The organism is Candidatus Aquiluna sp. IMCC13023, from assembly GCF_000257665.1.
GTDB lineage: Bacteria > Actinomycetota > Actinomycetes > Actinomycetales > Microbacteriaceae > Aquiluna.
The window spans coordinates 1-54,485 of record NZ_AJKR01000004.1; the positions used below are offsets into that span (position 1 = coordinate 1).

At 51.7% G+C, this 54,485-nt stretch carries 67 protein-coding genes and 3 tRNA genes; 22 read left to right on the forward strand and 48 right to left on the reverse strand.

Annotated elements, in window-relative coordinates:
• From IMCC13023_RS06320 to IMCC13023_RS06330, 3 genes are all read left to right on the forward strand, one after another.
• On the forward strand, nt 1-241 hold a 241-nt coding region (locus IMCC13023_RS06320), incomplete at its 5' end, for a hypothetical protein (RefSeq protein ID WP_040325522.1).
• A gap of 95 nt (nt 242-336) precedes the next feature.
• The gene (locus tag IMCC13023_RS06325; protein ID WP_007542481.1) at nt 337-873 is read left to right on the forward strand and encodes a class F sortase; all 537 of its coding nucleotides are present in this window, start codon (nt 337-339) and stop codon (nt 871-873) included.
• 239 nt (nt 874-1,112) lie between these two features.
• Complete coding sequence (locus tag IMCC13023_RS06330; protein WP_007542485.1) at nt 1,113-1,601, forward strand: YajQ family cyclic di-GMP-binding protein; 489 nt, start codon at nt 1,113-1,115, stop codon at nt 1,599-1,601.
• Nucleotides 1,602-1,612: 11 nt separating this feature from the next.
• On the opposite strand, the gene manA is transcribed toward IMCC13023_RS06330, so the two are convergent.
• The 6 genes from manA to IMCC13023_RS06360 are packed head-to-tail and all read right to left on the reverse strand — an operon-like array spanning nt 1,613 to nt 7,394.
• Nucleotides 1,613-2,692 (reverse strand): mannose-6-phosphate isomerase, class I, encoded by a 1,080-nt coding sequence (gene manA, locus IMCC13023_RS06335; RefSeq protein WP_007542488.1) that lies wholly within the window; start codon nt 2,690-2,692, stop codon nt 1,613-1,615.
• A gap of 9 nt (nt 2,693-2,701) precedes the next feature.
• Nucleotides 2,702-3,973: an MFS transporter gene (locus IMCC13023_RS06340; RefSeq protein WP_007542490.1), complete on the reverse strand. Its 1,272-nt coding sequence runs from the start codon at nt 3,971-3,973 to the stop codon at nt 2,702-2,704.
• 4 nt (nt 3,974-3,977) lie between these two features.
• Nucleotides 3,978-5,327: an FAD-dependent oxidoreductase gene (locus IMCC13023_RS06345; protein WP_007542492.1), complete on the reverse strand. Its 1,350-nt coding sequence runs from the start codon at nt 5,325-5,327 to the stop codon at nt 3,978-3,980.
• 52 nt (nt 5,328-5,379) lie between these two features.
• Nucleotides 5,380-6,378, reverse strand: a complete 999-nt coding sequence (locus IMCC13023_RS06350) for a polyprenyl synthetase family protein (RefSeq protein ID WP_007542494.1) — start codon at nt 6,376-6,378, stop codon at nt 5,380-5,382.
• The gene (ubiE, locus tag IMCC13023_RS06355) at nt 6,375-7,067 is read right to left on the reverse strand and encodes a bifunctional demethylmenaquinone methyltransferase/2-methoxy-6-polyprenyl-1,4-benzoquinol methylase UbiE (RefSeq protein WP_007542496.1); all 693 of its coding nucleotides are present in this window, start codon (nt 7,065-7,067) and stop codon (nt 6,375-6,377) included. Before ubiE ends, IMCC13023_RS06350 begins: the two co-directional genes overlap by 4 nt.
• 9 nt (nt 7,068-7,076) lie before the next feature.
• Nucleotides 7,077-7,394 carry a hypothetical protein gene (locus tag IMCC13023_RS06360; RefSeq protein ID WP_007542499.1) on the reverse strand — a complete coding sequence of 106 codons (318 nt, stop codon included), beginning with the start codon at nt 7,392-7,394 and terminating at the stop codon, nt 7,077-7,079.
• A 100-nt stretch (nt 7,395-7,494) separates the two neighbouring features.
• On the opposite strand from IMCC13023_RS06360, the gene IMCC13023_RS06365 reads away from it, so the two are divergent.
• Nucleotides 7,495-8,691: an isochorismate synthase gene (locus tag IMCC13023_RS06365; protein ID WP_007542501.1), complete on the forward strand. Its 1,197-nt coding sequence runs from the start codon at nt 7,495-7,497 to the stop codon at nt 8,689-8,691.
• Here the strand turns inward: IMCC13023_RS06365 and menD are convergent.
• Together menD and IMCC13023_RS06375 are read right to left on the reverse strand one after the other, a co-directional pair.
• A complete protein-coding gene (menD, locus tag IMCC13023_RS06370; protein WP_007542503.1) occupies nt 8,664-10,199 on the reverse strand; it encodes a 2-succinyl-5-enolpyruvyl-6-hydroxy-3-cyclohexene-1-carboxylic-acid synthase in 1,536 nt (511 codons plus the stop codon). The genes IMCC13023_RS06365 and menD overlap by 28 nt on opposite strands.
• Complete coding sequence (locus tag IMCC13023_RS06375) at nt 10,196-10,507, reverse strand: PLD nuclease N-terminal domain-containing protein (protein ID WP_040325525.1); 312 nt, start codon at nt 10,505-10,507, stop codon at nt 10,196-10,198. The genes menD and IMCC13023_RS06375 overlap by 4 nt, the downstream gene beginning before the upstream one ends.
• A 41-nt stretch (nt 10,508-10,548) precedes the next feature.
• Between IMCC13023_RS06375 and IMCC13023_RS07100 the strand changes: the two genes are divergently transcribed.
• Nucleotides 10,549-10,854 (forward strand): DUF4229 domain-containing protein, encoded by a 306-nt coding sequence (locus IMCC13023_RS07100; protein WP_050816776.1) that lies wholly within the window; start codon nt 10,549-10,551, stop codon nt 10,852-10,854.
• Here the strand turns inward: IMCC13023_RS07100 and IMCC13023_RS06385 are convergent.
• Genes IMCC13023_RS06385 through IMCC13023_RS06395 form a run of 3 tightly spaced genes read right to left on the reverse strand, consistent with a single transcriptional unit; the run spans nt 10,804 to nt 13,668 of the window.
• The gene (locus IMCC13023_RS06385; protein WP_007542507.1) at nt 10,804-11,682 is read right to left on the reverse strand and encodes a 1,4-dihydroxy-2-naphthoate polyprenyltransferase; all 879 of its coding nucleotides are present in this window, start codon (nt 11,680-11,682) and stop codon (nt 10,804-10,806) included. The genes IMCC13023_RS07100 and IMCC13023_RS06385 overlap by 51 nt on opposite strands.
• 10 nt (nt 11,683-11,692) lie before the next feature.
• On the reverse strand, nt 11,693-12,784 hold the full coding sequence (locus IMCC13023_RS06390) for an AMP-binding protein (RefSeq protein WP_050816777.1): 1,092 nt from the start codon (nt 12,782-12,784) through the stop codon (nt 11,693-11,695).
• The gene (locus tag IMCC13023_RS06395; RefSeq protein WP_007542511.1) at nt 12,784-13,668 is read right to left on the reverse strand and encodes a 1,4-dihydroxy-2-naphthoyl-CoA synthase; all 885 of its coding nucleotides are present in this window, start codon (nt 13,666-13,668) and stop codon (nt 12,784-12,786) included. The genes IMCC13023_RS06390 and IMCC13023_RS06395 overlap by 1 nt, the downstream gene beginning before the upstream one ends.
• Nucleotides 13,669-13,686: 18 nt before the next feature.
• Here IMCC13023_RS06395 and IMCC13023_RS06400 point away from each other — a divergent pair, with 18 nt between their 5' ends.
• Complete coding sequence (locus IMCC13023_RS06400; RefSeq protein ID WP_007542514.1) at nt 13,687-14,655, forward strand: o-succinylbenzoate synthase; 969 nt, start codon at nt 13,687-13,689, stop codon at nt 14,653-14,655.
• Here IMCC13023_RS06400 and ccsB read toward each other — a convergent pair.
• Genes ccsB through IMCC13023_RS06425 form a run of 5 tightly spaced genes read right to left on the reverse strand, consistent with a single transcriptional unit; the run spans nt 14,650 to nt 19,009 of the window.
• The gene (gene ccsB, locus IMCC13023_RS06405) at nt 14,650-15,582 is read right to left on the reverse strand and encodes a c-type cytochrome biogenesis protein CcsB (RefSeq protein WP_007542515.1); all 933 of its coding nucleotides are present in this window, start codon (nt 15,580-15,582) and stop codon (nt 14,650-14,652) included. The genes IMCC13023_RS06400 and ccsB overlap by 6 nt on opposite strands.
• Complete coding sequence (resB, locus tag IMCC13023_RS06410) at nt 15,579-17,021, reverse strand: cytochrome c biogenesis protein ResB (protein WP_007542518.1); 1,443 nt, start codon at nt 17,019-17,021, stop codon at nt 15,579-15,581. The genes ccsB and resB overlap by 4 nt, the downstream gene beginning before the upstream one ends.
• A 43-nt stretch (nt 17,022-17,064) precedes the next feature.
• On the reverse strand, nt 17,065-17,787 hold the full coding sequence (locus IMCC13023_RS06415) for a cytochrome c biogenesis CcdA family protein (RefSeq protein WP_007542521.1): 723 nt from the start codon (nt 17,785-17,787) through the stop codon (nt 17,065-17,067).
• Nucleotides 17,784-18,371 carry a TlpA family protein disulfide reductase gene (locus IMCC13023_RS06420; protein WP_007542523.1) on the reverse strand — a complete coding sequence of 196 codons (588 nt, stop codon included), beginning with the start codon at nt 18,369-18,371 and terminating at the stop codon, nt 17,784-17,786. The genes IMCC13023_RS06415 and IMCC13023_RS06420 overlap by 4 nt, the downstream gene beginning before the upstream one ends.
• Nucleotides 18,368-19,009 carry a histidine phosphatase family protein gene (locus tag IMCC13023_RS06425; RefSeq protein WP_040325528.1) on the reverse strand — a complete coding sequence of 214 codons (642 nt, stop codon included), beginning with the start codon at nt 19,007-19,009 and terminating at the stop codon, nt 18,368-18,370. Before IMCC13023_RS06425 ends, IMCC13023_RS06420 begins: the two co-directional genes overlap by 4 nt.
• Nucleotides 19,010-19,080: 71 nt before the next feature.
• Here IMCC13023_RS06425 and aspS point away from each other — a divergent pair, with 71 nt between their 5' ends.
• A complete protein-coding gene (gene aspS / locus IMCC13023_RS06430) occupies nt 19,081-20,391 on the forward strand; it encodes an aspartate--tRNA(Asn) ligase (protein ID WP_007542528.1) in 1,311 nt (436 codons plus the stop codon).
• A 22-nt stretch (nt 20,392-20,413) separates the two neighbouring features.
• Here aspS and IMCC13023_RS06435 read toward each other — a convergent pair whose 3' ends face one another.
• Genes IMCC13023_RS06435 through IMCC13023_RS06445 form a run of 3 tightly spaced genes read right to left on the reverse strand, consistent with a single transcriptional unit; the run spans nt 20,414 to nt 22,306 of the window.
• Nucleotides 20,414-20,884 (reverse strand): small multi-drug export protein, encoded by a 471-nt coding sequence (locus IMCC13023_RS06435; RefSeq protein ID WP_007542529.1) that lies wholly within the window; start codon nt 20,882-20,884, stop codon nt 20,414-20,416.
• Entirely contained in the window at nt 20,881-22,047 is a 1,167-nt protein-coding gene (locus IMCC13023_RS06440; RefSeq protein ID WP_157775980.1) for a DUF418 domain-containing protein, read from the reverse strand. The genes IMCC13023_RS06435 and IMCC13023_RS06440 overlap by 4 nt, the downstream gene beginning before the upstream one ends.
• The gene (locus IMCC13023_RS06445; RefSeq protein ID WP_007542534.1) at nt 22,028-22,306 is read right to left on the reverse strand and encodes a glutaredoxin family protein; all 279 of its coding nucleotides are present in this window, start codon (nt 22,304-22,306) and stop codon (nt 22,028-22,030) included. The genes IMCC13023_RS06440 and IMCC13023_RS06445 overlap by 20 nt, the downstream gene beginning before the upstream one ends.
• A 43-nt stretch (nt 22,307-22,349) precedes the next feature.
• On the opposite strand from IMCC13023_RS06445, the gene IMCC13023_RS06450 reads away from it, so the two are divergent.
• On the forward strand, nt 22,350-23,060 hold the full coding sequence (locus IMCC13023_RS06450) for an HAD family hydrolase (RefSeq protein WP_157775981.1): 711 nt from the start codon (nt 22,350-22,352) through the stop codon (nt 23,058-23,060).
• Between the two features lie 37 nt (nt 23,061-23,097).
• Here IMCC13023_RS06450 and IMCC13023_RS07245 read toward each other — a convergent pair whose 3' ends face one another.
• Genes IMCC13023_RS07245 through IMCC13023_RS06470 form a run of 5 tightly spaced genes read right to left on the reverse strand, consistent with a single transcriptional unit; the run spans nt 23,098 to nt 25,714 of the window.
• Entirely contained in the window at nt 23,098-23,196 is a 99-nt protein-coding gene (locus IMCC13023_RS07245) for a 30S ribosomal protein bS22 (RefSeq protein WP_005504750.1), read from the reverse strand.
• A 48-nt stretch (nt 23,197-23,244) separates the two neighbouring features.
• Nucleotides 23,245-23,532: a 2TM domain-containing protein gene (locus tag IMCC13023_RS06455; protein WP_007542537.1), complete on the reverse strand. Its 288-nt coding sequence runs from the start codon at nt 23,530-23,532 to the stop codon at nt 23,245-23,247.
• A gap of 4 nt (nt 23,533-23,536) precedes the next feature.
• Nucleotides 23,537-24,139: an ArsR/SmtB family transcription factor gene (locus tag IMCC13023_RS07105; protein ID WP_007542538.1), complete on the reverse strand. Its 603-nt coding sequence runs from the start codon at nt 24,137-24,139 to the stop codon at nt 23,537-23,539.
• A gap of 15 nt (nt 24,140-24,154) precedes the next feature.
• Nucleotides 24,155-24,979: a pyrroline-5-carboxylate reductase gene (gene proC / locus IMCC13023_RS06465; RefSeq protein WP_007542541.1), complete on the reverse strand. Its 825-nt coding sequence runs from the start codon at nt 24,977-24,979 to the stop codon at nt 24,155-24,157.
• Nucleotides 24,980-24,997: 18 nt separating this feature from the next.
• Nucleotides 24,998-25,714: a CPBP family intramembrane glutamic endopeptidase gene (locus tag IMCC13023_RS06470; protein WP_007542543.1), complete on the reverse strand. Its 717-nt coding sequence runs from the start codon at nt 25,712-25,714 to the stop codon at nt 24,998-25,000.
• 86 nt (nt 25,715-25,800) lie between these two features.
• Here IMCC13023_RS06470 and radA point away from each other — a divergent pair, with 86 nt between their 5' ends.
• The gene (radA, locus tag IMCC13023_RS06475) at nt 25,801-27,138 is read left to right on the forward strand and encodes a DNA repair protein RadA (protein ID WP_007542545.1); all 1,338 of its coding nucleotides are present in this window, start codon (nt 25,801-25,803) and stop codon (nt 27,136-27,138) included.
• Here the strand turns inward: radA and IMCC13023_RS06480 are convergent.
• From IMCC13023_RS06480 to tilS, 16 genes are all read right to left on the reverse strand, one after another.
• Complete coding sequence (locus IMCC13023_RS06480) at nt 27,131-27,742, reverse strand: hypothetical protein (protein ID WP_007542547.1); 612 nt, start codon at nt 27,740-27,742, stop codon at nt 27,131-27,133. The genes radA and IMCC13023_RS06480 overlap by 8 nt on opposite strands.
• Nucleotides 27,743-27,755: 13 nt before the next feature.
• The gene (locus IMCC13023_RS06485; RefSeq protein WP_040325530.1) at nt 27,756-28,250 is read right to left on the reverse strand and encodes an amino-acid N-acetyltransferase; all 495 of its coding nucleotides are present in this window, start codon (nt 28,248-28,250) and stop codon (nt 27,756-27,758) included.
• An 18-nt stretch (nt 28,251-28,268) separates the two neighbouring features.
• Nucleotides 28,269-28,778, reverse strand: a complete 510-nt coding sequence (locus IMCC13023_RS06490; protein ID WP_007542550.1) for an SOUL family heme-binding protein — start codon at nt 28,776-28,778, stop codon at nt 28,269-28,271.
• Nucleotides 28,775-31,237 (reverse strand): ATP-dependent Clp protease ATP-binding subunit, encoded by a 2,463-nt coding sequence (locus tag IMCC13023_RS06495; protein WP_040325532.1) that lies wholly within the window; start codon nt 31,235-31,237, stop codon nt 28,775-28,777. The genes IMCC13023_RS06490 and IMCC13023_RS06495 overlap by 4 nt, the downstream gene beginning before the upstream one ends.
• A gap of 55 nt (nt 31,238-31,292) precedes the next feature.
• A complete protein-coding gene (locus IMCC13023_RS06500) occupies nt 31,293-31,478 on the reverse strand; it encodes a hypothetical protein (RefSeq protein WP_040325565.1) in 186 nt (61 codons plus the stop codon).
• Nucleotides 31,479-31,484: 6 nt separating this feature from the next.
• The gene (gene lysS / locus IMCC13023_RS06505; RefSeq protein WP_007542558.1) at nt 31,485-32,966 is read right to left on the reverse strand and encodes a lysine--tRNA ligase; all 1,482 of its coding nucleotides are present in this window, start codon (nt 32,964-32,966) and stop codon (nt 31,485-31,487) included.
• 1 nt (nt 32,967) lies between these two features.
• Nucleotides 32,968-33,807, reverse strand: a complete 840-nt coding sequence (gene panC / locus IMCC13023_RS06510; protein WP_007542560.1) for a pantoate--beta-alanine ligase — start codon at nt 33,805-33,807, stop codon at nt 32,968-32,970.
• Nucleotides 33,807-34,496 (reverse strand): DUF2520 domain-containing protein, encoded by a 690-nt coding sequence (locus IMCC13023_RS06515; RefSeq protein ID WP_007542562.1) that lies wholly within the window; start codon nt 34,494-34,496, stop codon nt 33,807-33,809. The genes panC and IMCC13023_RS06515 overlap by 1 nt, the downstream gene beginning before the upstream one ends.
• Nucleotides 34,497-34,514: 18 nt before the next feature.
• A complete protein-coding gene (locus tag IMCC13023_RS07110; RefSeq protein WP_050816780.1) occupies nt 34,515-34,982 on the reverse strand; it encodes a DUF3180 domain-containing protein in 468 nt (155 codons plus the stop codon).
• Nucleotides 34,979-35,470 (reverse strand): 2-amino-4-hydroxy-6-hydroxymethyldihydropteridine diphosphokinase, encoded by a 492-nt coding sequence (gene folK / locus IMCC13023_RS06525; RefSeq protein ID WP_007542566.1) that lies wholly within the window; start codon nt 35,468-35,470, stop codon nt 34,979-34,981. Before folK ends, IMCC13023_RS07110 begins: the two co-directional genes overlap by 4 nt.
• Nucleotides 35,460-35,822, reverse strand: coding sequence for a dihydroneopterin aldolase (gene folB / locus IMCC13023_RS06530; protein WP_007542568.1), 363 nt, complete (start codon nt 35,820-35,822; stop codon nt 35,460-35,462). The genes folK and folB overlap by 11 nt, the downstream gene beginning before the upstream one ends.
• Complete coding sequence (gene folP / locus IMCC13023_RS06535; protein WP_040325536.1) at nt 35,819-36,655, reverse strand: dihydropteroate synthase; 837 nt, start codon at nt 36,653-36,655, stop codon at nt 35,819-35,821. The genes folB and folP overlap by 4 nt, the downstream gene beginning before the upstream one ends.
• Nucleotides 36,652-37,209, reverse strand: a complete 558-nt coding sequence (gene folE / locus IMCC13023_RS06540; protein WP_007542573.1) for a GTP cyclohydrolase I — start codon at nt 37,207-37,209, stop codon at nt 36,652-36,654. Before folE ends, folP begins: the two co-directional genes overlap by 4 nt.
• Complete coding sequence (gene ftsH, locus IMCC13023_RS06545) at nt 37,199-39,163, reverse strand: ATP-dependent zinc metalloprotease FtsH (protein ID WP_040325573.1); 1,965 nt, start codon at nt 39,161-39,163, stop codon at nt 37,199-37,201. The genes folE and ftsH overlap by 11 nt, the downstream gene beginning before the upstream one ends.
• A 142-nt stretch (nt 39,164-39,305) precedes the next feature.
• A complete protein-coding gene (gene hpt / locus IMCC13023_RS06550) occupies nt 39,306-39,851 on the reverse strand; it encodes a hypoxanthine phosphoribosyltransferase (protein ID WP_007542576.1) in 546 nt (181 codons plus the stop codon).
• A gap of 25 nt (nt 39,852-39,876) precedes the next feature.
• Complete coding sequence (tilS, locus tag IMCC13023_RS06555; RefSeq protein ID WP_007542578.1) at nt 39,877-40,875, reverse strand: tRNA lysidine(34) synthetase TilS; 999 nt, start codon at nt 40,873-40,875, stop codon at nt 39,877-39,879.
• Between the two features lie 47 nt (nt 40,876-40,922).
• On the opposite strand from tilS, the gene IMCC13023_RS06560 reads away from it, so the two are divergent.
• Together IMCC13023_RS06560 and IMCC13023_RS06565 are read left to right on the forward strand one after the other, a co-directional pair.
• Nucleotides 40,923-41,402, forward strand: a complete 480-nt coding sequence (locus tag IMCC13023_RS06560; protein ID WP_007542579.1) for an inorganic diphosphatase — start codon at nt 40,923-40,925, stop codon at nt 41,400-41,402.
• Between the two features lie 56 nt (nt 41,403-41,458).
• A complete protein-coding gene (locus IMCC13023_RS06565; RefSeq protein ID WP_007542581.1) occupies nt 41,459-41,785 on the forward strand; it encodes a DF family (seleno)protein in 327 nt (108 codons plus the stop codon).
• Between the two features lie 24 nt (nt 41,786-41,809).
• On the opposite strand, the gene IMCC13023_RS06570 is transcribed toward IMCC13023_RS06565, so the two are convergent.
• Both IMCC13023_RS06570 and IMCC13023_RS06575 read right to left on the reverse strand, forming a co-directional pair.
• Nucleotides 41,810-42,124 carry a lycopene cyclase domain-containing protein gene (locus tag IMCC13023_RS06570; RefSeq protein ID WP_007542583.1) on the reverse strand — a complete coding sequence of 105 codons (315 nt, stop codon included), beginning with the start codon at nt 42,122-42,124 and terminating at the stop codon, nt 41,810-41,812.
• A complete protein-coding gene (locus tag IMCC13023_RS06575) occupies nt 42,121-42,495 on the reverse strand; it encodes a lycopene cyclase domain-containing protein (RefSeq protein WP_007542586.1) in 375 nt (124 codons plus the stop codon). The genes IMCC13023_RS06570 and IMCC13023_RS06575 overlap by 4 nt, the downstream gene beginning before the upstream one ends.
• A 13-nt stretch (nt 42,496-42,508) precedes the next feature.
• Here IMCC13023_RS06575 and IMCC13023_RS06580 point away from each other — a divergent pair, with 13 nt between their 5' ends.
• Nucleotides 42,509-43,486 carry a Brp/Blh family beta-carotene 15,15'-dioxygenase gene (locus IMCC13023_RS06580; protein ID WP_007542589.1) on the forward strand — a complete coding sequence of 326 codons (978 nt, stop codon included), beginning with the start codon at nt 42,509-42,511 and terminating at the stop codon, nt 43,484-43,486.
• Here IMCC13023_RS06580 and IMCC13023_RS06585 read toward each other — a convergent pair.
• Entirely contained in the window at nt 43,483-44,682 is a 1,200-nt protein-coding gene (locus IMCC13023_RS06585) for a C40 family peptidase (protein WP_040325538.1), read from the reverse strand. The two genes, IMCC13023_RS06580 and IMCC13023_RS06585, sit on opposite strands and share 4 nt — an antisense overlap.
• Nucleotides 44,683-44,806: 124 nt before the next feature.
• Here IMCC13023_RS06585 and IMCC13023_RS06590 point away from each other — a divergent pair.
• From IMCC13023_RS06590 to IMCC13023_RS06625, 8 genes are all read left to right on the forward strand, one after another.
• A tRNA-Glu gene (locus IMCC13023_RS06590) sits at nt 44,807-44,882 on the forward strand.
• A gap of 22 nt (nt 44,883-44,904) precedes the next feature.
• Nucleotides 44,905-44,978: transfer RNA gene (locus IMCC13023_RS06595), tRNA-Asp, on the forward strand.
• Between the two features lie 35 nt (nt 44,979-45,013).
• Nucleotides 45,014-45,086 (forward strand) — tRNA-Phe (locus IMCC13023_RS06600).
• Between the two features lie 19 nt (nt 45,087-45,105).
• On the forward strand, nt 45,106-45,963 hold the full coding sequence (locus IMCC13023_RS06605) for an EamA family transporter (protein ID WP_007542592.1): 858 nt from the start codon (nt 45,106-45,108) through the stop codon (nt 45,961-45,963).
• 19 nt (nt 45,964-45,982) lie between these two features.
• A complete protein-coding gene (locus tag IMCC13023_RS06610) occupies nt 45,983-47,602 on the forward strand; it encodes an MFS transporter (RefSeq protein ID WP_040325539.1) in 1,620 nt (539 codons plus the stop codon).
• 32 nt (nt 47,603-47,634) lie between these two features.
• Nucleotides 47,635-48,018 (forward strand): CrcB family protein, encoded by a 384-nt coding sequence (locus IMCC13023_RS06615; protein WP_007542596.1) that lies wholly within the window; start codon nt 47,635-47,637, stop codon nt 48,016-48,018.
• Entirely contained in the window at nt 48,015-48,362 is a 348-nt protein-coding gene (locus IMCC13023_RS06620) for a FluC/FEX family fluoride channel (protein ID WP_007542598.1), read from the forward strand. Before IMCC13023_RS06615 ends, IMCC13023_RS06620 begins: the two co-directional genes overlap by 4 nt.
• Nucleotides 48,363-48,447: 85 nt before the next feature.
• Complete coding sequence (locus IMCC13023_RS06625) at nt 48,448-48,633, forward strand: DUF3073 domain-containing protein (RefSeq protein WP_007542600.1); 186 nt, start codon at nt 48,448-48,450, stop codon at nt 48,631-48,633.
• On the opposite strand, the gene IMCC13023_RS06630 is transcribed toward IMCC13023_RS06625, so the two are convergent.
• Genes IMCC13023_RS06630 through IMCC13023_RS07335 form a run of 5 tightly spaced genes read right to left on the reverse strand, consistent with a single transcriptional unit; the run spans nt 48,634 to nt 52,269 of the window.
• Nucleotides 48,634-49,005, reverse strand: a complete 372-nt coding sequence (locus IMCC13023_RS06630; RefSeq protein ID WP_007542602.1) for a hypothetical protein — start codon at nt 49,003-49,005, stop codon at nt 48,634-48,636.
• Nucleotides 48,995-50,101, reverse strand: a complete 1,107-nt coding sequence (gene purM / locus IMCC13023_RS06635) for a phosphoribosylformylglycinamidine cyclo-ligase (protein WP_007542604.1) — start codon at nt 50,099-50,101, stop codon at nt 48,995-48,997. Before purM ends, IMCC13023_RS06630 begins: the two co-directional genes overlap by 11 nt.
• Nucleotides 50,098-51,594, reverse strand: a complete 1,497-nt coding sequence (gene purF / locus IMCC13023_RS06640) for an amidophosphoribosyltransferase (protein ID WP_007542606.1) — start codon at nt 51,592-51,594, stop codon at nt 50,098-50,100. Before purF ends, purM begins: the two co-directional genes overlap by 4 nt.
• Complete coding sequence (locus tag IMCC13023_RS06645) at nt 51,594-51,875, reverse strand: hypothetical protein (protein WP_007542608.1); 282 nt, start codon at nt 51,873-51,875, stop codon at nt 51,594-51,596. The genes purF and IMCC13023_RS06645 overlap by 1 nt, the downstream gene beginning before the upstream one ends.
• 52 nt (nt 51,876-51,927) lie before the next feature.
• Entirely contained in the window at nt 51,928-52,269 is a 342-nt protein-coding gene (locus IMCC13023_RS07335) for a sterol carrier family protein (RefSeq protein WP_007542610.1), read from the reverse strand.
• A gap of 54 nt (nt 52,270-52,323) precedes the next feature.
• Between IMCC13023_RS07335 and purD the strand changes: the two genes are divergently transcribed.
• Together purD and IMCC13023_RS06660 are read left to right on the forward strand one after the other, a co-directional pair.
• A complete protein-coding gene (purD, locus tag IMCC13023_RS06655; protein ID WP_040325581.1) occupies nt 52,324-53,559 on the forward strand; it encodes a phosphoribosylamine--glycine ligase in 1,236 nt (411 codons plus the stop codon).
• Entirely contained in the window at nt 53,560-54,408 is an 849-nt protein-coding gene (locus tag IMCC13023_RS06660; RefSeq protein ID WP_007542613.1) for a phosphoribosylaminoimidazolesuccinocarboxamide synthase, read from the forward strand.
• The last annotated feature ends 77 nt before the right edge of the window (nt 54,409-54,485 follow it).

Sequence of the window (54,485 nt, forward strand, 5' to 3'; positions counted from 1 at the left end):
TGCTTCGGAGGCTGCGGATGCCGTAGCTGCTGAGGCTGCGCAAGTTCAGCAGGAGGCGGTGGCCGCTGAGGCGGAAGAGGTGAGAGTTTACGGCCCTAAGTCCGTAATGACCTTCGCACCGACCCCTAATTTACTTGACATTGAAATAACTCCAGTTCTCAAGAATGTTGTGCTACAAATCGCTGTAGTGCCCAAAGGACCGATAGCGGGTGGGGATGCGTCGCGTGCGGCGCAGTACTAATAGTGACGAATTTCACTCAGTATCGCCGGTCGGGACTCCTAAATAATTTCATTACAGGCGCGAGATTGTGCTTTGGGTATGTAGGGCACGGTTTCATGGCAGCTGTGCTCGCACTGGTCATGATTTCAAGCACTGCACCTGCGAATGCAGATCAAGATCACGTAGCCGAACTTGAAATGCTCACTGTTTCAGTAAGCAGGGTTCAACTCTCGGGGGCACTTGTAAGCATCGGATTGGATGAATCCGGAACACTGGCACCGCCAGTGGATCCGCATGTTGCCGGGTGGTATGTCGGCGGCTCAAAACCCAGCGGCGTGGGCAGAACAGTAATCGTCGGTGCCGTTGACTTCAAGGGCGAGACCGGTGTGTTTTGGGAGCTCAGGCAGGTAGTTGTCGGCGACCTGATTGTGATACGAAGTAAATCAGACTCAGTTCACTCGATTGCGAACTTTTTAGTCACAGAGGTGACGCTCTATCGAAAATCTGACTTTCCAACAGCACGCCTATATGCAAATCTTGCCTACGAGGGTGTTGCCCTGGTCACTGATGGTGGCCCCAATGCAAGTAAAACTGCCTACCTTGGAAACCTGGTGGTTTATGCCCAGCTGCAATCGCGAGTCCTGGTTTACTAACGCTTCACCGCATTAATTTTGCTGATCAATCGCACCTTCGACATTTTTTGTCTCTAAGCCGGCTCCAGCATCCGCAATTGCATTTCGGGCAGCGGGGCAACCGCTTTCCGCCAACGGGAGTGCTGCGCCAACGGAAGACTCCAAGAGACCAGGAGGATTTAGAGGAATTACCCTCTGGCCGAATCAGCTAGTTACCAGAAGAACCACGGCAAGGCACGCACCCTAGTTAGAGTAGTGAAATGACAGATTCCTCATTCGACGTAGTAAGCAAGGTTGATCAGCAGGAAGCTGACAACGCCCTAAATCAAGCAGCGAAGGAAGTCGAGCAGCGCTACGACTTTAAGAACACCGATGCCAGCGTTGCTTGGAGCGGAGAAATGATTTTGATCAAGGCTAACTCCGAAGAACGGGCCAAGGCGGTTCTAGATGTTCTCCACACCAAACTTATAAAGCGCGGCATTTCGATGAAGGCACTTGACTCCGGTGAACCTTTCCCCTCCGGCAAGGAATACCGAATCGAGTCCACGCTCAAGGCCGGGATTGATCAAGAAAATGCCAAGAAGATGACGAAGCTAATTCGTGACGAAGGGCCTAAGAATGCCAAGGCTCAAATCCAAGGCGACGAGCTAAGGGTTAGCTCTAAATCTAGGGATGACCTGCAAGAAATAATTGCATTGCTACGAGGTGCGGACTTCCCACTTGATCTTCAGTTTGTAAATTACCGCTAGAAAAACTTTAGCTAACCCATGGCAAGGTAGCCGGTTCCGCTTCCGGTAATCGAAAAGAAGTTAGCCGCACGCATAAACGCTGCTTCTCCAGGAGCCAGCTGGATCAACTCATCCAGCGAATTAGACAGCGTTATCTCACCGGCTACACAAACCAGAATTGCGGTGCCCTTGAGCGCCAAATCAACCAGCATGCAGTCACTACTTGGCGTGACTCGATAAAAACTAAAGTCCTCAACTGGGACCGGATACTCCTGTAGACCCTGTGACAGCATCTTGGTTTGAACCAGCGGATCCAGGAGCGGCTCGAAGGTCACCAGCTGCATGAGCTCATCAAGATCAACTGGCTTCTTGGTTAGCCCTCCACGCAGCACATTGTCACTGGCTGCCATGACTTCTACCCCGAGGCCGGATAAGTAACTGTGGATGTTGCCAGCTGGTAAAAATAGCGCCTGACCCGGCTGCAAGGTGACCTGATTCATCAAAACCGAAACCAAGAGCCCATTGTCATTTGGGAACACCAAATCAAGTTCAGCAATCAGCTGAGCCCGGTCTTGGCCCAATACATCTTTCGAGGAAGCAAGTTGGTTGACTGCAGTCTGGCTTGCATCAAAAGCCCACTGAGTAGCGCCCTTGAGTCCCCCGTTATTAAATGCCTGAAGCCAACCCGAAAAAATCTCGTTGTCGTCTGCTAGGGAGGAAATGTCCTTTGCAACTTCCAAGAGGGGCCTAAAGCCACAAAGTGCCTTGAACTCTGAAACCGCGACGATTAGTTCAGGCTTATGGTTACCGTCCTGGTAACCGGGAGTGCCAGCCGCGAATTGTTCCATGGCTCTTTGTTTTGAAGGATGAGCCTGGATCGACAGCGGCTTGGCCGCTGCCAGGAGCTTGACCAAGTATGGAAGCTCTCCGATTCTCTCAAGCAAGTTGCCCCCAATGTGATCATCAACTTCCGAAGGGTCTAAGCGATGAGAGCCGAACCAAATCTCTGCTTGCGGCTGACCGTTTGAGTCGATTCGCTTGAGGGCTGGAATCAGTTCGAGTGAGCCCCAGGCATAGGCTTTAGGTTCATTGGTCAACCGAAAGATAGTCACGTTCCCAGCCTACCTAGCGCCATCTTCGGTAACGATAATTGAGATCGGACCAGTGGCAGGGTAGGCAGCATCAAGCTCGCTACGGCGAGCCCGTTTCACAACGCTCGCCGCAATAAAGCCGGAACCGACCGCCATAACAATCGGGAAGAAGAGTGCCAAGGACAACCCAATGCCCTCCGACAGCGCTCCCATAACTGTTTTGGCTACGATTGAGATCACTGCATTGAAAAGGCTTAGGCTGCTAACTGCCCAAGCGGTCGACACTCCGGGGATGTGGCCGGCAGCTGAATAAAAGGCGGGCGAAACTGGAGCAATCCCCAGGCCGGCCAATCCCCAAAAAATCCCAGTGACTATCAAACCAATTCCGGGATTGAACGCCGCCAACTGACCTGCTGTCAGTGCAGAAATTGAAAGAGTAATGGCTGCCAAGAAGGCACCGCGGGAGGCCATGGTGTGAGGATGCCAAACTCTTGCCAAGCGAGTCATCGACAAACGCCCGATGATCATGCCGGTCATGAAGGCTGCGAATGGGATGGAACGAAGTGCCACGTCTGCATTCAAGACATCTTTTGCAAACACTGCCGCCCAGTCGATAATCGCTACCTCTGGATAGATGCCGAAAAACAGACCGACTGCTAGTAAGCGAAGCTCGGCCGGCATTTGATATATCCTGCGCTTGACAGTGTTGGCCTTTTCCTCAAGGTGCCCGTCCTCAGTTGGAGACAGCAGCCAACGAAGATTGAATTCAAAAATTATGAGGGTCGCCACTCCAACAATCAGCAGGTAGATTTCGAGGCTGAGATAAACAGTTCCAAGACCGCCGCTTATAGCAGCTGCGACCGCGCCCAGACTCCAGCCGGCGTGCATTCTGCCCATGACGTTGATGCTGATTTGCTTTTGCAGCATGACCGCAGCGGCATTTACGCTTACGCCCATCAGCGAAATGAAAAAGCCAAAGCTGGCGTTCAGGAAAAACCAAACTAGCGGGTCGCTGCTAAAACCGAGAGTGACCAGAAAAACCACCGCTCCGTAGTTTGAAAATCTGATAATCGCCCTAGAGCCATATCTCATAATCAATCTCGACGCGAACAAAAGTGGTGTGATTGAACCGATGAGACCGAAGCCAATTATGGTTCCCCAGGTGGCGAAGGAGACATCCAGCCGAGCAATGTATTCCGGCACCCAAGCCACAGACGAAAGAGCTGCGTGAGCCATGGCGACGAAGGTTGCCAAGGTGGCGATCTGCGCTTTTCGCAGTCTGGCACCTGGCAGACGTATCACTTAGTTATCCTTTGGAGATTTTGAGTATCTCTTCGCGGTCGAAGAGCTTCATTCTCTCGCGTCCGAGTGCTTCCCCGATAGCTTTTTCCTTGGAATTAATCTTCAGCCACTTGGCCCAGTCCATAAAGTCGATATTTCGGCTCTCTAAGGTTTTAATAATCTGGTCCTCGCCAGCAAGCTCAGGTTGCCACCATCGATCCTGATCTTGAAGGACGTTCCCAATAGTCTCGATGGCGTCAGCCTTGGTGTGGCCAATGAGGCCTACTGGTCCGCGCTTTATCCATCCGGTGCAGTAAACACCCTGCAGGTTCTTGCCATCCTCGCCAATTACTCGACCGGCTTGGTTTGGAATCACCCCGGATTTGGCATCAAATGGAATCTTGTCAACGGGAGAGCCAAAGTAGCCAACCGCTCGATAAATGGCTTGGATTGGAAAGCTTGTCGTCTCTCCGGTTGCAACCACGCCACCCGAACCGTCGAGTTTGGTTTTTTCAATGGTCAGTCCCGCAACTTTGCCATCTTGACCAATAACCTCAACGGGACTTGCAAAAAAGTGCAGGTGGAGCCTTCGATCCTGAGGCTCCTGCGGGTTTGCGCGCAACTGCTCAAGGGTTTTTACCATCACTCGAATCTGGTTGTTGCTATCAATGGCATCTTGAGAACCCTGGTCATACTGAAAATCTTCGTCATAGACGATTGACTGGACACCTTCAATGTGGAGAGCTTCGCGCAACTCCAAAGGAGAAAACTTAACCTGGGCTGGACCGCGTCGACCAAAGACGTGCACATCGGTCACTGGCGAGTCTCTAAGGCCGTGGTAGACGTGATCTGGAATGTCTGTGACCAGAAGATCATCTGGGCGCTTAGCCAGCATGCGAGCCACGTCAAGCGCAACGTTTCCATTGCCAATCACCGCTACCTCTTTGGCGTTGAGCGGCCAAGTTCTAGCGACATCCGGATGAGCGTCATACCAATTGACAAAGTCTGCTGCTCCGTAGGAGCCATCAAGGTCAATCCCGGGTATAGCTAGCGGCGCATCCTTGATGGCACCGGTTGCAAATATGACCGCGTTGTAATGCCTTTTTAGATCTTCTAGGTCTAGATCTTGGCCGTAACGGACGTTACCAAAAAACCGAATGTCTCCTCGGTCAAGAACCTCGTGGAGAGCGTTGATGATGCCCTTGATTCTCGGGTGATCTGGAGCAACTCCGTAGCGAACAAGGCCGTAGGGAGCCGGAAGGTGATCGAATAAGTCAATCGATACTTCAAAGTCACGCTCTGCCTTCAAGATCAGGTCCGCCGCATAAATACCGGCGGGACCTGCGCCAATGATTGCGAGCCTTAGCTTTGACATTAGTTACTTTTCCTTTTCTGAGCTGTATTTTCTAAGCTGTATTTTCTGTAACTTAACCCTTGCGCTCAACAACCGCCAGGGCAAACGCCTCGAGTGCTGTTCGAACCTTGCCCTTTGGAAGCGGTGCGATAGCGGCTATCGCCGCTTCCGCCCAACGCCTAGTTTCTAGTTTGGATTCTTCCATGACCGGGTGCGCTCGTAATCTCTCAAGAACCTCTGGAAGCGAAGCTACATCTAGTCCCGATGAAATATCCGCAAGCAACTTGACTGATTTGCTGTCATCGTGCTTGGCAAGTAGCAACACCGGAAGCGTTGGGACTCCGGCTAGCAGGTCAGTCCCAGAAACTTTGCCGCTTTGTGACTTGGTGGATTCAATGTCGATGATGTCATCGATTAGCTGGAAGGCAACACCGATGCTCTGCCCAAATTCCTCAAGTGGCTTTTGAAAAGACGAGTCGGCCCCAGAAAGCATGGCTCCGAGCTGAGCTGCCAGAGCGATCAGCGATCCAGTCTTATCTCTCAACACCTGAATGTAGTGATCGACCGGGTCTTCTTGATCAATTGGCCCGATAGTTTCGTGCAGCTGACCCAAAACCAGTTGCTCAAAAATCTTTGCCTGCAATTGCAGCGCCTCTTGGCCCAGGCCAGAAACCAGGTTCGATGCCCGGGCAAATAACAAATCGCCGGTCAAAATAGCAATGTTATTGCCCCAAACAATGTGGGCGGTGTCGACGCCTCTTCTTGTGGAGGCCTGATCCATTACGTCGTCGTGATACAGGGTTGCTAAATGAGTAATCTCCATGACCACTGCAGCATCTAGGACATCTTCACCGCCAGGGGTTCCAAGGTGCGAGGTTAGAAGCGTCAATACTGGACGCATCCTTTTGCCACCCGCTCTTGCCAAGTGACTAGTCATCGAATCGACCATTACTTCTGCGTGAGCAGTGGCCTCGATGATTCGTTCCTCCACCTTTGATAGGTCTGATTCGAGGCTAGAAAGCAGCGCTTTGTCAGTTACCAACCTAAGTTGGCTGGGCAGTGCGATTTTCATTTCTCCCTTATGGCCGAATGAATAGCAACCACACCGAAACTCAAGTTCTTCCATTGAGTTTTAGAGAAGCCAGCTTTAGCAATGTCCTTGGCTAGTTCAGCCTGCTTTGGCCACGCAACAATTGACTCGGAAAGATAGCTGTAGGCATCTGGGGTTTTGCTAGCCAGTCGGCTAACAAGCGGCAATATGAGGGTTAGGTAAGCGCGGTAGAACAAGCCCAACAACCCCGGCACGTGCGAGAACTCGCAAATCACCAATCGACCGCCCGGCTTCAGAACCCTCAAGAACTCGCCAAGAGCTTTGTCTCGGTCTTGCACGTTTCGCAACCCGAAGGACATTGTGACAACGTCAAATTCGTTGTTCTTGAAGGGCAATTTCATTGCGTCTGCGAAGACGAACTCAAGCTCCGGATAGCGCTTTTTTCCCTCGGCAAGCATGCCCTTAGAAAAATCAGCTGCTACAACTTCAACCCCCGGCAGCTTTAGTGCCATGGAGCTGGTTCCGGTCCCGGCTGCGATATCAAGGATTTTTTCGCCCGCTTGCGGGTCAACTTTTTCGGTTAATTTCTTGCGCCAGCGCTTGGCCTGGCCGAAGGACAAAAGATCATTGGTTTTGTCGTAGGCATGGGCAACATCGTCGAACATCTTTGAAACTTGCTCGGGTGATTTAGAAAGGTCGGCTTTAGACACGTCCTTAGTCTAATCGCGAGTGTTGGGGTTACTTTGACTCACGAGGGTATAGACCACGAGTGATACGGTCCCAAGCATCAACGAAACCATCAGCGGCGTTGTCGCAGAAACATACTTGTCCGCAGGGGTCAGAGTTGTGATTTCAACCTGGCTGAAATCCACCGGTTGGCTATCAAAGGTCCCGACCTGGGTATCAACCATGGCAGGCGGTATTACCTGTTCAACATGGGAATCGGTTTCCAGCTCCAAGTCGTCGCCTTCGGCTGAGAAGCCGACTGCAGCAAAGGGCATCGCCAGCAGCGAAACCGCGACCACTCTTATCAACACTTCATCACCTGACCTAAACTGAACATTAAGACTAAAGAGGAAATCTATTTCTCGCATTACCGGTTCGCATAATCTCAGTGAACTGTGAGCAAAGGGAACCATGGCTTTGAAGGTAATAATCCGTGAAGTAATTGTGTCGGATCAATTAGAGCTAGCCGGTTCATCGGTGTTTTTGCGAAATGATCAGCAAATTATTGGCACGGGCCGCGCAATTCAGATTGCCGCCAGGGGTAAAAACCGAGTTGCAGAGCTAGCAGCCGGCTGGAAAGAGATCCTTGCCACAGCCGAAATAGATAACCAATCGGGAATCAGCAGCGCTGGCCTGATTGCGCTCACCTCAATCACGTTTTCCGAAAACAGCTCCCAAGACAGCGTGCTGTACGTCCCAATGATTACAAAGGTTTACCGGGGCGAAGTTGGCTTTGAGGTAATCATCGAAGGTCCTAAGACCTTGGAGAATGACCTGCAGCCGGTGCTTGGGTCGTTTCAAGACGGAAGTTTCACTTCGGATGCTTTTAGGTCAGCGGTAGGTCAGTCTCTCGAGGCATTCAGTGCAACGGACCTAGAAAAAGTGGTGATCGGCAGAGATCTTTTGATGCCGATTGATTCCAGGCCCAACCTCGCGATTCCCCTGAAAAGACTTCACGACAGATACCCAGATTGCTGGACATACGCGGTTGGAGATGTCTTCGGAGCATCTCCGGAGCTACTGCTGAGGGCTCAAAAGGGAGAAGTGTCAGCCAGAGTGCTTGCCGGAACAGCCGGCCGCGGCACAGACCCGGATGTCGATCGAGCGATCTCCGAGGGCCTTGCCCACTCCCAGAAAAACAGGCACGAGCACGAATTTGCGGTCAACTCCATGGTCCAAGCACTGCAGCCTTTTTGCGATTTTGTTCAGGCGGATTCAGAACCGTTCTCACTTGCTCTACCGGACCTTTGGCACCTTGCCACAGACGTCAAGGGTGAGCTTCGAGACGGAGTAACGCTCCTGGATGCAATAGCCGAGCTGCACCCAACCGCAGCAGTTGCCGGAACCCCAACTCAGTTAGCCGAATTGCTGATCGATGAGCTGGAGCCTTTTGACAGAGCAGGTTATGCGGGACCGGTTGGTTGGTTGAGCTCAAACGGTGACGGCGAATTGGCAATAGCGCTTCGCGGCGGAATCATCGAGCCGAATCAGATTAGAGCCATCGCAGGTTGCGGAATAGTTTCCGAGTCAGACCCTGAAGCCGAACTTGCCGAGACGGAGTTGAAGTTTAAAGCCGTGCGCTACGCCTTTGCTGCTGAGAGCTTGTAGTCAACAATCACAAAACCCTCGGCTTTCATCGCCTTTTCAAGTTCCGCTATTGATTGAACTTCGAAATACTGCCAATCGAAAGCTTTGGCTAACGCCTCTATTGATAACTGCTGCGGGGTAATGAATAGCTGTTCAAATAGCTCATTTGGGATGTTCTTTGACACCTCAAGATTTCTAAAAATCTGACCGCCTGAATCATTTCCGACAATTAGTTGTACATTCAGATTTCGAAGTCCAGATTTATTTAGCGAACCAACATCGTGAATGAGAGTCAAATCACCTATCAGTGCGCGAACGCCGTTCCCTGCCTGAGCAATTCCAATCGCGGTTGCAACCGTCCCGTCGATCCCAGATAGGCCCCGGTTAGCGAAAGTTGTTACGGCGGCAGGCTTAACAGCCCTGTCAGCAACCCGTATCAGGTTGGAAGCACCAAACAGCAAAGGTATTGAACCGGTGGCGTTCCAAACTGCTTGTGCCAACAACGCTCGCTGGTCAGTTGGTGGTTCGAAGTTCTTCCAACTGGCAATCCAAGCACTATCGGCTCGGCCACCCGGCATCAGCTGCCAAGAAGTCGCAATAGCGTTCTTGCCAACGTCGAATTTGCCAAACTGTTTCGAATTGGCGACATAGACATTGCAGCGCTTGATTAGGGCAATGATTGGCCTTGAAAGAGTTGGCTTTCCAAAAATAACTACCCTGCGAACCTGATCTGCCAAATCAGAACCGAGAGCTTGCACATAATCAGTGATTGCGCTGGAGCCATACCTGGCGCCCGAGGATGGCTCGGCAAAAAGTGGAAGATTCGCCCTTTCAGCAAATCGAACCGCATCGGACCCGGCACCTGCACCCGCGATCACAACGGTGTGGTTATCGACCTCAATTTCTAGTTCTTCTTGCACGACTGATACTTCTGGCAGAGCTCTTGCAGTCAGTTTGGCAAGCACGTTCAGAGCGCTGGGCTCGCTTGAGCTCAACGGCTCAACAAACTGAAGATTCAGCTGGACTGGGCCTGATTGCTTGGATACTCCCAGGCTCTGAGAGATGGCGGTATCGACCAACGCGCTGGCCGAAGGGTGACTGCCCGGCCTTGGCGCTGGAACATCTTGGAAGCCTCGAAGGACGCCAGCGAAGATGCCGACCTGATCGGTGGTTTGATTCGCACCGACACCCCTTAGTTCAGCGGGTCGGTCAGCGGTAAGCAAGATAAGTGGAACTCCACTGTGGTGGGCCTCCAGGACTGCAGGGTGCAGATTTGCAACAGCAGTTCCAGAGGTAGTAATTATTACGCTTGGCTCTCCGGTCGCCATGGCTCTTCCTAGAGCCGTGAAAGCTAATGTCCGCTCATCGAGACGAATAGTTAGAGAAAGCTTGCCGGCCTGCGAAAGTTGACCAGCGGCAATTGCCAGCGCCTGAGATCTTGCGCCTGGAGCGAGGTAAAAGTTTCTGACACCCCTAGAAACAAATTCGCCAATTAGCGAGGCGGCAAACTCTTGGGACGGGGTGGTCACTTCTTGTCTTTGTCGTCTTGATCTTTATTGCGCATAAATTTTGAAATGTCTCTCAAGAAATTCGGGTCGTCATCCGGAGCAATTACTCGTCCTTTACCGCCTGAAGATGGGCCCTGGTTATCTCGAAGTGGTCTTCCAACCATCAGGTAAAGAAGGCCACCAAAAAATGGCAGTAGAGCGCAAAGCACCACCCAAGCCCATTTCGGCAACAACCTGACTTCAGACTTATCTGCACTCGCTGCAAAAACCGTCGTGAAAATCGTCCAGATTATTAAAAACCCCAAGGTTCCTATAGCCACTCTCGTCATAACTCCACCCTAGTTCACCAACCTGAGCCTAAACTGAAGAGGTGAAAAACCCCTGGCTCAGTTACACACTCATTCGTCTTAGCTTATTTTTCGGCGTCTTTCTCGCCCTCATTGCATTGCAGTTCAACACATTTTTTGCCGCAATTATTGCAGCGGCGGTCTCTTTTGCAATTTCTCTGGTGTTTTTGGACAGGCAACGAAAAGCTATGAGTCAATCTGTGGCTGAAAAGCTGGCTCGAAATACATCCGGAACCTACGAAGATAAAGAGAACGACCTCGAGAACGACCTAATGGATTCAGAGGCTGACAAAAAAGATCCCGGCGCCGACCAAGACCCCAAAGCCTAGACCGGCAAAGCTTGCAAGTTTCAGAGCAGTAATAAGCTCCTTGGCCCCTCTGCCATTGAGGGCAATCAGCGTTGCCGGAATAACGAGCAACAGGTTCAAAAGCCCCAAAAGTGTCGCCGGGTAGACCAAGACCAGCATTAGGTTTATCAGCACTGGAATCCAAAGCATCCAGATAAACAACCTGCGGGAATTCTTCTCCCCCAACCTCACGGCAACTGTGATTTTTCCAGATTCTTTGTCGGTTTTTATGTCTCGTATGTTGTTGACCATTAAGACCGCAGCTGCATAGAGGCCGTATGCGCCACCAACCAAAACCGAAAGCGGATCAATGAACCCGGTCTGAATAAAGTTGGTGCCAACAGTTGCTACAAGACCAAAGAAAACAAAAACGGCAATCTCACCGAGGCCCGCGTAACCGTAAGGGTTTTTGCCCCCTGTGTAGAACCAGGCCGCCACGATGGCAGCAATGCCAACCAAAATTAAAAACCACTGACCGGTCAATAACACAACTGTCAGACCAACGAGACCTGCAAAACCAAAGCTTGCAAAGGCGGCTATTTTTACCGATCCCGGTTTCGCAGAACCTGAACCGGTGAGCCTTAGTGGGCCAACTCTGTTTTCATCGGTGCCACGAATACCATCGGAGTAATCGTTCGCGTAGTTCACGCCGACCTGCAAAGACAGAGCAACAAGTAGAGCCAGAATCGAAAGAAGTGGGTCGAAAGAATCAAGCGATGCCGCGGTTGCGCTTCCAAGAATGATCGGTGCGATGGCCAGCGGGAGAGTTCTGAGCCGGGCGCCCTCAATCCAAAGTTTTACAGTTGACATTCGATAAAGACTAATCTGCCAACAGCGCCCTGGCCGCCTGATAGTCAGGTTTGCCGCTTATCAGCCTCGGCGCTTGGTCGACTCTTTGCACCGCAATCGGTTTTGCGGCGCCCAAAAGAATTCTCTGAAGGTTCGCCTCGTCAAAGCCCTCTCTTGCGGCCAAAACTAGACCGACCGATTGACCCCACTTGGAATCAAGTGCAACGGCAATAACCTCAGTGACACCCTCGTGGGCTAAAACCTTGGCCTCGACATCGTCGAGTGAAACCTTCTTGCCACCGGAAACGATCACGCGATCCGCTCTACCAATAATTCTTAGGCGCCCATTTACTATTTCGCCCAGATCGGAACTTAGAAACTTTTCGCCAACCCCGTTTGCGAGCATTGGGCCGGAGACTGCGACCTTACCGTCGATGATTTCGAGGTTCACTCCCTCAAGAGCCTGACCGTCGTAGACGCAACCGCCACTTGTCTCAGCCATCCCATAGCTTTCAACAAGCTTCACGCCGCGACTCCTTAGTGATTCAACGGTTCCATGGTTTGGCAGCTGCCCGCCAATCAAAATTGCATCAAAACTTTGAAGCGCCAAGATAACGGCATTGTCGTTGGATTCGATATCAGCATGGGCTGCCAAGCGATCAAGCTGGGCTGGAACTAATGATGTGTAGCGCTTACTTCCTCGCATCAAAGATACCGAGTTTAGAAAACCCTCGGCGGAGAACGGCACTCTGGTGTTTTGAATCACCGGCTGAGTGTCTGCGACAACGGACCTAAAAAGCACATTTGCCCCCGCAATGTAATTGGCGGGAAGCGCAAGGAGCCACTGACCGTGGCCACCTAGAAACTTTGCTGACGCATCAGCGCTAGCCATAAGCGCAGCCAACGAAATTTCAAGTCGCTTTGGTCTTCCGGTTGAGCCGGATGATTCGACAATCAGGCCGACATCATCAGACATCTGTGATGGCACCGGATCAAAAGCAACACCGATTCCCGTTATCTCCGGAGGTGAAACAAAACCTGCGACTTGACCGTCAAATACATTGGTCATCATCTTTAGGACCGCGAATGGATCACTCGCGCTAACAGTAAGAGTGGGCTTCATCAGTAGTGCCAGGGGAACGAGGACCAATCAGGTTTGCGCTTTTCCAAGAAGGCATTCTTGCCCTCATTTGCTTCGTCAGTTCCATAGGCAAGCCTGGTGGCCTCGCCGGCAAATAATTGCTGACCAACTAATCCGTCATCAACGGCATTCATCGCATACTTGAGCATTCGAATTGCCGTCGGCGACTTTCCAAGGATCTCTTTTGCCCACTCCAGGCCAGCAGCTTCCAGATCAGCGTGAGGAACCACCTTGTTGACAACGCCCATTTCATAGGCGCGATCGGCATCGTAGGTGGCACCGAGGAAGAAGATTTCCCGGGCAAATTTCTGGCCGGTTTGCTTTGCCAGGTAAGCCGATCCGTAGCCAGCATCAAAGCTGCCAACATCGGCGTCAGTCTGTTTAAACTTGGCATGCTCCTTAGATGCGATTGAAAGATCTGCAACCACGTTCAAAGAATGCCCTCCGCCGGCCGCCCAGCCGCTTACCAGGGCAATTACAACCTTCGGCATAAACCTAATCAACCGCTGAACTTCTAAAATGTGCAATCTGCCGGCAGAACCCTCGGCGTGCTCATAGCCGGCTTTGCCTCGAACCGACTGGTCGCCGCCGGAACAGAAAGCCCAGCCGCCATCTTTTTCGCTCGGGCCATTGCCGGTTAGTAGTACCACCCCAACATTTGACTGACAGCGCGCGTGATCGAGTGCTCTATAAAGCTCGTCGACGGTTTGGGGTCTAAACGCGTTTCTGACCTCGGGCCTAGAAAAAGCAACCCGGACAACGCCAAGTTGCTTGTGCGCGTGGTAACTGATGTCGGTCAGGTCCTCAAACCCTGGCACCGACATCCAGATTTCTGGATCAAACAGCTCTGAAACTGGTTTAGTCATAGACCTAGACTAATCCTCGTGGAGAGCATTCAAATAACTCAAGTGGCGGTTGTCAGACTGCCGCTGCGCTCTAGGTTTCGGGGAATCGATTTCCGAGAGGCGCTTATTTTTAAGGGCTCCCAGCGCTACAGCGAATTCTCGCCATTTTTAGAATACAAAGATGATGAGGCTGCGACCTGGTTGAGAGCGGCTCTGGAGTTTGCAAACAGTCCTCTTCCAGAGCCCAAAAGGCCGCTGATACCGATAAACGCAACCCTGCCAGCAGTCAGACCCGATCAGGTTGTCGAAACCCTTCAAGCATTCGGCCAGTTTCAAACCATAAAAATAAAAGTTGCCGAGGTCGGCCAAGACCTCGATCAGGATTTAGCCCGGATCGCCCAAGCCCACAAAAGCTTCCCGGATGCCAACCTCAGGCTTGATGCCAACGGAAATTACTCTGTTGCTCAGGCAATGAAAATTATTAGGGCAATCGCTGATTACCCGATCGAATACTTTGAGCAACCGGTGGCGAGCATCAGTGAGCTAGTTGAACTTCGCACGCAATTAGCTGCAGCCGAAATCCAAATGAAGATTGCCGCCGATGAGTCAATTCGCAAACAAAGTGACCCTTTAGAGGTGGCAGCGGCCGGCGCTGCCGACATAGCGGTTTTGAAGGTCCAGCCGCTTGGTGGAATTACCAGATCGCTGGCAATCGCCTCAGAATCTGGCTTGGCAAGTGTTGTTAGTTCGGCTCTAGAAAGCAGCATCGGTATCTCACACGGTCTTCACTTGGCAGCCAGCTTGCCAAGCCTTGACTACGACTGCGGGCTTGGAACTGCGTCTCTGATTGCCAAGGACGTAACGCGCAATCCGCTGGTTGCAGTGAATGGCTATTTGGGACTTGACGAACTAGAGATTGATTCCGCTCTGGTTAGTGAGCTGGCAGTTGATAGTGAGCGCCAGATCTGGTGGCAACAACGACTAGATCGCTGCTTGAAGCTTTTATAGACCCGAGTAGACGTGCAGTCCCTTGAAGAATAGATTCACAATCGTGAAGTTGAAAATAACGGACAAGAACGCCACTAATCCAAGCCATGCGGCTCGCTTGCCGTTCCATCCCCTGGTTGCCATTGCGTGCAGGTAGCCGGCATAAAGCACCCAAATAATGAAGGTCCAAACCTCTTTGGTGTCCCAGCCCCAGTAGCGGTGCCATGCGCGCTCGGCCCAAACCGCGCCTGCAATCAAAGTGAAGCTCCAGAGCACAAACCCCACGACATTAAACCGATAGGCGATGCGCTCGAGCTGAAGCAATTCCGGAAAGTGGCTAAACAGTTTCTTGGCCCGACCGGACGCCTTCAATAGATAAGCAATGTGCATTCCAGCTGCAACCGCTAAGAAGCCGGTTGCCATAATCGCCACCACAACGTGAATTACCAGCCAGTAACTCTGTAGCGCAGGCATGATGGTTTGGACTTCGACGTAAAAGAGCGAAACGGCAGCAAAAATAGTCACGAGAGCGAAGCCGGCGATGAATGTTGCGATGAAGCGCAGATCTTTGATTTTTAGCGCGGTTAGGTAAACCAGCAAAATCAAAAAGGCGCCGCTGATGGAAAACTCGTACATGTTTGCCCATGGCACTCGGCCAGCGGCAACTCCTCGAAGCACAACCCCAACGCCCAAGATGGCGGTTGAAACCCAAAGCAGAATAAAGCCCGCGCGCTCCGTGGCCGTCATTTTGTCAGTGGCGATTTTCTCATCGACCATGGTTGACCCGCTACTCGCGGCCTTAGCTTCCGAACTGACTGCCTCCACGGTTGAAAGTTTCACTAGCTGAAAGGAAAAAAGCACCAGTGCGAGCGCCAAGAAGGCGAGCGCCGATGAGACGAACAGCAGCGACACTTGCGATAAAGGCTCGTTTAGGACTACTTCGGTCATTTCTTGCTCCCTGATCTAATTTCTTGAACTATTTCTTCTAGCACTTGAGTCAAGTTCGGATCATCCCGCCTTGATAACGCTGCAAACTCAATTTTGCCACCGGCTGCTAACCTCACCCACACTCTTCTTCTTGGCACCATCAGCGACATTGTTAGCGACACTAAGCTCAACGCTGCAAACAGCAGCACCCAGATTCCGCCCGGGTTGTGGGCGACATCCAGTGACGCAAATCGCAACAGACCGTCAAACCTGACTGAACCCAGCCCGTCTGGTAGGTCTGCGGACTGTCCGACCTCAAGCTCAATAGCCGCCACTGGTCCGTCACGACCAGCAATCATTTCCATGTTTGCAGTATCCAACGCATATGCATTTCTTGGGATTCCCGAATCCAGCCCCAAGTTTCCGGTGTAAACATTCATGGTCATCAACGGCGCAATTGGGTCCGGGTAAATCGACGTATACGCACCGGTTGTTAGCTTCTCTGCGGTCGGGTAGAAAAAGGCAATGATTCCGAGTTGCTCAGGAAGAGCGTCCGGTGCCTTGATAACCCCTAGTGAGGTCATGTTTGAATCCTGTGGCAAGAACACAATTGGCCCCTGGTAGGAAATATTGCCATCGCCGTCAAACACTGTCACAACAGGTGCAAACCCATTGCCAGTCAAATAGACGTTCGCCCCCGGAGCCGCCAGCGGGTAGTTCACTCGAATATCGCTTGCTGTTTGCGTCTGGCCAAAATCAGCTGACACCGAAGCGATGAAATCAATGGGTTGACCGATGTTCGCTCGGTTGGCAAGGTCATAAACGACATCAAACTCATCGAGAGTCAGGCTAAACGGCTCCAGTTGACCCTCGTCGAATAACGCACCGGGTGAAAATGAATCGTAGCTTGCGAGGTTATTCACGAAGGTGTCGCCCTCAACAAGCACTCGCTGGCCAGAGAAGCTAAATCCGCCGCCGAAACCAACTGCCAAAAGCACCCCGACCAGCGAGTAGTGAAACACCAGGTTGCCTGTTTCTTTTGCATAACCCTTTTCAGCACTGATCGATTCTTGCTGCCGGTCGATTCGGAATCCACGCTTTTTCAACACCACCATGGCACTCTCAAGAACTGAGGAGTCGCCCGCTTCACTCAGGTACTCCGGCATCCGCTCTAGGTTTTTAGGCGTCTGCACCGGACGAGCCCTGAGGGCTTCAAAGTGAATCTTGGTTCTTGGAAGCACGCAGCCGGCCAGCGAAACAAACAGCAAAATATAAATAGCCGAGAACCAGACAGATGTGTAAACATCAAACAACTGCAGCTGATCAAGCACCGCCGCAAGCTCCGGCTCGTTATCGTAAAAGACTTTAACGCCGTTTGGATCCGCACTTCGCTGCGGGTAAACGCTGCCTGGCACTGCTGCGACGGCGAGCAAGAGCAGCAGTATTAGCGCGTTGCGCATCGATGTCAGCTGGCGCCAGAAAAATCTTGGCCAGAACGAGAGTCTAGAGAGGAAGCTGGATGCCACTTGTCACCACCTGAAGCCAATTATTGAAACGCAACCAAAGACCTGTCATAAGCAAAATTCCGACCACAATCAGCATTGCTCCACCAACCAGATTGAAAGTTCTGATGTGACGCTTTATGAAGCCAACCGAAGTTTTAGCCCAATCAAACCCAGCTGCGATCAAAATAAACGGAATACCAATACCCAACGAATAAACGGTGGCTAGGATTCCCCCGCGCAAAGGGTCCGCCGTGTCAGAGGCTAGAACCAACACTGCCGACAAGGTCGGGCCAATACAAGGGGTCCAACCAAGCGCGAACACGACCCCAAGAAACGGAGCACCAGCCAAGCCCATTTTGGGACTTAGTTTGAGCTTAAAGTTTCGCTGCAAGAACCCAAGCTGACCGATCATGGCAAAGCCAAAAATTACAACCATCAAACCCAAAACCACCTGTATCCAGGGGTTTCTAACCAAAACCAACAGGCCGGCCGTTCCGGCCAACACGCCGAGCGAAACAAACACCGCACTGAAGCCCAAAACAAATAAGATCGCCCCAGTCATAACCCGGGTCTTGGTGTTCGCGGAACCTGAGACGTAGCCCAAGTATCCAGGAACGAGGGGCAAAACGCAGGGCGAAAGAAAAGTGACAATCCCGGCCAACAGCGCAACTGGAACCGCAATGAGCATCGAGCCATTTAGCGCAATTTCTCCTGGGTTCACTGATCAACCACCGTTTGAATAAGAGTTCTTAGGATCGAGGCTTCGATTCGGCCCAAGATGCGCGAGGCCACCTTGCCATCACGATCGATAACGATTGTTGTCGGTACCGCCTGAGGCGATACGACTCCTGTAAAAGCAAGGGATACCTGTCCGGATTGAGCGTCAATCAAAGACGGGTATTCAATTCCAAAGTTTCGATCAAAAGCCAACGCTGTCTCCGCAGTATCGCGAACATTCACGCCGACAAACTGAACACTGTCTTCAAATTCCACACTCAACAATGCTAGGTCGCTGGCCTCCGCCCGGCACGGAGCACAGGCCGAATACCACCAGTTCATAACAATGACATTGCCCTCGAAAGCTGAGCTGTCTAAAACTTGACCACTTTCAGTGGCGCCGACAAAGGCTTCGAAACCAGGCCTGGAACCGAGCGCGAACTCAGTGACCGTTCCATCGCCCGCAATGTAATTTTTATTGTCTCCAGCTCGAAATTGATCGGCCAGTGGATCACTTGTACAGCCCGCCAGTAACGCGGCCACTAGGCCAAGCCCAATAGTTGTTCTAAGAATTGTTCTTAGCTTCAAACCGCACCACCATCAATGGCGTTGGCTGCATGAGCAAGGCCCGGCTCGGAGTACACAACTTCGGTTAGCTTCCCGTCAATGACTTCGAAGCTTGTGATGGAGGACAGCGAACACCTGCGGGATTTTGGACTGTGAGGAAGCGCTAAGCCGGCACTTGAACGATAAAGCATCCAAATCGGTAGCTGATGAGAAACGATCACGACATCTCCGCCATCGACTGAATCCCAAGCCTCTAGAGCGGCGGCCTGCATTCGGGCAGCGACGTCGTCGTAAGGCTCCCCCCAACTTGGAAGCTTCGGGTTTGCAAGATTTAGAATCAAACTTGGGCGCTTCAGGAAAGCCGCCGGTGCAAGCTTTATCCCCTTGAACTTGTTCCACGGTTCGATAACCCTCTCATCCAAATCAACAGCGACACCAAATTGCTTGGCAATCGGAGCGGCGGACTGCTGGGTTCGAACTAGAGGTGATGCGATAAGGCGCTTGATTTTTCGGCCCTGGGCCAAAAGCGATTTTGCCGCCGCTTCGGCCATTTCGTGGCCTAAGTCTGATAGCTCAAAGCCCTCAATCCGCTCATACAAAACACCGGAGGGATTAAACACCTCTCCGTGGCGAACTAGATGAAGGCGCGAAGCGGGCATAGGAACAAGTTTACCCTCGCTAAACTGGGGTTAGTTCGTCCAGACTGCAGATACTCAGAGGATTCTAAATAATGCTAGACCGCACACTCACAAGCGCACTTAGCCAAGGCCAAGACGGCCCCGTCACAATCGGCGGATGGGTTGAAACCCTCAGGGACCAGAAGAGAATTCAGTTCATCATCATTCGTGATGAGTCCGGTAGCGTCCAGGTGACCTACCCGCGACCGGCTGATGAAGATGCGCTTGCTGATCAAGTAAGCGCACTTAGCCACGGCAGCTTTGTAATTATCAAGGGCCAGCTAAAGCACGATGAGCGCGTGAAGCTTGGCGGAGTAGAGATTTTGCTAGAAGAGCTAGAGGTTGTTGGAGCAGCATCGGCCGATAGCCCAATCGCGGATGACACCTCAATCGACAAGCGATTGGACTGGCGCTTCCTGGACTACCGCAGACCAGAAATGGCATTGATGCTAAAGATTCAAACCACCATAGAGAGAAACTGGCGCGAGCACTGGCTTGAAAATGGCTTCGTTGAGATTCATTCGCCAAAGCTAATGGGGCAGCCATCTGAGTCTCATGCTGAGCTGTTCAAGCTTGAGTACTTCGAAACTCACGCCTACCTGGCTCAGAGCCCCCAGTTTTATAAGCAGATGTCCATGGCCGCAGGCCTTGGCAAAGTATTTGAAATTGGACCGGTGTTCCGTGCCGACCCATCTTTCACCTCACGCCACGCAACCGAGTTTGTTTCGATAGACATGGAAATGAGCTGGATTGACTCTCACGAAGACGTAATGAACTTCCAAGAGCAGCTAATGGTCAAGGCAATCCAAGCCGTCAAAGACGAGCACGGAGCCCAAATCGAAGCGCTATACGGCTTTGAAGTAAAGGTGCCAAGCATTCCGTTTCCGAGAATTCCATTGGCCGAGGCTCACTCAATCGTCGAGGGACGCGGCTACAAGGTTCCTCGTCAAGATGGAGATCTAGACCCAGAGGGCGAGCGTCAAATTTCCGCTCACGTGGAAGAGACTCACGATCACGAGTTTGTGTTCCTAACCGACTACCCAAAGAACATTCGCCCGTTTTATCACATGAGGCATGCTGACAACCCTGATCTGACCAAGAGCTATGACTTGATTTGGAAGGGAACCGAAATCACCACCGGAGCGCAGCGTGAGCACCGCGTTGACGTTCTGACAGAACAGATCAAGGAAAAGGGTCTAGAGCCAGAGGGCCTGCAGTCTTACCTTGACTTCTTCCGCTACGGCGTCCCGCCGCACGGTGGTTTCGGCATGGGCCTAACAAGAGTGGTCATGTTGCTGCTAAACCTGTCCAACATTCGCGAAGCAAGCTTCTTGTTCCGCGGTCCAAACCGACTAGAGCCATAGACCATTCGCAAAAACCCGCTAGTTATTCGGATTCAAAACCTGGAATTCCATCGAAGCCTGCCACCACAAAGGCAAGGGCGATTAGTGCTGCCCACAAAATTGTCGCAGCAGTTATTGCAATCGATGCTTTTAGCGGCTTGACCCCCCCAGCCACTGCAACAAGAGCCGCGAACTGAGTACCAATGAACAAGGGCCCAAGGATTGCCAGCCCATAAATACCCCAGCGGTCAAAGGAACGTTGGGCCTTAATGATTCTGGGTGACTCTTCGGTCTTGCCCTTAGCCGAGCGTCTTTGCCGCATCCAGCTGCGCAGCTTGCCGGCCCCAAAGGCAAACAAAAAGATTGTTATCGCGTTTCCGGTAACCGCAAACAAGACCGTCAGAGCAGGATCCAGTCCAATTAGTATTCCGGCCGGAACAACACCGATTGCTTCTAACCAGGGAATGGCTCCAGCAAGAAATACCCCGAATAGCCCGAGCTGTTCTAAGTTCATGCTTTTGCCCTAAATGGCTCTGTGGTCTTTTTCAAAACCCATTCAAGCGGCCCAGATACTCGATAGTGAGAGTTCCAGAGCGCAAGCAGTGCTGGAACCAACCAGGCCGCAATGGCAATCAGGGTGACCAACCACAACTCCAGCTCACCGAAGGCCCCGAGCCCCCAGCTTGAAAAGACAAAGGAAAGAATTAGCGACTGGCTGATGTAGACGCTGAGTGAGTGGCGACCAGCTGCGGAAATCAAGCCAGCGCCTTTTCTGGTCTTCTGAAGAACCAGCCATAGTCCCCCTAGGTAGCCGGCGCTCAAGAGTGGGGCTGAGAAAAACAGCAACACGAACAGTCCTAGGTCGACCCCGATACTGAAGTGGTCAGACAGTTGGTTTTGCAACAGGAACCAAGAACCTGTCAACTGGATCGGCAAACCCAGCCCCAAGCCATAAAGCGCCAGCTTTTTCATCGCCTCAGGCTTAGCTCCGGATGCGAGCAGCTTCCGGCGCGATGCCAGCACGCCGACCAGGAATGCAGCAAGTGCCATCAGGCCCTGCAGCAAAAACGACTCGCCAAGCCCAGTAGACCAGAGCTCGAAGCGCGCACTTGCGTTGTCAAAGAAGGAGCCCGAAGCAAGCGAGGAGTCCAATCGGGATTCAGTCACGGTTTCGCCAACATCTTCACCCAGGTACTTTTCTGCAAACCACAGCAGCAGCGCGAAGATCGAGAATAATCCGGCGGTGCCAAGGTAGAGAATCCGAGCCCAGATTTTTAGCGCTCGGTCACTTCGGAAGTAGAACAGTGTTAACACGAGCGCTAAAACTCCGTAACCAAACAAGATGTCACCGTGAAACAACAACGTGGCATGCAGCGTTCCAAGGACAATCAGAAACAATGCCCTGGCCACCCACCTTTTCAGATTGACCTTGCTGTCCTTCAGCACAAAGCCGGCGCTGTATCCAAACAAGAACGAAAACAGCAAGTAAAACTTTCCAAGCGCTAGGGCATTAATCAAAAAGGCTGGGACAAAGTTTTGAACTTGCGAAACATCGGCTGCACTCAAACCAAGGACTGTGTTGATTCCAATAAATGGAGCGTTGACTACGACGATTCCAAGCAGTGCAAATCCTCGAAGAAAATCCGGAAAAGCTTCTCTAGTTTTTTGCAAAGTCACCGAGCCTTGAGTAAATTCGATCTGCGTCAAATTTCAAAAAAGCAACCTGTTGACCATTGATCAGAAGCACTGGAACCTCGTCCGAGTACTTGTCCCTCAGCTCCAAATCAGAATCGACATCGACATCGTCAATTACGTATTCAATTAGTGGGTTCTCTGCTGCGAAGCGGGCGATTACTCCAGCGAGGATGTTTTGTGCCTCCTCGCATAGATGGCAGCCTTGCCTGCCTATCAAGGTAATTCCCAAGGTCGCTTTCATTTCTCCACCCTATTCTAGAAACCTGTACCAATAGACTGTGGCGGTGGCTGTAAATAAGACGAATAACGAGAAAAAGGTTGCGGCATTCTTTGATGTCGATAACACCTTGGTCCGAGGCGCAGCCACCATATTATTTGGCAAAATTGCCTTTCGCGATGGCACCATAAAGCGTCGAGACATCTGGAGATTCGCCTTTGAGCAGATGATGTTTATTCGTCGAGGAGAGAAAAATAACACCTTAGCTGGGTTCAAGGAACGCGCACTCTCAGTCACCAAAGGTTACTCCGTCAGCTCGCTTGAACCGCTTATGCAGACCGTGTACGAATCCGAAATAAAGCCAAGGCTGTGGCCGAAAACAGTTGCCGCAGTCAAAGAGCACCTTGCCCAGGGGCACGAAGTCTGGTTGATAACTGCCGCACCGGTCGAACTGGCAGAACTAATAGCCAAGGATTTGGGTGCCACCGGAGCGCTTGGAACTGTGGTTGGAAGAAACAACGGAGTTCTAACCGGTGAACTTATCGGTGAAGCCCTTCATGGTCAGGCAAAACGCAAGGCAGCCAAGAAGCTCGCTGTTGAGCGAGGTATTAGCCTCAGTAAATCTTGGGCTTACTCGGACTCGGTAAATGACCTTCCACTTCTGACGCTTGTGAAAAATGCGGTGGCTGTGAACCCCGATAAGGCACTCACGAGATATGCCGAGGCAGCGAACTGGGACATTCTTAGATTCAAAAAACGAGACCTGAAAAGACGTTAAAACAAAACCCGCCCGAAGGCGGGTTCGTTACTAATACTTACTTCTTATTGCGACGCTGGTGTCGAGTCTTGCGCAGAAGCTTACGGTGCTTCTTCTTCGACATACGCTTGCGGCGCTTCTTTATAACTGAACCCATTAAAACCTCATAAAACTTGTGATTGCCCGAATGGTCAACCTTAGTAGTCTAGCCTCTACGGCCAAGACGCTCAACCTCTGCATCAACATCTGCTTCGGTAATCGGCTTCAACCAGCTGTTCCCATAGGCATCTAGACCAGTCGCAACTGCTCCAATTCCCATGCCAAAAATAACCCAGATCGGCCAAAAATAACTTCCTGGAGAAGTCAAAGACCAAATTATGATGACCAGCCCGGTGACCCCCACATAGACGGAAAGATAAGTTTTGAACACTTGCTTTTTCTTTAGCTGTTGCCGGGCGAAGTCTCTTAGATCGTCGTTAGCACCTTTTGTCATGAGGTCACTTCTTCGAAGTTCGGTTGCGAACCTCTTCGGCCAAGTGTTGAGCCTCTGATTTCACATCGTCGATTACTTCTTCAACTTTCTGCTTGGCAATGCGCTCGAAATCCTTCACCGACTTCTCGGCTTCCGACCTGGCATCGGCGAGCTTGCGGCCAAGCCTGCGGCCCATCTCTGCTGCATTGAAATCGATATCGACCTCAGAGGCCCTGGACTTTAGCTCGCCAGTTAGCCAACTTGAACGCTCGGTTAGCCAGTGGCCAAGCTGCTCTCCGGCACCGGCAAGACTGTGGGCTAGATCATCGACCATCTCTTCTTCACTTTCAAAATCAAGCGATAGGAAGTCGATCATCCAATCTTCGATTTCTTCAAGTGGTTCAGGCGTGACCGAGTAAAAACGCTTTTGTCCCTCTTCGCGCGCGGCAACTAGGCCAACCTCTCGAAGAGTCTTCAAGTGCTTAGAAACCGTAGGTTGTCCAAGTCCAGTGATTTCAACAAGCTGTGAAACCGTCAGTTCACCGGAGCCACCAACATTGGAATTCAGCAAGCTTTCCAGGAGCTTGCGACGGGTAGGGTCTGCAACTGCTTCAAAAATATCTGCCATAACTACAGCTTAGAGCTAGCTGGCGCCAATTTCTTTAGCCCTTTGAAGTGCCGCTTGAAGGCTGGCTTCAAATATTGACTGTAAGTCGGCTTTTTCCAAAGTGTCGATGATTCGCTCAGTTGTGCCCCCGGGGCTTGTGACCTTTGAGCGCAGTGTGGCAAGCTCTTCGTCGCTTTGAGCCAGTAGGTCGATGGATCCGGCCAAGGTGCCGCGAACCATAACTGCTGCCTGTTCCTTGCTAAAGCCGTGGTTTTGAGCAATCTGCTCCCACTGCTCCATGATGTAAAAAACCCAGGCCGGGCCGGAGCCGGAAATTGCACTTAGGGCATCGATCTGCTCTTCAGTAATCTCGAGGGCCGCGCCAACCGAGTCAAATAGCTCCATGGTTGCCGACACTGCATCGGCTGATGCACTGGTCGCAGCTGCCACTCCAGTAACACCCATGCCCACAAGAGCCGGGGTGTTGGGCATGGTGCGAACGAGATTGGGGTTTGCCGGCAAGACCTCTTTCATTGAAGCAAGCTTGATTCCTGCAGCCATAGAAATGACCACCGCATTCGGGGCAATTTCATCTTTTATTTCGGCCAGAACGTCTTTGATTTGATAGGGCTTAACACCCAAAACGATTAAATCGGCATCGCCGGCGAGCAAGGCATTAGCGTCAGCTGCTTCCTCGATGGCCATCGCGCTTATTCCCCTGGCACGCAAAGCATCGGCAGAGAGTATCGATTTGGTGGTTGCGGAAATTAGCTCTAGCGGGTGACCGCTGGCAATCAAACCGGTTAGGACGGCCGAGCCCATCGATCCGGTTCCTAAAAAGCACACTCTTAGTTTTTCCATCTTCAAAGCTTACGAGGACTAGAGAAAGCCAGCTACCAGCGGGAACCCGATGAAAACTGCGGTGTTCATAATGGTGTGGGCAATCACCAGCGGAGCCACCCTGCCAGTTCTCATGAACAAGTAACCAAAGACCAAGCCCATTACAAAGTTGCCAAGGAAAGCCGAAAAGCCCTGATACAGGTGATAGCTGGCCCTAAACAAACTGGAGAGAACTACCACCGAAATGATCGTTATTTCCGGTCTGATAATTTTTAGTTTTTTCGCAAAAAATGCAACCGCAATGATTTCTTCCTGGAGACCTGATCGCAGTGCAGCGAGGACCAGCACCACCGGCGTCCACCAGTAATCCCCCAGTGAGCTCGGCACAATCCTGGAGGTTAGACCAAGATTCAGAGCGACCACGTAAAGAGCGATGCCGGGAATACCAATAATTAAAGGCAGCGAGATTCCGATGATCCAGTCCCTTTTCACAGGCATTAGACCGATTTTTATCTTGTCCATCCGCAAAAAATAAAGCGCCAGCAGCACTGGTACCAATGCCAGTGAGATCGAGGCAAGCTGGCTCACTAAATCTAGCCAAGGGGTTTTTGCCAGCGGTTGGTTGATGGTTGTTACTGAGCCAGCTAGGCCTTGGGTGCTAGTTAGCTTTCTAGCAAGACTAAGAACCGAATAGATCGCGCTTGCACCAAGGGAAACCATCAGCACCAGCCACAGTTCTTGCGAGTGTTTGCGCATCTAGTACCTAACTGTTTGAACCCCAAATTTTAAGGCTTGTTCACTTAGGTTATCTAGCTGGGGGTGACCCACGGTAGTTTGTTCTTGTGGCCAAGACAAAAATTGATTATCGATGCTCCGATTGCGGTTGGACGACTCTAAAGTGGTCGGGTCAGTGCGGTCAGTGCCAAGCCTGGGGAACGATCGCTGAGGCCGCACAAACCACCAAGGCAAAGGCCGCCAGAATCTCAGTCGGGCATGAGGCCAGGCCAATAACCGAAGTGGCCGTAGTAACCGATGGCTATCAAAAAACCATGGTTTCTGAATTTGATCGAGTTTTAGGTGGTGGCCTTGTGGCCGGCGCCGCAATACTGCTCTCCGGTGAACCAGGAGTCGGTAAAAGCACGTTGTTGCTAGAGGTTGCATCGAGGCTCGCAAAGAGCGGTAAAAGGGTTCTCTATGTTTCCGCAGAGGAATCCGCCAGCCAAGTAAGACTGCGTGCTCAACGAACCAATGCCCTAAGCGAGAATCTTTACCTGGCAGCTGAGACTGATTTAGGTTATGTCCTTGGACAGTTCGAACAGGTAAAGCCTGAATTGATGGTCGTGGACTCGGTTCAGACCATCAGCTCTGATGACATTGATGGCGCCGCCGGAATGCCAGCGCAAGTCCGAGAGGTTGCGTCCAACCTAATTCGGCTAGCCAAGCAAAAATCTACCCCGGTTATCTTGGTCGGCCACGTCACGAAAGACGGCTCCATTGCCGGACCTAGAACGCTGGAGCACCTGGTTGATGTTGTTTGTCACTTCGAGGGTGACCGACAAACAGCGCTTCGGTTCGTTAGAACCTTGAAAAATAGGTTTGGCCCCACCGATGAGGTTGGCTGTTTCGAAATGACCGGCGAGGGCATCGCGGAGGTTATTGACCCGAGTGCGCTGTTTGTTTCCAGCGGCAGCACACCGGTTTCTGGAACCTGCATAACGGTGGCGGTCGAGGGCAGGCGCCCACTGAGGGCGGAGATTCAGGCACTTGTTGTGAAGAGTAGCTCCCCGCAACCAAGACGTGTCACAAACGGCGTGGACAGCTCCCGGGTGGCAATGCTACTTGCTGTGCTGGAGCGAAGAGCGGGAATCTCGCTTAGCGACAAGGATGTTTATGTCTCAACGGTTGGCGGCATGAGGATCATTGAGCCCGCCGCCGATTTGGCAATCGCCATTGCCATTGCCTCTGCAGTGAGCGATAAACCTGTTTCAACCAAAGTCGCGGCCTTCGGTGAAATATCGCTATCAGGAGAGGTTCGCGGGGTTGCTAATCTCTCGCAGCGAACCAATGAGGCCAGTCGACTGGGTCACAAGATAATTATCGATTCGACAAGTGGGCAGCTAAAAAAAGCCCTCACTCAAGCACTGGCCCAATCGGACCAGTCGCAACAGGTATCTAGTTGAGGATAAAGCGAACATCCTCGGAGATGACTCCGTTTAGCTCAGCTTTTAGCTTGTAGGTAGCACCGCCGCCAGGAACTGACTTCATGCCCTGGGCTGCACTACAGCCTTCAGAAGACGAATAAACCCGATCCCAGGCGGATGGCTCAGCCTTCAGCGGCACGTTGGCCTGAAGCAAAACCGTCAGATCTTTACTGTCGGAGCGATCGCAGTCCCTTGACGAATAATAGGTTTGCTCGCCCGATGTGATGGTGAAGAAAGTCACTCTTGATCCAACATTAAACCGGCAGTCCACCAAGCCAGTGTTGGTTACTTCGTACCAAAGATACGGAATCGCATCAGATGAAAAATTATTTATAGTCTCGCTGACTTGGGTTGTCTGATCGAAGGTTCCGATCATTGCTGACAAGGAAACCACGCCAGGCGCACAATCTGTGATTTCAGCCGAGACAGCGACTTCGGTTTCCTCGGGCGCGGCGTCAACCTGGGCCTGGCCTTGCCCAATTACAAGCTGGGACACTGACCAAATTGCGATCACTAAAACCGCCAGAATGCCCAAGGCTGCGACTCTTCGTCGTCTAATTATCACGGGGTCTAGTTGGGCCATGGAATAAATCTAGCTAGAGGTGCTTGAGCATGCGCGAGTTTCCCAGCGTGTTTTGCTTAACTCGTGCAAGATCCAAAAATTCGGCGACGCCGTTATCGTGAGAACGAACCAGCTCTGCATAGGTCGCTGGGTCCACTGGGACATCGGATATCACCTGATAGCCATTTGCTGCGAAAAATTCTTTTTCAAACGTCAGGCAAAATACCCTTGTGACGCCAAGAGCCTTTGCCCTGGCCTCAAGTTCTAGCAGCATTGCCTTGCCGATACCGCGGCGTTTGGCTTGCTCATCGACCGCTAAAGTCCTGACCTCGGCCAAGTCTTGCCACATCACGTGCAGCGCACCGAATCCCAAAAGCTTGGAATCTTGCTCGGCAACCACAAATTCTTGAATTGCCTCGTAGGTCTCGACCATTTCCTTGCCAAGCAGCACGCGCTTATCCACTAAGGGCGAAGCTATTTTGCTTATGGCTGGGACATCGGTGGTTTTAGCTGATCGGATTTGGAACATTAGGTAATTATGAACTACTCAAGCCTTGAGAGAAAGCAAGACTTCGTTTCGCCTCAGAAAAAACGGAGTTGTTGGTGCGTTGTAGCGCGCATAGATCGGCGTTGGATCAAACTCAATTCCTTGAGCCAAGAGCAGGTCTTTCAGTTTTTTTTCGTTATTTGGAAATGAGTTATTACCCACCGTGCCAGAGAACCTTATGGCTGCCATTTTTACCGCCGGATGCTCGGCAATCTTGAGGTTTGCTCCAGAAGGTGTAGGCATGTCTCTCATCGCCATGTCATGAGGCATCACAAAAGAAACTTCAAATCCATCATCCACGGGGACTTCGGTGACCGGAGTGGTCATTGGGATTTGCCTTGACTCTTGATTGCCCCCAAAAATGAAATTTGCAAGCTCTCTAAAGGCCTGATTACCGGCGGAAAGCATGTTTCCAGATTCGTGCGTAGAGACGGTGATGAAGGGCGCGTAATCGCGCACTTCAAAGTCCTTATAGGACTTCACCACCTCGTACTTTTGGACCTGGGTCATGCCTTAGCTACGGTCTCAGTCTCTCGGGAGTTTGCAACGAAACTGAACTCACCCTCTAGGTAATCAACCAAGATATCTTGAGAGGTTCCGATGTAGCCGGTGAGGATACGCTCGGAAATTGCATCTTCAATTTCACGCTGAACAGCCCTTCGAAGTGGCCTGGCACCCATGGTCGGGTCGTAGCCAAGCTCGATTAGCCGATCCTTGGCCGATGAGGTCAAAGTCAACATCAAATCGCGGTCGTCCAAACGAAGCTGAAGCCTCGAAATAAACAGGTCAACGATCTGCAATAGCTCCTCACGAGATAGCTGTGGGAAGACGATTACGTCATCAACTCGGTTCAGGAACTCGGGCTTGAAATTCTTCTTCAGCTCCTCGTTCACCTTGCCCTTCATTTGGGTGTAGTCATTCTGACTGTCGCCCTCAAGAGAGAAACCAAGCGTGCTGCCGGTGATTTCCCTGGTACCCAAGTTTGTGGTCATGATGATGATTGTGTTTTTGAAGTCCACAACTCGTCCTTGGCCATCGGTCAAGCGACCCTCTTCGAGAATCTGCAACAGCGAGTTGAAGATATCCGGGTGGGCCTTTTCGATCTCATCGAACAACACAACTGAGAATGGCTTACGACGAATCTTCTCGGTCAGCTGACCGCCCTCTTCGTAGCCAACGAAGCCCGGAGGGGCTCCAAATAGCCTAGAAACAGTGTGCTTCTCGCTGTACTCGCTCATGTCAAGCGCGATTAGTGCGTCCTCGTCCTCAAACAAGAACTCCGCAAGAGCCTTGGCCAACTCAGTCTTTCCAACACCGGTCGGTCCCGCAAAGATAAACGAGCCAGATGGGCGCTTTGGATCTTTCAACCCTGCACGCTGGCGGCGAATAGTCTTTGAAAGCGCGGCGATTGCCTGCTCCTGGCCAATGACTCGCTTGTGGAGACCGTCCTCCATGTATATCAGCTTGGCGCCTTCGTCCTCACCCAGCTTGAATAGTGGAATGCCAGTTGCCTGGGCAATGACTTCGGCGATAAGTGCTTCGTCAACAACACCTGGGGTGTCTAAGCTGCCATCGCGGAATTCCTTCTCCATGCGAACCTTCTCGGCGGTGAGCTTTTTCTCCTCATCGCGTTTGGTAGCTGCGGCTTCGAAGTCTTGATCAGCAATCGCCTGCTCTTTGGCCTGGCGCACGACAGCCACTTTTTCTTCCATCGCCTTGAGCTCTGGAGGGGCTGAAAGGAAGCTGAGTCTCAACCTGGCACCGGCCTCATCGATCAAGTCAATAGCCTTGTCCGGCAGGAACCTGTCGGTCACGTAGCGATCGGACATTGAGACTGCGGCAACAATTGCACCGTCGGTTATCGATACCTTGTGGTGAGCCTCGTAGCGATCGCGCAGTCCCTTAAGAATGCTGATTGCAAGTGCCGGGGATGGCTCGGCGACCTGAATGGACTGGAACCTTCTGGCCAACGCAGCGTCTTTTTCAAAGTGCTTGCGATATTCATCTAAGGTTGTCGCCCCAATGGTCTGAAGCTCGCCTCTTGCAAGCATCGGCTTCAAGATCGACGCGGCATCGATAGCACCCTCGGCAGCTCCAGCACCAACGAGGGTGTGGATTTCATCGATAAAAGTGATGATGTCCCCGCGAGTGCGGATTTCCTTGGTGACCTTCTTTAGTCGCTCTTCAAAGTCACCACGGTAACGGGACCCTGCGATGAGGCTTCCCATGTCGAGCGTGTAAAGCTGCTTGCCACGAAGAGTTTCCGGCACGTTTCCGGCAACGATTGCAATAGCCAGTCCTTCGACGACAGCAGTCTTTCCGACTCCTGGCTCGCCGATCAAAATTGGGTTGTTCTTGGTTCGGCGAGAAAGAATCTGCATTACTCGTTCGGTCTCTTTTTCACGACCTACTACTGGGTCAAGCTTTCCTTCTGCGGCAGCGTGCGTGAGGTTCCTGCCGTACTGGTCAAGAATCGTAGAACCCTTGGCCTGAGGTTGAGCTTCTCCACCAACTGAAACGCTTTCCTTGCCCTGGTAACCAGATAGCAACTGAATAACCTGCTGACGAACCTTGTTTGTGTCGGCTCCAAGCTTGGTTAGCACCTGAGCAGCAACTCCCTCACCCTCGCGAATTAGGCCAAGAAGTAGGTGCTCGGTTCCGATGTAGCTGTGTCCTAGCTGAAGTGCCTCTCGAAGGCTTAGCTCAAGAACTTTCTTTGCCCTCGGGGTAAACGGAATGTGACCGGATGGCGATTGCTGGCCCTGACCGATAATGTCCTGGACCTGTTCTCTAACCTGCTCGAGGTTAATGCCGAGCGCCTCAAGCGCCTTCGCGGCAACGCCCTCGCCCTCGTGAATCAGACCGAGCAAGATGTGCTCAGTTCCGATGTAGTTGTGGTTTAGAAGCTTCGCCTCTTCTTGAGCAAGCACAACGACTCTGCGAGCCTTGTCTGTAAATTTCTCGAACAAGTTAGCACCTTTCAAAATCCGTAATCAAAATGCTACGGGGGTGCCTGCCACAAAACTAGCGCTGTTCGCCCAAGGCGTTAGCGCGTTTAGCCCGCTCTTCTGCTTCGATCTTCGCGTAGACATCTCGCTCGCCCTTATCGGCGCGCAAAATGGAGCGCATCATGATCCAAAATATCACTCCGACTGCTGCCGGTGGAATCAACGAAATCAATACATCTAGCAAGGTCTCCCAAGCAGTCATCTCCACCTACTTCACCAACGGGAACAAGATGGTTTCCCGAATACCTAGGCCGGTGAGCGACATTAAGAGTCGATCGATACCAAGCCCCAAGCCACCGGACGGTGGCATGCCAAACTCCAAAGCCTTCAAAAACTCTTCATCCAGCTTCATGGCCTCCGGGTCCCCGGTGGCCGCCAATTGCATTTGAGCCACGAAACGCTCTCGCTGGACAATGGGGTCCACCAACTCGGAATAACCAGTGGCTTGCTCGTAGCCCATGATGTAGAGATCCCATTTTTCAACAACGCCAGCTTTACTCCGATGGTCTCTGGTCAGAGGAGAAGTGTCCACCGGAAAATCAATTACAAACGCAGGACCGGTTAGCCCCGGCTTCACGAAATGCTCCCAAAGCTCTTCAACGTACTTGCCGTGAAGCGGGTGGTCGATTTCAATGCCAACGGTGTCCGCCAGCTTCTTCAAATCCGCAACCGAAGTCTCAGGTGTGACTGTCACACCGCAGGCCTCTGACAAGGATTCATACATTGAAACCCTTGGCCAGGTCCCGCTGAGGTCGTTCACTGTGCCGTCCTCGAGCTGGACCACTTGAGTTCCAAGAACATCGGATGCCGCGTTTTGGATTAGGGCTTGAGTCAGATCCATCATGGTGTGGTAATCGCCGTATGCCTCATAGGCCTCGAGCATTGCAAACTCGGGTGAGTGGGTTCTGTCCGCACCTTCGTTTCTGAAATTTCGGTTTATTTCGAAGACTCTTTCCAAACCGCCGACAACAGCGCGCTTCAAGAACAGTTCCGGTGCAATTCGAAGATACAAGTCAGTGTCAAAGGCATTCGAGTGGGTCTTGAACGGCCTGGCGGATGCGCCGCCGTGCATAACCTGCAACATCGGTGTCTCAACCTCAATAAAGGCCTGCTTGGCAAACGTGTTTCGAATCGACTGCATCACTCCAGCGCGAATCTTCACCACCTCGCGAGCCCGGTCACGGACAATCAAATCGATGTAACGGTGTCGAACTCGAAACTCTTCGCCCAGTTCGTTGTGGAGGTTAGGCAATGGCCTGAGGGTCTTTGCTGCCATCAACCACTTGGTGGCCAAGACGCTTAGCTCGCCTCGCTTTGAAGTAATGACTTCACCCTCGACAAACACATGGTCGCCCAAATCGACAAGTTCTTTCCAGCTGTCAAGCTGCTCTTGACCGGCCTTATCAAGACTGATCATTGCCTGGATTCGCTCCCCAGAGCCAGACTGCAAAGTGGCGAAGCAAAGTTTGCCGGTGTTTCGAAGAAACATGATTCTTCCGGCTAGCCCGACCTGGTCACCGGTGGCGATGTCCTGTTCAAGATTTGGATACTTGGCCTTGGTCGCCTCAATGGTGTGGGTGATTGGCAGCGTTACCGGGTAAGCGGAACCCAGTGCATTTAGCCGCTCACGCTTGTCCATCCGCACTGCAATTTGCTCGGGGAGGTCTATCTCCTCGTACTCTTCGCCCACTTTAGACACCACCTACTAATAAATTATCGATTAGACGAACTTCTCCGACCCATCCGGCAATCACCATTCTGGCGCCTGCGACGCCATCGGTGACCGCAAAAGTATCCGGGTCAACTAGTTCTAGATAGTCAAGTCTAATAATTGGATCAAGCTGCGCCGTTGCAGCTTCGATGCAATCAGCTTTTGTTTTCTTTTTTGAGCCCGCAATCAAGGCCATATGAAGTGTCCTTGCGGCCGGAATTAGGTCCTTGGGGATTCGCTGATTCCTGCTTGACAGAGCTAGGCCCTCTTCGTCACGCACTGTTTCGCAAGCAACTACTTTTATTGGTTCGCGATCCCCGTTGGCAACCTGCTGCCTAACCATTTGGGTGACCAGCATCAACTGCTGCGCATCCTTGGATCCGAAGAACGCAACATCAGGTTGAACTAGATTGAACAAGCGATTGACGACTGTCAGCATGCCGTCAAAGTGGCCCGGCCTAACCGTTCCCTCAAACAGAGCCCCGAGCTCACCAGCGAATATTTCCTTGACGCCGGTAGCCGGATAAACCTCGTGACTACTTGGGGCAAACAAAACATCAACCCCAGCATCACTTAGCACCCGAGCATCAACGCCGAGGGTTCGAGGATAATTTTCCAGATCGTCGCCCTCACCAAATTGTCTTGGATTCACGAAAACCGAAACCACAATAAACAAACCTTGGTCTTGAGCTTTTTTCACCAAGGACAAATGTCCTTTGTGAAGTGCTCCCATTGTCGGGATAAACCCGACGCGTTTCCCGTCGGTATCGGCGATCGCTAAAGCTTGTTCCAATTCCACAATCTTTTGGGCTAGTTGCATCAGAGCGCATCCTTCGGGTCAATCTTGCTAACCGGCTGCGACAGCGCAGTCTCGACAGCACTTCTAACTACCGGCGATATTAGTCTGGCGGGGTTTTGGATTCCTGCGTCTTCCAAAATGCTAAGAGCTTGTCTAACAACCAAAGACGAGAAGCTACTCGCAACCTCAAAAGCCTCCGCGTAGGCGGCTCTTTGATCCTCGGTTATCACCATTGGTTCAGCACCTAACTCGATGGCCAAGGCCTCGGCGATAGGTGTCAGCGGCTCTGGCGCGCTCACAGCAATAGAAGTGTTTTTTAGAACCGTTAGGTCCATCGATGTGCCGGTGAAGTGCATGACCGGATGCATGGCGATTGGTATTGCCCCAAATCTGGCAGCATCCGCTAACACCGAATACCCAACCAATGGCGAGAGGTGGACCACTATTTTCTTTGGTCCGAACAATCCAAGGTCGGCCAGACCTGCGCAAGTTATTTCCAAGTCACTCGAGGGGATTGCAAGCAAAACTAAATCAGCATCCTCAACAACCGCGGCCATATTGGCAATCGGCACATCGGGAATCAGTGCTTCGATTCGATCAATGGCCTCCGGGCTTTCAACGAATACCCCGATTAGCTCATGCCCGGCTGCAGCCCAAGCTTTGGCGAGTACCGGGCCGGCTGGGTCATCCCCGACAACACCAATCTTCATCTAGCTAGCCTTCCAGTTTCAATCGGAATCAGAACTCGGAGGCGTTTTGCAGTTCCACTGCGAAACCAATCCTCCGACTGTTAACGCTACGGCTCCAATCAACCCGAACGAGCTAGTTAGCATCAAATTCTCTGGAGCAACGCTAAAACTTAAGAGCCAGATAATCAGGCCGACGTGCCAGCCGGCGAACAACGCGCCAGCCAAAACCGACGCTCTTGCCAGAATCAAAACCCGAACGGCATAAAAGGGATTTGGCCTCTCCGGCCGTATTCCTTCTTTGTAACTTCCAAGCCGTTTGCGATATCGGTAAATCGGAAAACTGAATATGTAATTTGCAAGAGCCAGCAACAGCAAGCTAATTGGCAGGCTGATTGGGCTTGCAGGAAAAACATAGCCAAACCCGGCTGAGAGCTGGGCCGCGACAAGACCCAGGACTAGACCGACAACTGAAAATCCAGCAACTGATTTGCCCATCGATCCGTTCACTGGATTACCCAGACCATCGAATCCATGCCCTCTGCCAACTCCTTGACTGGGCCGAGTCCAGTCAGCGCGGCCTCTGGATCTACTTCCAACCAGGGAATCAAAACGAACGCTCTCTCTTGCGCTCTAGGGTGAGGAATGACCAACGACTTTGTCTCAACGACGCTGGTCCCAAATATGATGATGTCTAGATCAAGAGTGCGGGCTGCCCATTTGGTCGAACGAATCCTGCCGAATTTATTCTCGATTTCGTTGAGCCTCGACAGTAACTTCTTGGGAGAAAGAGAAGTGTCGATGATTGTCACGGCGTTTATATACTCCGGCTCATTTGGATCGACACCCTGCTCAGTGAGGGCCTGGGAGCGGTATTTTTTGGAGTTCGCAACTAGTTCAACGCCGCGAAGTTTACCGATTTGTTTTTGAGCCTTAGAGATAGTTTTTTCTTTATCGCCCAGGTTTGCTCCCAGAGCTATGACGGCCCTAGTTTTCATCTCTTGATCCAGCCAGGGTTACTGACACATCTTGAAATTTTTGGCTGAGTGGGGCGTTTGGTTTGTGAACAGTGACTGTTGAACGAAGAACCCGCGGATCATATTTCAAACACGCACTAACCAGAGCCCTCGACAATGACTCAATTAGATCAAATCGCGTTCTTGCTGATAACTCAGTTACCAAATCAGCGATAGCAGCATACGAAACGGTGGAATCAATAGAATCCTCCAAACCAGAATCAACATCCAGGTGAATATCAATCAGAAACTCTTGACCGAAGTCCTTTTCATGCTGCTGGACACCGTGATAGCCGAAAACCGATAGGCCGTCGATTCTGATTTTATAAATCACTTGGTCTCCTGATGATTCTTCAAGGAAGAAACGATGGCAATTGCATCGCTGGTGCTTTGAACGTCGTGAACCCTCACACCCCATAGTTTTCGCTGAAGCAACAAAGCTGTCAAGACCGCAGTTGCAACATCTCGTCTCGGCATAGACACTGAAGCCGGATCTTGGGCGCTCAACGCGTGAGCCAAAAATCGTTTTCTGGAAGCCCCAACCAAGACCGGTAGCCCCAGTTGCTCAAGCTCATCTAGTCGATTCACTAGGTCCCAGTTTTGGTAAATGTCTTTTGCAAAACCTAGGCCCGGATCAACGACAATTCGACTTCTTGAGATCCCGGCAGCCACCGCCATAGCGACCTGCTCGGCCAGCTCCGCAACAACCTCGCGTGCGACATCAGAGTACTGAGCCATGGATTCCATTTTGTCGGCGTGACCGCGCCAGTGACCGAGCACATACTTGCAATCTAGGTCCTGAATGGCAGCAAACATCTGAGGGTCCGAAAGTCCGCCAGAGATGTCATTGACGATGTTTGCGCCAGCTTTCACAGCTTTTCTTGCAGTCGCAGCGTTCATTGTGTCGACCGAGATGGTGATGCTCAAATCACTCTTGATCGCCTCAATAACCGGAAGAATCCTCGCCTGCTCTTCGGCCGGAGTCACCCTCACTGCTCCCGGCCTTGTCGACTCTCCACCGACATCAATAATTTGCGCCCCCTGAACGCTCAACATACTCGCCTGCGCCAGAGCCCTCGCAGGTTCTAAGAATTGCCCGCCGTCACTAAAAGAGTCGGGGGTTACATTCAGCACACCCATTAGTAGCGGCCTAGTCCAGCCCGTCATGATTTTTTATTTATTAGCCCCAGAACCTCAGCGCGATAGCTGGGTTCTGTGTATAGGCCCCTTGATGCCAAGGTCACGGTATTTACATCTGGTTGGCGAGCACCCCTGGATGCAACGCACTGATGCCTGGCTTCAATAACAACTAAAACACCTTTGGCGTCTAGCGCCTCTTCAAGGGCATCCGCCACCTCGGCGGTTAGGTTCTCTTGCAGTTGGGGCCTTGCCGCCAGAACCTCAATCACACTCGCAAGTCTTCCAAGACCCGCCAGCTTTTTGTTCGGCAAATAGGCAATGTGAGCGACTCCGGTAAATGGAAGTAGGTGATGCTCACAGATCGACACCAGCTCGATGTCCTTGAGGATTACCGCCTCGGCATTGACTGCTTCAAACATGTCGCCGATTACGCTTTGAGGATTAACCCCAATGCCGCGAAAAAAAGAAGTGTATGCCTCAGCAACTTTGGTGGGAGTGTTTTTCAAAGCAGGCCGGTTGGGATCTTCGCCGATTGCCTCGAGAAGTTCGACTACTGCCGCCTTGATGCGATCAGTCTGCATTTTTGACTGCCGGTTCTGTTTTGTCCTCAAGAGCTTCTAGCTGAACAACCTTGCGCTTGGGAACTGCAATCGGGCCCTTGTTGGTTCCGGTGCGCTTGGTTGAGGATCGCCATGCGGTTCTTGCCGGAACCTTCTTCACGGCCTTGAAGATCTTTGCTATCTCGTCTTGATTTAGGGTCTCCTGCTCAAGCAATGATTTAGCCAGCTTGTCCAGAACAGCTCTGTTCGTCGTTATGGCTTTATAGGCCTCATCTTGGGCGCGATCCAGAATTGCACGTACTTCCGCGTCCACCTGCTGAGCCATCTCGTTTGAGTAGTTCGCGTGGGTCGCCAGTTCGCGGCCCAAAAACGGCTCGTTGTTTCCGCTGCCAAGAGAGATGGCACCAATCTTTTGACTCATGCCGTACTTGGTAACCATCTGGCGGGCAATGCTCGTTGCCTTCTCAAAGTCGTTAGAGGCTCCGGTAGTCGGATCCTTGAACACAACTTCTTCTGCGATACGGCCTCCCATTGCGTAGGCAATCTGATCCAGAAGCTGGTTGCGGCTAATTGAATAACGATCTTCCATCGGCATAACCATGGTGTATCCAAGTGCTCGCCCTCTTGGCAAAATAGTGACCTTTGTAACCGGGTCCGAATAGTTTCCCGCACCGGCAACAAGTGCGTGACCGGCCTCGTGATATGCAGTTACCAGACGCTCTTGATCTTTCATGATCGAGGACTTCTTCTGCGGTCCGCCGATGACGCGGTCAATTGCCTCATCGATAATCTCGTCGGTTATCTCGGTGCGGTTGAGTCTCGCGGCCAGGAGTGCAGATTCGTTCAGCACGTTTGCAAGATCAGCACCGGTGAACCCAGGTGTGCGCCTTGCAATAAGACTCAAGTCCACGCCTTCGGCAATTGGCTTCGACTTTGAGTGGACCTTCAGAATCTTTGCGCGACCCTTTAGGTCAGGAGCAGTCACGCCAACTTGGCGGTCGAATCTGCCCGGGCGCAACAGGGCTGGATCCAAAACATCCGGTCGGTTCGTTGCAGCGATCAAAATAACGCTAGCGCTGGTGTCAAAGCCATCCATCTCAACCAGCAACTGATTTAGAGTCTGCTCACGCTCATCGTTACCACCGCCAATTCCAGTTCCGCGGTGACGTCCAACGGCGTCGATCTCATCGATGAAAATAATTGCGGGGGCAGCCTGCTTGGCCTGCTCGAAGAGATCTCTAACTCGAGAAGCTCCGACTCCCACGAACATCTCTACGAAGTCAGAACCTGAAATCGAGAAAAAAGGAACGCCGGCTTCGCCCGCAACTGCCTTGGCGATCAGGGTCTTTCCGGTTCCCGGAGGGCCGTAAAGCAGCACGCCTCGAGGAATCTTTGCGCCCATGTCCAAAAACTTCTTCGGGTTCTTAAGGAAATCTTTTAGCTCTGTGAGCTCTTCGATTGCCTCTTCGATCCCCGCAACATCATCGAAGGTGACGTTTGAGGTCTCCTTTGTGACCATCTTCGCTTTGGATTTACCAAATTGCATAACCCCGCGGCCACCGCCAGACATGGAGCTCATCAAGAACCAAAAAAGTGCTCCAATAATTATGAACGGCAGCAACGAGCCCAGGATTGCTAGATACCAGGGGGTAGAAGGTACTTCGTCTGTCCAGCCCTCTGAAATTTGAGAGTCCGCCACAATTTCAGCAACAGTTACAGCTCGACCTGACACAAAGTAGAACTGAACGCTCTGGCCGTACTCGGCATCCGGGTTTCTAAGCTCTACGTCGACTCGCTGGTCGCCATCAAAAATGGTGACCTTTTCAGCGTCACCGGATTTAATCATCTCCAGGCCAACTTGAGTGTCAACCTTTGTGAACTGCTGGGCCCCAATAAGGCTTGTGCCGATCAGAAGAACCGACAGCGCGAGCGCTATCCAAAGCCATGGGCCACGCAAAAACTTCTTAAAAGTCATTGGGGTCTTTGCTTTGCTCTTGTCTTTAGAGGCCAGGTCCTTCGAAGAAGCTTCGTCTTTTATAGCTATTTCTTTTTCGGTCAGGTCTTTTTTGGGTGCGGTGTCTTTTTTAGTTGCCATGTCTTTATTCGATGCCATTCGTTTAAGAGTAGACCGCAGGTGACAGCACGCCAACTCCGTCTAATGATCGGTAACGCTCGTTGTAGTCGAGTCCGTAACCAACTACGAACTCATTGGGGATATCAAACCCCACCCACCTGACATTTATCTGAACCTTTGCTGCATCTGGCTTGCGAAGCAAAGTGACTACCTCAACCGAGGCTGCGCCACGGTTGGCAAGGTTGGTGGTTAGCCAAGAAAGAGTCAGACCAGAATCGATGATGTCCTCCACGATCAACACGTGTCGGTCGGTGACGTCAGTGTCAAGATCCTTGAGGATTCTTACTACCCCTGAAGAAGTTGTTCCGGAACCGTAGGAAGAAACTGCCATCCAGTCTTGAGAGGTGGAAAGCTGCATTGCTCTTGAAAGATCTGCCACGAATGGCACAGCACCTTTTAGAACGCCGACTAACAGCGGATCTTTCCCTTGGTAATAAGAATCAATCTGTCCAGCAAGCTCTAAAACCTTCTCGGCAATTTGGTCTGCAGTGACTAGCACCGTCGTAATGTCTGGGTGATTTAGGTGCAATGCACGGCTCCCGTTTGATAGATGGTTAGACGCTTTTAAAGACAAGCTCTTGGCTTACTCGCTCTACTGTAATGCCAGAAAGAACCAGCTTGTTTTGTCCGTGCCAATTAGTAATAAGTTCATCGATTCCGATCACTTGGGATCGAGAAACAGTCTTTGCACCGGCAGCAATTACCGTTTCAAACAGCGCCCTTCGGCGAAGCCCCGGCAGCACTCCTGAAAGGCTTGCAATCGATAACTTAGTTTCGTTACTCGAACTTGACACGGTTGCCTCTGCAACAAGCTCTCGAGCCATGGAAAGCAGAACATCATCTGACTCACTGGCAAGTTCGGCAGTTCTGGCAATAGCGCTCGCGAACCCAGGACCAAGCTCGGCTTCCATTGTGTCAAGTAGCTGTCGAATACGCACTCGGGTGAACTTAGGGTCTTTGTTGTGAGGGTCCTGCCAGGCTTCGATATCTTGGTCAAGACAGGCCTGCAAAAGCACATCACGCTTGATGCCAAGCAAAGGCCTAGCTAGTTTTTTGTTTTTATCAAAATCTTGCATACCCGCAATTGAGCGCAAGCCCGAGCCGCGCGTGAGTCCCAGCAAAACCGTCTCGGCTTGATCTTCAAGGTTGTGGCCCAGGAATATGACCTCGGCACTGACTAGCTTTCGAGCACGCTCTAGAGCTTCATATCTGGCAGTTCTGGCAGCCGCTTCCGGGCCATTGCCGGTTTCGGCCACGGTAATAGTTTCGATGACTACTGGATCAGCACCGAGTTCTTCCAGTTTTGCGGCGGTCGACTGCGCGACCTCGCTCGAGGCTTTTTGCAAACCATGATCAACCACTACTGCCGTTACTCGAAGGCCAAGTTTTGGGCCTTCGAAAATTAGCGCTGCGGCCAAAGCCATGGAATCTGGACCACCTGAACAGGCCACTAAAACTCTCGAGTCTGGTTCAAGATTTAGCGCCTCAAGACTGTCCCGCACGGCTCGACGAACATCGGCAACTGCCGGAGTCAGTCGATTTCTAATAACCATCGCTCCCAATTCGCTAATCTTTTAGCTAAGCCTATTGAGGAGAAGCCTTGTCATACGACGTAGTTATTGAGATTCCACGCGGTTCCAGAAACAAATATGAGGTCGACCACGAAACTGGTCGTGTCTATCTAGACCGAGTTTTGTTCACCCCGTTTGTCTATCCGACCGACTATGGCTTCTTCGAAAACACCCTTGGCGGCGACGGAGACCCACTAGATGCATTGGTTTTGCTTGAGTTCCCACTGTTTCCGGGTGTTGGCGTGAAAGTTCGCGCCGTGGGCATGCTGGTGATGGAAGACGATGGCGGAGTTGACGAAAAAATAATTTGCGTTCCTGCCAAAGATCCTCGTTGGGACCACATTCAGGATCTAAGCGATGTTCCTTCTCAGACCAAAAATGAAATTGAGCACTTTTTCACCCACTACAAAGATCTAGAGCCCGGCAAGTGGGTAAAGATTCAAGGCTGGGCGGACAAAGATGCAACCCAAAAGGTCATCGACGCCGCCTACGCAAACTACAAGGGCTAGCAATACAGATTTTTGGGACGTAGGTTCCAGTAACTTCCCCGCAGAAGGGTTCTCAGATGCAAATCGAAGTACTTCACATCGATGAGTGCCCGAACCTCGAGGATGCTATGGCTTCCCTGGCGGAGGTACTGGAAGAACTGAGCCTTGGCCATATCTTGATAACTTCGACCCTAATTCGCTCTCCAGCAGAGGCCGCTAAGCACCGATTCGCGGGGTCACCCACTGTCCTAATCGAGGGACTTGACGCTGTTCCAGGAACGGAACCAACCTCAAACCTGGCTTGTCGTATTTACCGCGATGGCCAAAAGATAGCTGGCAGCCCTGACAAAGATTCGCTCCGCAAAGCGATCCAGGCACACTTGCGGGCTAACAACTCTGAGTAAACCTTTGTCAGCGCGGTGGTGCACCTAACGCCTTTTGGGAGATTTCGGGGTCGGCCCAACCCATTCCCAAATCAGCATCGTCAATGTGACGAGTGCGAATCCAAAAAAGAGATCTTCAATTGGCGCGTAAGCGATTCTGGTCCCGGTAATCGCTTCAGAGTTGTATGTGACGATTTTTTGGCTGGTCAAATAGCCGTTGGTTAGTAGCTGAAAGAAACTGATGATGGCCCACGAAATCCAAAATTGCGGTCTTGAAATAAGGCCGGATTTCATAACGGCTATGCCAAAGACAAACACCACGATCACTGCAATTCCTGCCAGCAACGAATAGGTGATCATTTTTTGACCCTTCTGACGCGGGCAATCCAACTTTTAACCGTGGGAAAGAAGTTTGTTACCCCTTCCAAGGTCAAGATGCCAGCAATCGGAATGATGATGAAAAATCCATACTCTTCAAGGGGAATCCCAAAGGGCCCAAAAATACCAAGAGTGAGCTCCTCTGAAAAAAACCAGTGGCGGTTTGCAATGGCGAAAGCGTCCCAAAGTACAAACACGGGTGCTACAAGGGTGATGGTTTTTAGGAGCCTCATGGGGTCCCGAAGCACACGGAGTCGAAATGCAAATTCCAGCCAAAACGAAGCCAGAACTACGAACCCGAGCATTGCCAGGTAGGACCATTCTCCAAACAACTTTGGTCTTCCCTCCAGCACTAGGCTTCCAATAATGGTGACTTCCGAGATAAGACTTTTGAAAAACCTCAGGGCTTTCTCACGCTACTGCATTTTGTTTGGCATTCTTACCTCGCTCATATTTCTAGCCCTTGGCGGACTGCCAATTGGCTGGCAAGTGGTACTTGCCCTAGTAGCTCTCACGGTTGGAATTCCGCACGGTGCTGTGGATCACATCATTTCCGTTCCCAAGTTTGCAAGCGGCAGAATGGCGCTTTTCTTGATTGGCTACCTAAGCGTCGTTGGCATTGCTATCTGGGCGATTCTCAGCGCCAATCTTTTAGGCTTTCAGCTCATTGTGTTGATGAGCGCGATTCACTTCGGCATCGGGGATGCCGCCTTTATTTCTGAACTAGATACAAGGCAGCGAAACAAATCGAAGTTTCCCAAACTGCCCTACATAATTGCGTCGGGTTTCACGCCGGTGATTATTCCACTGTCGAATTCGGAGAGCGCTGCGGCACTGAATGAGGTAAATCCCATCTTGGTGAATTGGGCGGGCTCAATAGCACCGTTACTTTTTTCCGGCATGGTGACCATTTCGCTAGCAAGCATCATTTGGATGCTGGTCAAGAAAAGACATCAAGAAGCGATTGACCTAAGCCTGCTTTTGGTTTTGGCACTGGTGGCTCCGCCGCTAGTCGCATTTGCGTTTTACTTTGGCTTTTGGCACGCGCTTCGTCACACCGGGAGACTCTCTCTTGAAATTCAGACATCAACCAAACTGCACGAGCTGGGCAGGCCAATGGCCGCGCTTGGAAGGGCAATCTGGGCCGGTGTGCCGGCGCTATTCATAGTGATCGCTTTTACCGTGGTGCTCGGTTTAGTTCAAGGCTTTGAGTTTGGGCAAGACCTGCTGTGGTATTTGCTGGTTGTGATTTGGGCACTGACAGTGCCGCACATGGCTCTTACGCTGCGGCTTGATATCAAGGCTCTGCGGTCTAGCAGCCCAAAAAATTCGGTGTTGCCCTAGGCAGTTGGCCTTCCGGCATATGGCCAAATTTCACCGTAGCGAACCGGAACAATTCTCACGGTTCTGGCTGGGTTTGGAGCTTCCAGCATCATGCCGTCACCCAGGTAGATGGCGACGTGGTACTTGTCACCGGAAAATGCTGTTTCTTTGCTCCACCAAATTAGATCTCCGCGCTGGACGTCCTGAAACGGGACCAGCCTTTTCGCACTTGCCAACACGTTGTATTGAGCGGTGGCTGAGTGCCAGCCGATATAAACTCCAGCCGCCGAGTAAGCCTTCATCGTGATTCCGGAGCAGTCCCAAACATTCGGGCCAGAGCCTCCAAGAACATATCTTTCGCCGAGCTGTTCATTGGCGAAGGAAATCGCGGTTTCCACCTTTGACCAATCTGGCTCAGCGACGCTGTAAAGCTCTGGGGCAGTCGGTGCGGACTTCACTAGGTTTTGCCTGCGCTCGGCCTCTAGGCCCTCGATGCGCTGGCGCTCAACATCGTCTGCGGTGTCTTTCAGGGTCGCTAATTGGCTCATCATGTTGGCGCGCTGGCGCTCAGATTCTTTTACCTTGGCGATAACTGCGTCTGCCGCCGCTTTGGCTTCAGCAAATATCTTTTCGGCTTCGACTTCGAAGCCCTGCAATTCTTCCTTCGCGCTGGATAGCTCCTCAGCCAATGATTTGGCTTGAGTCTGCTTATCGATTGCTGCCTCGTAGATTGCGCCGGTCCGCTGAGCAAGCATGTCTTGCATTGTCAGCTGATAAAGCAAATCTTCTGCGTTTCCAGGATTAAAAAATAACTCTAGGGTCGTGTTTCCACTTGCTTGATCGCGATACATCTTGCCGACTATTTGCGCCAGTTGGATCTTCGCGTCTTCGGCTTCTGTTGCTGCCAGCTCGACCTTGGACTGTAGTCCGTCAACCTTGGCGGACATCTGTGCGACTGCTTCAACCGCCTGGTTGTACTCTTCGTTTTTTTGAAGAGCGACTACTTCAAGAGCGTCTGCCTCAATCCGAATGGTTTCCAGAATGCCCTCAATGCGCTCGACCATTTTTTGTTTTTCCTGGACGCTTGCTTTTGCTGCTGCAACCTCGGCGGCGGTGGGATAACTGGGCACGGCATAGGCGGGCGCTAGCAGGACGCTGGTGAGCAAAATGCCCACTCCAGCGAGAGCTGCGACTACTTGTTTACGACCTAATTTCAAAATACCTCCGGGCAATTAGGGTAACTGAAAGGCTCAACTAATGACTGAAGGTTTTCTGTGTGTTGCCAACTGGCTATTTGACCAGTAATGTTTACCTCGGTGCTTTTGAAGTTGCCAACTTCATGGCCCCATCGTTTAGCGGCCTAGGACGCTGCCCTTTCACGGCGGTAGCACGGGTTCGAATCCCGTTGGGGTCACCAGGCGATGTCATTAGCACCATTTGACCCTGTAGCGCAGTTGGTTAGCGCGCCGCCCTGTCACGGCGGAGGTCGCGAGTTCAAGTCTCGTCAGGGTCGCTTCGCCTAGTGCGAATGGTGGGGTATTACCCCACGGCTCTGTAGCTCAGTTGGTAGAGCGAACGACTGAAAATCGTTAGGTCACCGGATCGACGCCGGTCGGAGCCACATTGGAAGAAGGCGGATAGTGACCATCATTTTTGGCCTACTGTCCGCCTTTTCTTATGGTTACGCAGATTTTGTTGGGGCTCTCGCAGCAAAACGAATTCGTGCGGTTGCCGCAACCACATACTCTTTTAGCGTCGGTCTAGTTCTCGCAATAATTTTCAGTCTTTTCATAGGTGCTGATTATTCAGCCCAAACAATTCAAGCTGGCGCTCTAGCCGGCATAGCGGCAGCCGTTGCACTTAGCTGCCTATACGCAGGTCTCGCAATTGGTCCGATCTCCATCGTGAGCCCGCTGACGGCGGTTATTTCAGCGATCATCCCAGTCCTAGTAGATGTTGCATCTGGGCAAGAGCTGTCTAACTTCGTGGTTATCGCGGTGGTGCTAATTCTGATCGCCGTTGTTTTAGTCGGTTTTGTGCCGGGCCAGAATGTGACACTTCCCTCTCCGCTAGCTCTTGCCTATTCGGTTGGTGCTGGGCTCGGTTTTTCGGGGATCTTCTTGTTCCTTGATTCTGCCGCTGCCGATTCGGGGCTTGCAGTCTTGGTTGTCATGAAAGCAGTTGGACTAGTGCTCCTGATTGGCGGTCTTTTTGTGCTTTGGGTTAGAGCACCAAAGAAGGCCTTCATAGAAAGAATCGTTGACTACAAATTAGCCGGCCTGTTGTTGCTAGCAGGGCTTGGCGATGTTTTGGGTAACGTGACTTTCTTGATTGCCACAAGATCCGGCGCTCTCGCAGTTGCCGCGGTGCTAACAGCTCTTTACCCGGTGGGAACGATATTGTTAGCACGGGTGTTTCTAAAAGAACGAATTGCCTTATCCCAGGGGGCAGGAATAGTTTTGGCGCTTGGGGCATGTGCGCTCCTTGCAATCGGTTAATAAAATAGAAATGAGCAACATGGCATCGCAAACCTCCTCGCGCAAACGATGGATCGGCCTTGTGTTTATTTCAATGGCCATTTCCCTGGTGATCATTGACGGAACCATCGTCAACACAATTTTCCCGGCCATAATCGAAGAACTTGACTTGTCATCCACTGAGGTTCAGTGGGTTCAAGAAAGCTACATCTTGGTCTTTGCCTCCTTGCTGTTAGTCTTTGGATCACTTGCGGACCGCTTCGGCAGAAAGCGAATTCTGAACCTTGGAATCGTGGTCTTCATCATCGCTTCGGTTTGGGCTGGTCTGACCGAGTCTTCAACCGAGTTGATCTTGGCAAGGGTTGTTCAAGGTGTCGGTGGAGCGATGGTGCTCCCAACAACACTTTCGCTAGTCAATGCGAACTTCCAGGGCCGCGAACGCGGCATTGCCTTTGGGATTTGGGGATCAACCATCGGTGGCATGGTGGCCGTTGGTCCGGTACTTGGTGGCTGGCTGGCAACAGACTTTACTTGGCGCTGGGCGTTCATGATTAACCTGCCACTTGGAATCATTATTTTGGCCGGGCTTCTTTGGCTAGTGCCAGAATCAAAGTCTCCGCAGCGTGCCGGTGGCATCGACTGGATCGGAGCAGTTATCTCCGTGGTCATGTTCTCGACTCTGGTCTTTGGGCTTATTGAAGGGCGCATCTACGGCTGGTGGACACAGACTGAAAAGCAATTTAGTCTCGGTGACTTTATGTGGCCAGCGGACTCAATTTCGGTTATTCCAGTGGCGCTTGCTATCTCGATAATTGCGAGCGTGGCTTTTGTGCGCTGGGAAATCAGACAGGAAAAGGCCCACAAAAACGTGATCCTGGATCTCGGTCTATTTTCAATTACTTCATTTAGAAACGGCTCTATCGCAGCCGGAATCATCTCGATGGGTGAGTTCGGAATCTTGTTCGCGCTGCCACTTTGGCTGCAAAACGTTCTCGGTCTCTCCCCAGTCAGTTCAGGTTTGGTTTTGCTCTGGCTTGCAGGAGGCGCCTTCTTGGCAAGTGCCATCGGTGGCGCAATGAGCGGCAAATTACCGCCGGCAAGAGCCGTCCAGGCTGGTGTACTGCTTGAGTTAGTAGCCGTAATCGGCATCGCACTTCTGGCCAGCACCGAAAGCGGCTGGGTCGCGGTTGCTCCGCTGCTGTTTATTTATGGAATCGGTATTGGTTTGGCTACGGCCCAACTAACCGGAGTTGTTATGCAGGATGTCCCAATGGAGCAAAACGGCCAGGGATCCGGATCACAATCGACTGTCCGTCAGGTTGGTTCCGCCCTGGGTATCGCAGTCCTTGGATCGATGCTGTTCACCGGGGTTCAAGGAAACTTGGAAACCAGGTTGCAGGACACCGGTTTGACTGCCCAGCAGCAGACGCAGGTTATTGAACTTGTCGTTGACTCTGCCGGAGGAGCAATCCCGGTACTCGATGAAATACTTCTTCCTCAGCAGGTTTCCCAAGAGGTAGTCGACGAAGTCGTTTATCAGTCCGGTGAGGCCTTCACAGAGGGTGTTCACTTGGCTGCTTGGGCGGCAGGGTTGTTCTTGTTCTTAGGCTTCCTGTCAACCTTCCAGCTTGGAAGAAAATCAAAGGTGCCGCTGGCATAACTGGAGCGTTTTTCATTGGCTAGGCTTGGGTTGTGACTGAAAACTGGAGAATGGCTGGGTACGTCTTCATTGGAGGCGCCCTGGGAACAATGCTTCGGTATTTTCTATCGGAAGCGATTTCTGTTACCGCTGAATTTCCTACCGGTGAGTTGATAGCACTGACCACAATCAACCTTCTTGGGGCTCACTTTTTGGGTCTAACCGCAAGGCTTCCCTACTTCCAAACCTTGTGGTGCAAGTGGCTGTGGGCCTACGGCTTCGCCGGTGGGTTTACTACCATGAGCGCGGTGACGCTATTTGCGGATATAAACGGGCTGACATGGGAGATTTTCGCGATGATGTCTGGTGGAATTGCTAGCTACGGTGCCGGCTGGCACCTCGGCAGAAGAATTCAGCAAAGGGCTGACGCAAAATGAGTAACCCGATCTTGTTGACGCTTTTGATCGGTGTTTTTGGTGGCTTAGGAAGCATCGCACGGGTATTCATGATTCGGTGGGCCGGAGTATTGCCCTTTGGCCTCTTTCTCACAAATGCCGTGGCAGCGGCCTTGGTTGGTTACATTCACGCGGGAAACCTCGGACAGGATTACCTGGTGATCGGCATTGTTGGACTAGCTGGCGGCCTATCTACCTTCTCAGGCATAGCTAGAGCTGGCTTCGATTTTTACCATCGCGGCCGAATAGCCCAAATGCTCTTGACCGGAGCGATCAGCATAGTTGTTCCACTACTTACCCTCACACTGGCTTTGAGGTTCACTTAGCCCTGTTAGAATTTGAGCATAGATTCCCACAGGTTTCCTGGGTAGCGGTTTTACCCAGATTAGTTAGAGAAAAAGGGGGCTCGCCATGGGGCGTGGCCGTCAAAAAGCTAAGAACACCAAGGTTGCCAGAGAGCTTAAGTACTACAGCCCGGCAACCGACTACTCTGCGCTTGAAGCAGAACTCAGTCACGCACCAGAGGGCGAACCTCAATATGAGGACAAATGGGCTGACCTGTATGACGATGAAGAAACCGAAGAAGAGCCTGCCTAGCTACCAAGCAGTTGCAGCAACAACCAGCCCAACTAAGATCTCCAGATTGATTCTAGAATCCGAGTAGTCCTCGGTCATTGCGAAACTTTCACCATCTTCAGAGGCAATTCGAACCGTCAAGTCCGCATTTTCCAGATAAGCAATTGCCTCCTGCTTGCTCATCCCAATTACCTGACAACCGGCCAACTTGGTCTCGGCATGCTTTTCGGAGAACTGATCGGGGCTGGTATCAATGAAGCAAAGCTCGTTTGGAGAATCAAGAACGCTTGAAACTGAAGCATTACTTGCCCCGGTTATCAGGCCAATAACAAATGCGGCCGAAGCCAACAGCAAGCCAATTACCGCGACAACGGCAGTTTGTTTATTTGGCATACTCCCCAACTAGTCGAACCGAGCCGCCATGCGTGCCCTTGGCTGAAGACAAGTAGCCCTTTGATTCTGCGTTTTCGGGCTTTCGCTCTATGACACCTAGTTGCCAGCTTGAGACTCCAAGCTCTCTCAGGCTTCCCATGATTGCGGAAGCACTGTCCTCACGAACCACAATCGCAAAGCCAAGACCTAGGTTCCAAGTTGACTCCAAGTCGAACAGTTCAATACCTGCTGATTCGGCAAGAACCTGGAAGACCGGTTGTGGCTGCCAGGTGGAACGTTGAACATCCAAGGACACATGAGCAGGTAAAACCCTAGACAGGTTTGCCGCAATGCCGCCCCCGGTGATGTGACTCATGGTTGAAAACTTATTTTGGTAACGAACATCTTGAAGAAGCTTGTTTAGAACTCCGGTGTAGAGGGCAGTTGGCTCTAGAAGCTCCTCGCCTAAGGTTCTTCCAAACTCCGCAATCAGATCGGTGTATTGCCAGTTGTTATCAGCAACAATCTTTCGAACCAATGAGTAGCCATTTGAGTGCAAACCTGATGATTGCAGCCCTAAAACAACATCTCCAACTTGGACTTTTTCGCTCGAGAGAATCTTGTCCTTTTCAACGACTCCGACTGCGGCCCCCGCCACGTCATACTCATTTGGCTCTAAAAGCCCAGGGTGTTCGGCCGTTTCACCGCCAACTAGGGCCACATCCACAGCCTTACAGGCCTTAGCGATACCTCTGACAATGTCTGCTATTCGAGCCGGCTCCAATTGACCGCAGGCTATGTAATCGGTCATAAACAAACTGCGAGCGCCGGTTACCACGATGTCGTCAACAACCATGCCGACTAAGTCCTGGCCAATGGTGTCGTGCTTATCCATTGCCTGCGCGATAGCAACTTTTGTGCCAACGCCATCGGTGGAGGTTGCAAGAATTGGGTGGTCGTAGGATTTCAAGATGCTGGCGTCGATCATGCCGGCAAAGCCGCCAAATCCACCTAAAACTAAATTGTTGTGGGTGGCAGAAACAGCCTGTTTCATAAGCTCTACGGCTTTGTCACCGGCTTCAGTGTCAACTCCAGAGGCTGCATAGGGATTGGTCATGACTTGTGCACGTGCCCCTCTGCCTCGATGGTTGCAACTGAGCGTTCCAACAAGTTCTTGCCCAAACGATCTGCGGCGGGGAGCTCTATTGGATATTTACCGGTGAAACATGCGGTGCAGAGCTTTTCCTCGGGCTGGTTGGTAGCTTCGACCATGCCGTCTTTGGAAAGGTAGCCAAGCGAATCAGCTCCGATTGATTGCCTGATGTCCTCCATGGCAAGACCAGAAGCTAGCAATTCGGCTCTCGATGCAAAATCAATGCCGTAAAAACATGGCCAGGTGATTGGCGGGCTAGAAATACGAACGTGAACCTCGGCGGCTCCCGCTTCTTTCAACATCTTCACTAGAGCGCGCTGGGTATTACCTCTAACAATCGAATCATCAACCACAATTAGGCGCTTGCCCGCAATTACCGCCTTGAGCGGATTAAGTTTCAGCCTGATACCTAATTGGCGAATTGTCTGGGAGGGCTCGATGAAGGTTCTACCGACGTAAGCGTTCTTTACTAGTCCATGCCCAAAAGGAATACCAGACTGTTCGCTGTAGCCAATGGCGGCCGGTGTTCCGGACTCTGGAGTCGGCATCACCAAGTCGGCCTCGACTGGATGTTCCTTGGCTAAGGTTCTACCCATTTCAACTCTTGCCTCGTAGACCACACGTCCACTGATAGCCGTGTCGGGTCTGGCTAGATACACATACTCAAACACGCAGCCGGCTCTTTTTTCCTCGGCAAACTTAGAAGAACGGAGTCCGCTTTCGTCGATTGCAATCAATTCGCCAGGTTCAACCTCGCGAACGTAAGAAGCTCCAACGATATCGAGTGCAGCCGACTCGGATGCAACTACCCAGCCACGCTCCAGCCGCCCAAGAACAAGCGGCCTAACGCCTTGCGGGTCTCTTGCCGCATACAAAGTTGATTCATCCATGAACACCAAGCAGTAAGCGCCCTTGACTTTTGGTAGTAGCTCAATCGCAGTTTGCTCAAGCGAACTATCCGGGTTTCCAGTTAGAAGCGCGGTCAGCACAGCGGTGTCAGTGGTATTCCCCCCACGAAGTTCTGATTCGTGGTTCGGGTAGCGCTCATCGAGGAGTTCCAGTAACTCAGCGGTGTTGGTTAGGTTCCCGTTGTGGCCAAGTGCGACAGTGCCGTAGGCAGTCCTACCTAAGGTTGGCTGAGCATTTCTCCAATGCGAAGCCCCGGTGGTTGAGTAACGAGTGTGGCCGACGGCAATGTGGCCCTTCAGGGATTCCAGTGCCGCCTCGTTGAAAACCTGTGAGACCAGCCCCATGTCTTTATAAACCAAAATGTTTTCGCCGGTTGAAGTCGCAATGCCGGCAGACTCTTGACCTCGGTGCTGAAGTGCGTAAAGACCAAAATAAGTAAGTTTAGAAACTTCTTCGCCAGGCGCCCAGACTCCAAAAACTCCGCACTGATCCTGCGGGCCCTTCTCGCCGGGGAGAATGTCGTGGTTTAGTTTTCCGTCACCGCGCATCACTGACTCACTCTGTTGACTACTGCTCGTTTGGTGCGACGCGAGGAAATTAGGTCAAAGGCAATTGCAAACACAACACCTAGACCAAGCCCGAGGCTTCCAAGAGCCACCAGCAACAAGCCAAGAACATTCGCATTAGATCTAGTGGCATCAGGAATAAGCAGGTTCAAACCAAAAGCCAGCAAAACCCCAAGCACTGCACCTGTTAGCGCGAAGGCTAGAACCTTAGGCGCGCGACGGATTTCTACTTCCTCGGAGTTGTCTTGATTTTTTTTGGCCACGGCTCAATATAATCACGCAATTGCCGCTCGCTACCGAATCAGAACGAAACGGCTAACTTTTGAATGGAAAAACCCTTGCAAGCTCACCTGTTTTTTCGCCGGAGAAATGGCAGCCAGGCTTCGTTCTAGCCTCGTCAAAAGTCATGTCGCCCGAGCAAAGTGCGATAAAGGCCTCTGGGCTAAGCTCCACAACATTTGGTGGGGTGCCCCTGCGGTGATTCATGCCCTCGATGCATTGAACTGCCCCAAATGGTGGCACTCGTAATTCAACCGTTCCACCGCGATGGTTTTTTTCAATCTGCTGCAGCAAGTATCGAACTGCAGTTGGCAGCTGTTCCGAAAGATCGGCCATTGCAGCCTGCCCATCGGATTGCGAAATCTGTTTTCCTGCCATCTGACAATTATGGCGAGTGTGGCCGGACTTACTCGAATTGGTAAACTCTTGCAAATGAGGATTTTGGTCGTAGGTTCCGGTGCACGAGAGCACGCGATTATCAAGGCGCTTATCAGAACCGGCACCCATGCCAACGACATCGTCTGTGCTCCAGGAAACAAATACATAGCCAAACAGGTCGAGGTTCGAGCCCTTGATGATGCCTGCGACAAGCTTGCTGTGACGAGAATTGCCCTCGAAGAAGCAGTTGACTTGGCCATTATTGGGCCAGAAGCCCCGCTGGTTGCGGGAGTGGCAGATGCACTTCGAACCCAAGGAATTCCAGTTTTTGGGCCTAATCAAAAGGCTGCTGCCCTAGAGGGCAGCAAGCAGTTTGCCAAAGAAGTAATGGCCGCTCAGGACATCCCAACCGGAATGTCCAGACGCTGCGACACAATGTCTGAAGTACAAGTCGCAATGGACCAGTTTGGCGCCCCTTATGTAATTAAGGCCGACGGACTTGCGGCAGGAAAAGGCGTCATTGTCACTTCAGAAAAACAAGAAGCCCTTGATCACGCAGCTAAGTTTTTGGACGAGGGCGTTTTAGTCGAGGAGTTTTTGGAGGGCGAAGAGGTAAGCCTGTTTTTCCTATCCGACGGCAAGACCGTCATGCCACTTAGTCCTGCCCAGGATTACAAGCGTGCATTCGATAACGATGAGGGCCCAAACACCGGCGGCATGGGCGCCTACTCACCTCTTCCTTGGCTTCCCGAGGGCTTCGTCGAGGAAGTCACAAAAAGAATTGCTCAGCCCACAATCAATGAACTAAAAAAGCTTGACGCCGAATTTATTGGCCTGCTCTACTGCGGACTGATAATTACGGACCGCGGAATCAGGGTCATTGAATACAACGCTCGATTTGGTGACCCGGAGACTCAAGTTGTGCTGGCAAGGCTGACAACAAATCTTGCTGAGTTACTGATGAGTGCTGCCAGCGGCAAACTAGATGTTGGGCCGGTAGCTGAGTTTTCAGAAAAGGTAGCGGTAACGGTTGTCCTAGCCTCCGAGGGATACCCAACGACAACCGCACAGGTTCGTGAAGTCAGCGGCATTGAAAGTGCCGAAAGCATGGACGATGTTGAAATCTGTAAAGCCGGTGACACCGGAAGAGTGCTTTCGGTTGTTGGCCTTGCCGATTCATTTCCAGAAGCTAGGGCACTTGCCTACGAGGGCATGTCCAGAATCAAGCTTGAAGGCTCGCACTTCCGCACCGACATTGCGCTAAAGCTTGAAGCGAAAGCTGCCGGTTAAATGGAGATTCCAGGCTTTAGTCATCTTTACTCGGGCAAAGTCCGAGATCTTTACACCCCAGAGGCACCGGAGTTCCAACACCTGGTCCTCGTGGTTGCAAGCGATCGCATCAGCGCTTTTGACACTGTCCACTCGCCCCAGATTCCAGGCAAAGGCGAGAACCTAACCAGGCTCACCAACTTTTGGTTTGACCGGCTCGATGTCGCAAACCACAGAAGCGACGAACTAGCAGTTCCAGAAGTCGTAAAAGACCGGGCGATGATTGCCAAGCGCTTGGACATGTATCCGGTTGAGTGCGTAGTCCGGGGATACATTTCTGGCTCTGGCTGGAGCGAGTATTTAGAAACCGGCGCAATCTGCGATGTCAAGCTCCCGGCCGGTCTCCAATTTGGTGACAAGCTGCCGGAGCCAATTTTTACACCCGCCTTCAAAGCCGAGCTCGGTGAAAAAGATCAGAACATAAATTTCGAAGAGACGATCAGGCTGGTGGGCCAAGAAATTGCCGAAAAACTGCGCGAGACCAGCCTAAAAATCTTCGAAGGAGCAAGCCAGGTAGCCGGTGAGTCTGGGCTGATTCTTGCCGACACCAAGTTCGAATTTGGCAATGACCCAAAAACCAACGTTCTTACTCTCGGCGATGAGGTTCTGACACCCGACAGTTCTAGATATTGGGACCAGGAACTTTGGATTCAGGGAGTAAGGGACCAAAGCTTTGACAAGCAAGGTGTTAGAGACTGGCTCAAAGAAAACTGGGATCTAAAAACCGCTCCGCCAGTGTTGCCACATCAAATAGTTAGTGAAACTTCCACCAAGTATGAAGAGCTCTCTAGCCGTCTGGGAGCCATCTAACGTAGACTGGCAGTTATTCGAGGCGCAGATTTACGCGCCCACCCCTGTCCGGCAACCAAAGAAGCCAAGAATTTGAA

Coding starts and splice junctions, on each gene's coding strand:
- IMCC13023_RS06325 (WP_007542481.1), top strand. CDS start 337: ATGGCAGCTGTGCTCGCACTGGTCATGATTTCAAGCACTGCACCTGCG.
- IMCC13023_RS06330 (WP_007542485.1), top strand. CDS start 1,113: ATGACAGATTCCTCATTCGACGTAGTAAGCAAGGTTGATCAGCAGGAA.
- IMCC13023_RS06345 (WP_007542492.1), bottom strand. CDS start 5,327: ATGTCAAAGCTAAGGCTCGCAATCATTGGCGCAGGTCCCGCCGGTATT.
- IMCC13023_RS06350 (WP_007542494.1), bottom strand. CDS start 6,378: ATGAAAATCGCACTGCCCAGCCAACTTAGGTTGGTAACTGACAAAGCG.
- IMCC13023_RS06365 (WP_007542501.1), top strand. CDS start 7,495: ATGGCTTTGAAGGTAATAATCCGTGAAGTAATTGTGTCGGATCAATTA.
- IMCC13023_RS06375 (WP_040325525.1), bottom strand. CDS start 10,507: ATGACGAGAGTGGCTATAGGAACCTTGGGGTTTTTAATAATCTGGACG.
- IMCC13023_RS06385 (WP_007542507.1), bottom strand. CDS start 11,682: ATGTCAACTGTAAAACTTTGGATTGAGGGCGCCCGGCTCAGAACTCTC.
- IMCC13023_RS06390 (WP_050816777.1), bottom strand. CDS start 12,784: ATGAAGCCCACTCTTACTGTTAGCGCGAGTGATCCATTCGCGGTCCTA.
- IMCC13023_RS06395 (WP_007542511.1), bottom strand. CDS start 13,668: ATGACTAAACCAGTTTCAGAGCTGTTTGATCCAGAAATCTGGATGTCG.
- ccsB (WP_007542515.1), bottom strand. CDS start 15,582: ATGACCGAAGTAGTCCTAAACGAGCCTTTATCGCAAGTGTCGCTGCTG.
- resB (WP_007542518.1), bottom strand. CDS start 17,021: ATGCGCAACGCGCTAATACTGCTGCTCTTGCTCGCCGTCGCAGCAGTG.
- IMCC13023_RS06425 (WP_040325528.1), bottom strand. CDS start 19,009: ATGCCCGCTTCGCGCCTTCATCTAGTTCGCCACGGAGAGGTGTTTAAT.
- aspS (WP_007542528.1), top strand. CDS start 19,081: ATGCTAGACCGCACACTCACAAGCGCACTTAGCCAAGGCCAAGACGGC.
- IMCC13023_RS06435 (WP_007542529.1), bottom strand. CDS start 20,884: ATGAACTTAGAACAGCTCGGGCTATTCGGGGTATTTCTTGCTGGAGCC.
- IMCC13023_RS06445 (WP_007542534.1), bottom strand. CDS start 22,306: ATGAAAGCGACCTTGGGAATTACCTTGATAGGCAGGCAAGGCTGCCAT.
- IMCC13023_RS07245 (WP_005504750.1), bottom strand. CDS start 23,196: ATGGGTTCAGTTATAAAGAAGCGCCGCAAGCGTATGTCGAAGAAGAAG.
- IMCC13023_RS06455 (WP_007542537.1), bottom strand. CDS start 23,532: ATGACAAAAGGTGCTAACGACGATCTAAGAGACTTCGCCCGGCAACAG.
- IMCC13023_RS07105 (WP_007542538.1), bottom strand. CDS start 24,139: ATGGCAGATATTTTTGAAGCAGTTGCAGACCCTACCCGTCGCAAGCTC.
- proC (WP_007542541.1), bottom strand. CDS start 24,979: ATGGAAAAACTAAGAGTGTGCTTTTTAGGAACCGGATCGATGGGCTCG.
- IMCC13023_RS06470 (WP_007542543.1), bottom strand. CDS start 25,714: ATGCGCAAACACTCGCAAGAACTGTGGCTGGTGCTGATGGTTTCCCTT.
- IMCC13023_RS06480 (WP_007542547.1), bottom strand. CDS start 27,742: ATGGCCCAACTAGACCCCGTGATAATTAGACGACGAAGAGTCGCAGCC.
- IMCC13023_RS06485 (WP_040325530.1), bottom strand. CDS start 28,250: ATGTTCCAAATCCGATCAGCTAAAACCACCGATGTCCCAGCCATAAGC.
- IMCC13023_RS06490 (WP_007542550.1), bottom strand. CDS start 28,778: ATGACCCAGGTCCAAAAGTACGAGGTGGTGAAGTCCTATAAGGACTTT.
- IMCC13023_RS06500 (WP_040325565.1), bottom strand. CDS start 31,478: ATGACTGCTTGGGAGACCTTGCTAGATGTATTGATTTCGTTGATTCCA.
- panC (WP_007542560.1), bottom strand. CDS start 33,807: ATGCAACTAGCCCAAAAGATTGTGGAATTGGAACAAGCTTTAGCGATC.
- IMCC13023_RS06515 (WP_007542562.1), bottom strand. CDS start 34,496: ATGAAGATTGGTGTTGTCGGGGATGACCCAGCCGGCCCGGTACTCGCC.
- folK (WP_007542566.1), bottom strand. CDS start 35,470: ATGAAAACTAGGGCCGTCATAGCTCTGGGAGCAAACCTGGGCGATAAA.
- folP (WP_040325536.1), bottom strand. CDS start 36,655: ATGACGGGCTGGACTAGGCCGCTACTAATGGGTGTGCTGAATGTAACC.
- folE (WP_007542573.1), bottom strand. CDS start 37,209: ATGCAGACTGATCGCATCAAGGCGGCAGTAGTCGAACTTCTCGAGGCA.
- ftsH (WP_040325573.1), bottom strand. CDS start 39,163: ATGACTTTTAAGAAGTTTTTGCGTGGCCCATGGCTTTGGATAGCGCTC.
- tilS (WP_007542578.1), bottom strand. CDS start 40,875: ATGGTTATTAGAAATCGACTGACTCCGGCAGTTGCCGATGTTCGTCGA.
- IMCC13023_RS06565 (WP_007542581.1), top strand. CDS start 41,459: ATGCAAATCGAAGTACTTCACATCGATGAGTGCCCGAACCTCGAGGAT.
- IMCC13023_RS06570 (WP_007542583.1), bottom strand. CDS start 42,124: ATGATCACCTATTCGTTGCTGGCAGGAATTGCAGTGATCGTGGTGTTT.
- IMCC13023_RS06580 (WP_007542589.1), top strand. CDS start 42,509: ATGGTGACTTCCGAGATAAGACTTTTGAAAAACCTCAGGGCTTTCTCA.
- IMCC13023_RS06610 (WP_040325539.1), top strand. CDS start 45,983: ATGGCATCGCAAACCTCCTCGCGCAAACGATGGATCGGCCTTGTGTTT.
- IMCC13023_RS06620 (WP_007542598.1), top strand. CDS start 48,015: ATGAGTAACCCGATCTTGTTGACGCTTTTGATCGGTGTTTTTGGTGGC.
- IMCC13023_RS06625 (WP_007542600.1), top strand. CDS start 48,448: ATGGGGCGTGGCCGTCAAAAAGCTAAGAACACCAAGGTTGCCAGAGAG.
- IMCC13023_RS06630 (WP_007542602.1), bottom strand. CDS start 49,005: ATGCCAAATAAACAAACTGCCGTTGTCGCGGTAATTGGCTTGCTGTTG.
- purM (WP_007542604.1), bottom strand. CDS start 50,101: ATGACCAATCCCTATGCAGCCTCTGGAGTTGACACTGAAGCCGGTGAC.
- purF (WP_007542606.1), bottom strand. CDS start 51,594: ATGCGCGGTGACGGAAAACTAAACCACGACATTCTCCCCGGCGAGAAG.
- IMCC13023_RS07335 (WP_007542610.1), bottom strand. CDS start 52,269: ATGGCAGGAAAACAGATTTCGCAATCCGATGGGCAGGCTGCAATGGCC.
- purD (WP_040325581.1), top strand. CDS start 52,324: ATGAGGATTTTGGTCGTAGGTTCCGGTGCACGAGAGCACGCGATTATC.
- IMCC13023_RS06660 (WP_007542613.1), top strand. CDS start 53,560: ATGGAGATTCCAGGCTTTAGTCATCTTTACTCGGGCAAAGTCCGAGAT.